Source organism: Teichococcus aerophilus, assembly GCF_014490485.1.
In the GTDB taxonomy this organism is placed as follows: domain Bacteria; phylum Pseudomonadota; class Alphaproteobacteria; order Acetobacterales; family Acetobacteraceae; genus Pseudoroseomonas; species Pseudoroseomonas aerophila.
In genome coordinates, this window is the sequence record NZ_JACTVA010000032.1 from 1 (window position 1) to 56601 (window position 56601).

Sequence of the window (56601 nt, forward strand, 5' to 3'; positions counted from 1 at the left end):
CCGACGAGGGCACCGACGCCCGCGCCCACCGGGCCGCCCAGCGCGCCGACACCGGCGCCCGTCGCGGCCCCGGCGGCCGCGCCGCCCTGCACACGATCACGCTCATTGGTGCCACAGGCGGACAATGCCAGGACGAGGACCGCGGCGCCTGCGAGATGCAGCTTCATGGTGTTCTTCTCCCTTGATGGCCTGTGGCCCGCCACGCCCAAGCAGCTGAGGCATGACCGGGCCCAAACAGGGCTTCAACGTGCCCCCGGCGGGAAAAGTTGCCCAAGCGGGCTGAGTGGCTCAGGCCGCCCGGTAGGCCTCGACCAACCGCCGGCCCTGTTCGCCGGCGCGCACCATCCATTCTTCGAGCATCGTGGTGGAGATGCGTTGCAGTTCCCCCGTCATGGCGGGGGACGGGCGGCGCAATTCCATCCCCTGCTCGGCCAGCTTCTGGGGGGCCTCAATGCTTTCGGCCAGGGACATCGCCCAGCCACGGGCCTCGGCGGCGGCGGCGGCCTCGCGCAGCGCGGCACGGGCGGCGGCCGGCAGGGCTTCCAGGGCACGGGTCTGCACCACCACGGTGCTGCGCGGGAAGTTGGCGTCGATGGCGGTGAAGAAGCGGCTGAACGTCCAGGCCCGCATGTCGACGCCGGAGGACGCCGAGGTGAACATGGTGGTGGCGACGCGGGTGGCGAAGGCGCCCTCCACCTCCTCCGGGTCCAGCGAGGCAGGGTTTGCGCCGAGCAGGGAGGCCAGCCGCGCGCCCATCGGCGTCCGTACCCGCATGCGGGTACCGCGCAGCGCCGCCAGCGATTCGATGGCGAAGCCGGTGTAGAGGCCACTGGGCGGCAGCGTCATCTGGTACAGCAGCGTCAGCCCATCCCGCTGCAACCGGCGCTCGATCAGCGGGCGGGTCAGCGCGGCCAGGCGGCGGGATTGATCGTAGTCCCGCACGAAGCCGGGCAGCACGTCCAGCTCCGTCACCGGGTCGGGCTCGCGCTCGGCGGAGAGCAGAAGCTCCGCCATCTGCACCTGGCCGGTCTGAACGCCGCGCCGCAGCTCCGACCCCTTCATCAGCGCGCCGCCGGCATGCAGCCGCAGTTCCATCCAGTCGCCGGAGGCATCGCGCGCATCCTGAATGAACTGGCGCAGGTTGCGTACCGCGACGCTATTGGCCTGGGAGGCGGTGGCCATTTGCCATCGCGCCTGCGCGGCCAAGGGACGGTCCGGAAGCGTGAGGCAGACCGCCGCGGCTGCCCCGGCGGGCAAGAGGCCCCGGCGTGTCATCATCATGGCTCAGGCCCGATTCCCAACTGCCTCATCATGCAACGCCGGGACGGGGCGTGAAGATGCCCTTAGCTGGCGGAAGTCACATAGTTGCGTAGTTCCGTCGCCTCCAGCTCGGCCTCCTCGATGCGCGCCTTCACCAGGTCGCCGATCGAGACCATGCCGGCCAGCTGGCCGCTCTCATCCAGCACCGGCAGGTGGCGGACGCGGCGATCGGTCATCATCGCCAGCGCCTCGCCGATCAGCGTGCGGGGGCTGACGGTGTAGAGCACGCGGGTCATCAACTGCCGGGCGGTCAGCCCGCCGGCGTCGCCGGCGGCGGCCAGGGCGCGGACGATGTCCCGCTCGCTGACGATGCCCAGCACCTCGCCGGCCGCATCGCGGACCAGCGCGGCACCGATGCGGTTCTGCGTCAAGGTACGGGCGATGGCCACGGTGCCGTCTTCCGGCCCCACATCGATGACCTTGGCGCCCTTCACCCGCAGGATATTGGCAATGATCATGGCGTTCCCTTTCCGCGGCTGCGCGGGCCGGCGCCAAACGTGGCGACAAGGCCCGCCTGCTCATTGGAGAGCGGGAACGATGACGAAGCGGGTTACATCAAGTCCAGAAAAATCGCGCCGCGCGCGGCATCGTGCAGGCGCCACGGCGTGGCCGGGAATTCAGCCGAGCAGGCGCATCGCCTCCGCGCTGGCACGCTGGATGGAGAGGACGAAGACCTGCCGGTCCGCCCCCGCCAGCCCGTCCAGATCCGCGCCGGTCAGGAAGGCCAGCAGGCTGGCGCCGCCGCCGCCCGGCATGGCCGAGGTCAGGCCCATCAGCGTGCCGCTGCTATCCACCACCGGGCCGCCGGAATAGCCCATCAGCGCCGGCATGCGGGCGGTGAAGCCACGGCCGAAGCCCGGCATCTCAGCATCCGGGGCCTCCACCACGCCTTGCGCGACGCTGTGGCCGATGCCGGGGGCACCGGCGGCCCAGACGGCTTCGCCGCTGCGGGGGGCATCGGTGGCGCGGGGCGGGGCTTCCAGGAAGCCGGCCGGCACACGCAGCACCGCCAGATCCATCCGCCGGCTGCGCAGGACGCCGAGGACCGGCGCTTCCTCTCCATCCAGGCCCCGCCGCAGCGTGACGGCGCCACCCTGGGTGAGGACGTGGGCGCAGGTGAGCACGTGGCAATCGTCGAAGCCCACCGCGGCGCCGCGCGGCGCGCCACCCAGATGCAGGGCGGCGAAGCCGGTGGTGCTGACCTGGGCCGCGGGCGTGCCGGCGGCTTCCCGCCCCGGCAGCCGGGCGGCGCAACCCGCAAGCGACCACGCGGCCGCCAGCCCGCCCATGCCCTGCAATAACCGCCGCCTGCCCGTCATCACCTGCCCTAAATCCCCGCGATGCGGCCGACACCGTGTCGCGTTAACGAATCGGCCTCAACCTATCATTGAATGGCTGCCAGTAAAGTTCTCGTAAGGCTCAATTTTCGGGCAATGGCGCCATGCGGCATTATGAACGGCGAGAAATGAATCGAATATGAATCCGTGTGTCATAAGACGGGATTACGCATCTAACTTTACGAGAACGTCTCCATGGCGTTAGAACAGCCGCCACGCTGAGGCCATCCCGGCCTCTCCCCTCCCCCGAGGCCCGAGCCGTGTCCAACCCCTGCTCCGCCCTGACCTTGCGCGCCTGGCTGTTCGCCGGCCTCGCGCTCTGCGCCCTGTCCGCCATGTCCCCCGCCATGGCGCAGCAGGAGCAGGAACTGCGCAGCCGCAGCATCGCCGGCGCCAATACCCCGGCCTCCTCTGGCGACGCCGCCTGCGATGCGGCGGCCCAGGCCTGGCGCGCCTGCATCGCCGCCTCTCCCAAGCTGGCGGCCGACAAGGCGGCGGCGAATACCGAGGTGGACAAATTCATCCGCGATGTCTTCGACGCCCGCGGTCCGCACCGCCCCTCCATCACCGGCGCCTGCCCCCGCATGGAGGCCGGCTACCGCCGCATGGTGCAGGACGGCACCTGCGCCGGGAACGTGACCGGCGCGCGCGACGACCAGATCTCCCGCACCCGGGACGGCGCCGAGGCCGCGACGCGCTGAGGCGCATCCGCCGCCGACCGACGCGGCGGATACGCTCGCTGCGTCGGCTCGCTGGCTCGGTCACGCCGAAGGCTGGCGCAGCCAAGGCGATTCCGCGCAAAGCCGCTGGGCGCCGGGCCGGGGTTTGCCGCCCGGCCCCGAGCCGCCCCCTACAGCATTTCGAGCGATTGCTTGCGCGATGGCGGCGGGAAGGCGGAATCCAGTTCCGTCAGGTCCTCCGGCGTCAGCACCATCAGGTGCGCGTCCCAGTTCTCGCGCAGATGCGCGGCGCTGGACGCCTTGGGGATGGCGATGACGCCCGGGTTCCGCAGCGTCCAGGCCAGCGCCACCTGCGCCGGGGTGGAGCCCTGCCGCTTCGCCACCCGGCGCAGCACCGGGTGCTCCAGCAACGCCCCCGCCTGGCCCAGCGGCGAATACGCCATCACCGGCATCAGTTGCTGCTGGCAGAAGGGCAGCAGGTCGAACTCCACGCCGCGCGATTCCAGGTTGTAGAGTACCTGGTCGGTCATGCAGCGGGAGAGGTCGTCCCCCAGTTCCTCCAGGTCCGACACATCGAGGTTGGAGACGCCCCAGTGGCGGATCTTGCCCTGCTGCTTCAGCGCTTCCATCGCCTCGGCGGTCTCCGCTAGCGGCACATTGCCGCGCCAGTGCAGCAGGTACAGGTCGATCACATCGGTCCGCAGGCGCTTCAGGCTGCGCTCGCAGGCCTGCGGCAACAGGCTGCGGGAGGCGTTCTGCGGATAGGCCTTGCTGACCAGGAAGACCTCATCCCGGCGCCCCTCGATCGCTTCGGCCACCACTTCCTCGGACCCGCCATCGGCATACATCTCGGCGGTGTCGATCAGCGTCATGCCGAGGTCCAGGCCGGCGCGCAGCGTCCCGGCCTCCGCCCTGCGGTCAGCGCCGCGTTCGCCCATCTTCCAGGTGCCCTGGCCCAGGGTGGGGATCGGTGTTCCGTCGGCGAGGGTCGTGCTGTGCATGGTATCCTCCGTTGCTGATCCCTATCTTGGCGGGCATGCGCCTTCAGACCACCACCGCCCTGCTGCTTTTCCCACTGCTGCTGGCATCCGGCCCCCGCCCCGCCGCCGCGGCCGATACCTACGGCCCCTGGCTGCTGGTCTGCGCGACGGACAGCATGACCGACCGCAATTCCTGCCGCATGACGCACGAGCAGCCGGTGGAGCCCGCCAGCCCCGGCCAATCCGCCATGGGGCTGGAAGTCGTCGCCCGCGACGGGATGCTGGTGCCGGCGGTGACGGCGCGGGACCTGGGGGTGGATAATCCCGGCCGCGGCCTGCTGGCCTTCACCGGCACCGCGCAGGTGCGCTTCCCGCCCCAGCCGATGTTCGAGATGCCCTGCCGGCTGGAAGGCCGTTCCGTGGTCTGCACGCCGAAGCCGGCGGACATGGCCCGCGCGGCGGAGGAACTGGCCCGGTCCCAACGCGTGCTGATCCGCGTGATGGGGCTGGGCACCGGCAGCGCGGAGGCGGAACCGCGCAGCCTGCCGCTGACCCGCACGGCGGAGGCCCTGACCGCCCTGCGCGCCCGCATGCCGGCCGATAGCGCCGCGCCGCCGCCGGAGCCGGGTTTTGACCTGCGCGACGTGTTCCAGCGACTGCAGCGCTTCTTCTTCGCGGAATAGGGCGCAGCTTCGCGGGCGCGCATGAGAGGGGCGCTGCCCCTCTCAAACTCTCCCCGCCAAAGGCCCGAGGCCTTTGAAAACCCGGATGTCTGGCCGCTGAAATGGTTCGCGGGTCGCCGCTGGCGGTAGGCCAGGTGGATGATACAGTCAGGGCCGCTGGGGCGATGCGCGCCGGGGATAAGCGCTGCTTCCTGATCGCGGGTGTAGCGGGTCGTATCCCTGCCGGGGGAGCACGAGGGGCGGCGCCCCCTCGCTCTGTCCGCTAAACCGACAGCCAGCGCTTCAGGCGCGGCACCGCCTCCGCCATCGCGGCTTCCGGTCCGCAATAGCTGAAGCGCAGGAAGCGGCCACCGCGTGCCGGGTCGAAATCCACGCCGGGGGTGGCGGCGATGCCGGCCTCGGCCAGCATGCGGGCGGCGAAGCCGACGCTGTCATTGGTCAGCCGGCTGATATCGGCCCAGATGTAGAAGGCGCCATCGGCCTCGGCCAGCCGGTCGAACCCCGCTTCGGGCAGGCCGCGCAGCAGCGTGGCGCGGTTGCGGGCATAGACGGCCTTGTTGGCCTCCAGCTCCTCGATACAGCCGAAGGACGCTTCGGCCGCCACCTGCGCCACATGCGGGGCGCTGATGAACATGTTCTGCGCCAGGCACTCCACCGGGCGCAGCAAATCCTCCGGCAGCACCATCCAGCCGATGCGCCAGCCGGTCATGGAAAAGTACTTGGAGAAGCTGTTCACCACGATGGCGCTGTCGCTGCACCCGGCGGCGGTGCATTCCTCCGCGCCGTAGGACAGGCCGTGATAGATCTCGTCCGAGATCAGCCGCACCCCGTTCGCCTCGCACCAGGAGGCGATCGCGTCCAGCTCCTGCCGGGACAGCATGGTGCCGGCGGGATTGCAGGGGGAGGCGACGATCAACCCTTCCGGCCGCGGGTCCAGCGCTTCCAGCATCGCGACGGTGGGCTGGAATCGGGTGCTGGCATCGCAGGGCAGGATCTGCGGCACCATGCCCAGCGCGGTCAGGATATTGGCGTAGGGCGGGTAGAAGGGCGCGGCCATCGCCACCCGGTCCCCGGCGTCGAACGCAGCCAGGAAGGCCAGTGGGAAGGCACCTGAGGCGCCGACCGTTACCGCCACGCGGTCCGGCGCGATGACCACGCCGTATTTCTCGCGGTAATGGGCGGCGATGCGTTCACGCAGCGGGCGCAGGCCGAAGGCCTCGGTATAGCCCATCGGCTGGCCGGCCTGCAGGGCGCGGATCGCGGCCTCGGCAGCGCCACGTGGCGCGCCGGTGCCGGGCTGCCCAACCTCCATCCGCAACACGCCGGGCGCGCCCGGCGGCAGCGACGCCGCGCGCGCATTGGCGGCGGCGATGACGTCCATGACCAGGAAGGGCGGCGCTTCCGCCCCCTTCCCCGTCTTCAGCGCCATGTTACTGCAGGCCGCCGACGGCCAGGCCGGCCCCGCGCGGGTCGGTCGCGGCGACGCATTGGGCGGCATCGCCCGGCAGGTAGCGGGCGCAGTCGATGGCATTGCCGCGCCCGGGCTCCGGCACCGCCGCCAGGCTCTGGGCGATCGGCGCGCGGTTGATCAGGCTGCGGCTCAGCGGCAGCGCCGTCGCCAGCGGGGCGGCCTCCTGACCGGAGGACGCGCCGGCATAGCGGAAGGCGCTGAGGTTGCGGCTGTGGACGATGACGGCGGAGAGCAACGGCGGCTCCACCCGACCCACGCCCGGCGCGGCGGCCAGGAAGAAGCCGAGGCCCGGCACCACGCGGCCGGTGCCGAACAGGTTGTTCATGGTGAAGGCGCAGCTGACGGCGCCGCCCGCATTGTCCAGCACCACCAGGCTGGTGGAGGCCGGCAGCACGCCGAAGCCGGCACCGCCCGCCGGCGGGTTGGCCATCAGCGCGGCGGCATCGGCGCCACCCCGGCGCCAGGCGGCGGCGGCGGCAAGGCCGCGTTGCGCGGCGGCATCGGCCGGCTGGCCAGCCTGTAGCGCCTGGGCGGTGACGGCGGCGGCAAGGCCACCATCGGCCGGCGGCGGCAGGAAGGAGAGCGTGTCGCTGACCACCGTCATCTGCAACGGCGGTACCACCTGCGCCAGAGCAGGGCGCATGGCGTCGACCGTCAGCGCACCGCCGACGCGGGGGGAGAGCTGCTCCAGCCGGCGGCCCATGGCGCCCTGGTAGAGATCGCCCACGCCGGAGACGCGCAGTGCCGCCAGGGTGGCGCCAAGGTCCGGCTGGGCCAGTTGCTCGCCCGCCGCCAGCGCGCGGCCACGCGGGGCGAAGGTGGCGGCGGCGCCAGGGTCGGCCAGCAGTGGGCCGGACACGGCGGTCAGGTCGTTGGCCAGGGCGCGGGAGGTCTCGGTCCCGAAGCGGGCCAGTTGCTCGGCCGGGGCCATCAGTTCCTCGAACGGCCGGCGCGGGTTGCGGGTGTGCAGGGCGAACAGGCCGCGCGCCATCAGCGGGATGGCGGCCGGGCGGTCGCCCCCGGTGGTGCCGGGCGCCTGCGGGGTGAAGACCACGGCTTCCGTGGTGTTGCGGGCCGGGTTGTAGACCAGGCAGGCGCCACCGCCGCCAAGGCCGGCGCGGGAAGGCAGGGTGACCGAGAGCGCGAAGCCCGCCGCCACCGCCGCATCGACCGCGGTGCCGCCGGCAGAGAGCACATCCCGCGCCACCAGCGCCGCGCGCGGCTCATCCGCCACCACGCCGCCCAGGAAGCCGCGGACATAGCCGGGCTGGCCCGCCTCCACCGACGGGCCGGCGCCCACGGCGCTGGCGACGGTGCCGCAACCGCTGAGCGTCATCAGCCCCAGCAGGGCGGCGGCCTGGGGTCGGGCGTTACGGCGGCGGCGCGGGGCGGTGCTGCTGGTCATGCTGGCTTACTTCACTCCGGTCAAACCGTTGCGTGGGCAGAACTTTCGCCCAGGCGGGCTACACCTTGGGGGCCATAGACTCCTTCGCCGAGCCCGGCAACCGGATGTTCGGCGCACGGCTGTGTCACCTGCCCCGGTTTCCCGGGCAGCCCCCTCGCCGGGCATGGGGCACGGCTGCCCGCGTGGCTGTGACCGGCGGCGTATTTGCGCGGCGGCGCCCCAGCGGTCAGCATATGCGCGGCGCCCGCCCGGCGCCGACCTACCGGAGAGATTGCCCGTGAGACCACACCGCCCGGCCACGTCCGCCCCGGCCCACGCCCGCCCCGCCTTCCTCGCGGCTGCGGCGCGCGGGCTGGCGCTGGCCGGTGTGCTGGCCGCCATGCCGGCGGGCGCCCAGGTGACGCCCCCGGCACCGGCGCCGCAGGCAACACAGATGACGCCCCCGGCGCCAGCGCCGCAGGCAACACAGGCGCCACCGGCCGCACAGATGTCGCAGGCCGCGCCGGCCAGCGGCGCGGGCCTTTCCCCCCGCCAGCGGCAAGAGGTGGTGGAGGTGCTTCGCCAAGCGCTACGGCAGGACCCCAGCATCCTGCGCGAGGCGATCGTAGCCATGCAGGCGGCGGAGGAGGACAACCGCGCCAATGCCCAGCGCAGCGCCATCGCCACCCATGCCGATGCGTTGCTGCGCAATGCGGCGGACCCGGTGAAGGGCAACCCGCAGGGCAACGTGACGCTGGTCGAGTTCTTCGATGCCCGTTGCGGCTACTGCAAGATCCTGCACCCGACGATGCAGCAGCTGTTGCAGGCCGACCCGAATATCCGCGTGGTGATGAAGGACCTGCCGATCCTCGGCCCCAACAGCGTCGTCGCCAGCCGGGCGCTGCTGGCCGCCCAGCGCCAGGGCAAGTATGTGCAGTTCCAGGACGCGCTGATGCGCCTGCGCGGCGAGCCGACCGAGGCGGTGCTGAAGACCGAGGCCGAGCGCATCGGCCTGGACTGGGCCCGGCTGCGGCGGGACATGGAAGACCCCGCCATCGCCCACCGGCTGGAAGCGAATGTGGCGCTGGCCCAGGCGCTTTCCATCCAGGGCACGCCGGCGCTGGTGATCGGCGATACGCTGGTACCGGGGGCGGTGGACCTGGCGACCCTGCAGCAGCTGGTGGCCAAGGCACGCCAGGGCGGCTGAGGCAACATCGCCACGTGCCTCGCCCAAGGCCCCGGCTTGGCCACGGGCCGAAACGCATCCTAGACTACACGCCGCAATGGACAGGGAGGGGCAGGATGCAACCGGCGCAACGCCAGACCGGCACGACCCGCCCCCATTGCGGCATCCCACGCCCGCCGGGGCCGCCGCGCGCATGAGGCAGCGGTCGTGATCCGGCTGGGGCGCGACCCCTATCTGCCGGCCTTCCCGGTCCGGCTGCCGATCCCCGACCTGCGCCCCTGGCTGGAGGGCAACCGCCTGCCGGGGGTCTGGAGCTTCGATGCCCCGCTGCCCGGGCCGCATGTCGCCCTGGTCTCCCTGATCCATGGCAACGAGATCGCCGGCGCGCTGCTGCTGGCCCGCTGGCTGCGGGAGGGGCTGCGGCCATTGCGCGGGCGGCTAACCTTCATCTTTGGCAATCTGGCCGCCTTCGCCCGCTTCGACCCCGCCGACCCCACCATCAGCCGCTTCGTCGACGAGGACCTGAACCGCGTGTGGGACGACCGCATGCTGGCCGGCACCCGCCGCAGCACGGAGCTGGAGCGCGCCCGCGCGCTGCGCCCGCTGATGGACGAGGTCGATGTGCTGCTGGACCTGCACAGCATGCTGTGGCCCTCCGACCCGCTGATCATCGCCGGCCAGGCGGCGGAATCCCGCGCGCTGGGGCTGCGCCTGGGCACGCCGCCGCTGGTGGTGGCCGACCATGGGCACCAGACCGGCCGCCGGCTGATCGACTCCCCCGCCTTCGCCGAGCGCCCCGCCCTGCTGGTGGAAGGCGGCCCGCATTGGGAGGAGACGACGCTGGAGACGCTGGAACGCTGCGCCACCACGCTGTTGCAGGAATACGGCCTGATCCCCCCCGCCCCTGCCCCCGTGACGCCCGGAAGGCTGGCGGAGGTGACGCGCACCGTCATCGCCGGCACCCACGCCTTCACCTTCGTGGAGCAGTTCCGCGGCGGCACCGTCATTCCCCGCCGCAACACCCTGCTGGCGCTGGATGGTGACCAGGAAATCCGCACCCCGCACGATGATTGCCTGCTGATCATGCCGAGCCCCCGCGCGTTGCGCGGCCACACCGCCATCCGGCTGGCCCGATACGTCTGAAACATCGCCCGCTATTCCCTTCTTGCATGACCGGCATGTTTCTTGCTGATGTCTCGATCGTCATGTCAGGGAGATGCAGGGCACCATGAAGTCGCTCCGATCCAAGCTTCTACTGGGCGCCGCCACGCTCGGGCTCGCCGCCCTGCAGCCGGCCGCGGCGCAGACCGTCACCATCGCCATCGGCGGTTCGGTGACCTCGCTGGACCCGCATTTCTACAACGCCTCCCCCAATAACAGCGTCACCAGCCACTTCTTTGACAAGCTGGTCGAGTTCGATGCCCGCGCGCAGCTGGTGCCGAAGCTGGCCGTCTCTTGGCGCGCCGTCGAGCCGACCGTGTGGGAGTTCAAGCTGCGCCCAGGCGTGAAGTGGCATGACGGGCGGGACTTCACCGCCGAGGACGTCGCCTTCACCATCGAGCGCACGCCGAACGTGCCGAACAGCCCCGGCGGCTTCGGCGCCTTCGTACGCGGCGTGCAGCGGACCGAGATCATCGACCCGCTGACCATCCGCTTCCACACCGCCGCCCCCTACCCGCTGCTGCCGACGGACTTTGCCTCGGTCGGCATCATCTCCCGCCATGTCGGGCAGAGCGCCAGCACGGAGGATTACAACGCCGGCCGCGCCGTCATCGGCACCGGGCCGTACCGCTTCACCGCCTATACGCCGGGCAACCGTACCCAGATGGCGCGCAACGACGCCTATTGGGAAGGCAGGCCGTCCTGGGCCACGGTGGATTACCGCGTCATCTCCTCCCCGCCCGCGCGCACGGCGGCGATCCTCTCCGGCGATGTCGACATCATCGATACCGTGCCGTCCTCAGACATTCCGCAATTGCAGCGGGAAGCACGGCTGCAGCTGACGCAGATCCAGGGCCTGCGCGTCATCTACCTGGCACCGGACCGCAGCCGCACGGCGGACCCCATCTTCGTCACCGACAACACCGGTAAGCCGCTGCCGCAGAACCCGTTCAACGACGTGCGGGTGCGCCGGGCGCTGAGCATGGCCATCAGCCGCGACGGCCTGGCCGAGCGGGTGATGGAAGGCACCGCCAAGCCGGCCGGCCAGTGGTTGCCACCCGGCGCGTATTCCTTCAACGACGCCGTGCCGCCGCTGGCGCAGGACCTGGAAGGCGCCCGCCGCCTGCTGGCCGAGGCCGGTTTCCCGCAGGGCTTCCGCATGACCCTGCACACGCCGAACGACCGCTACCCCAACGATGCCAAGACCGCCCAGGCCGTGGCGCAGATGTGGACGCGCGTGGGCGTGCAGACCACGGTGGAAGCGCTGCCCTGGGCCGCCTTCTCCACCCGCTCCAACCGCCAGGAATTCGGCATGCGGCTGGTCGGCTGGGGCAGCGCCACCGGCGAGGCCTCCTACGCCCTGGTCAACATCCTCGGCACCTACAGCACCGAGACCCGCTTCGGCGCCAACAATTCCGGCCGCTATTCCAACCGGGACCTGGATGCGCTGACAGTGCGCGCCACCGCCACGCTGGATGACCGGGAGCGCGAACGCATCCTGCAACAGGCGGTGAAGCTGGCGATGGACGACGTCGCCATCATCCCGCTGCACCAGCTGGTGAACACCTGGGCCGTGCGTAAAGGCCTGACGCACGACCCGCGCATGGACGAACGCACACGCGCGATGGATGTGACGCCGGGGCAGAGCTGACGGGGAGCCTTTTTGGAAGGGGGTAGGCTGGGGGAATTCCTTCCCCCAGCCTTCCTTCACCCAGGCTCACCCGCCAACGGCGTGAAGCCAAGCTCACTGATATACGCGGTGATCTCGGTAATCGCTGCCTCGATCGCCGCGACGTCGGTTCCCTTCGCCACCAGGGCGACGCCGCCGCCATTCTCCCGGTAATAGGGGTAGGAGCCGATCTCGACTTGGGGGAAGCGGTCCTGGATCTGGCCCAGCCCCTCGGCGATCTTGCCTTCCAGCATGCCGGTGGCGTGCACGGCGCGGCTTTGCACCGGAGTGCCGCCCTGCAGGCTGGGGGCAAGCTGGTCGAACATCGCCTGCATGATACGCGGCACGCCGGCCATGACATGCACGTTGCCAATGATGAAGCCGGGCGCGACCGAGACCGGGTTGGCGATCAGCGTGGCGCCGCGCGGCATCGTGGCCATGCGCTGGCGGGCGGCGTTGAACTCGGTCGGCGGTTCGCGGCTGGCGTAGTGCGCCGCCATCAGCGCCCAGGCTTCCTGGTTCGGCTCCCACGGCACGCCGAAGGCACGGGAGATGCACTCGGCGGTGATATCATCATGCGTCGGGCCGATGCCGCCGGTGGTGAAGACGTAGGTGTACTTGGCCCGCACCTCGTTCACCGTGGCGATGATCGTCTCCGGCACATCGGGGATGACGCGCGCCTCCCGCAGCGGGATGCCCATCTCGCCAAGGCGGGAGGCGAGGAATTGCAGGTTGGCATCCTTGGTGCGGCCGGACAGCACCTCGTTGCCAATGATCAGCAGGCAGGCGGTAGGATTGGTCACGGACGCGCTCCTCAAGCGTGACGGCCTGCGGTGGGTTCACCGGCCGGCTGATCACGCAATCAAACAAAGGGCTGGAGCGTGGTCTGTGAAGGCCTTTGAGCAGATCACGTTCCAAGGGGCATGTTCGCCACGGGCCGGACCGGCCCGCCAGGATCATGGGGCAGCTTCAGAGGAAATCCCGCAACATGGCCACCAGCGGCTTGTCGGCCGGCGGCATGGCGTAGTCGGTCAGCTTGTTGGCCTTCACCCAGGCCAGCGCCTGGCCCTCACGGGGCGTGATGGTGCCCTGCCAGCGGCGGCACAGATACAGCGGCATTAGCAGATGGAACTTGCCGGCATCGTGGCTGGCGAAGGTGAAGGGCGCGAGGCAGGCGGCGGAGACATCGATATCCAGCTCCTCCTTCAGCTCGCGGATCAGCGCTTCCTCCGGCGTCTCGCCAGCATCCAGCTTGCCGCCAGGGAATTCCCACAGCCCGGCCATCGGCTTGCCTTCCGGCCGGCGGGCCAGCAGCACGCGGCTGTCGGTATCCACTAGGGCGCAGGCGGCCACCAGCAGCAGCGGCTTGCCATCGGCCGCCGGGACGGCGGCGGTGGAAGCGGGGGTGGCGGGCAGTGGCTCGGCCTCGGTGAACGGGCCGAGGATCTCGTCCCGCCCGCCCTCGAACAGCCGCACCGGCAGGCGGCCGCCACGGGCGAGGAAATGCGCCTCACCCTTGCCGCTCTCCCGCAGGCCCACGGCGCGCAGGACGCCGGCGGAGCGGTCATTCTCCTCCAACACGTTCGCGACGACGCGGTCGATATCCAAATTGGCCAGGCCCCAGCGGGCGAGCCTGCCGGCGGCCTCGGCGGCGACACCGTGGCCCCAGTAGCGGCGGCCCACCCAGTAGCCCAGCTCGGCCGAGCGTTCGCCCGGCTCCAGCATCAGGCCGACGCAGCCGACCAGCACGTCCTTGTCGTTCTCATGCCCGACGATGGCCAGGTGCCAGGCCTCGCCGGCGGCGCGCTGCTTGTGGGTAGAGGCGATCCAGTCATCCGCCAGCTCGCGCGGATAGGGGAACGGCACGCGGGAGAGCCAGCGCACCACGTCCCAGTCATTGATCAGGCGGTGCAGCTGGGCGGCGTCCTCCGGCCCCAGGGGGCGCAGGGTCAGCCGCTCGGTGCGGAGGGGGGAGAAGTCAGCGTCGACGGTCATTCAACCAGTCCAGAAGGCCCCGCGGCGGCCAGCGCCGCCGCGGGGGTTAGGCAGATCAGCGGCGCCACCAGCCCCGCTTCTTCGGGGCGGCATCCTCGCTGCCGGTCTCGACCAGCACGGGCTGCACGGCGGTGGCCACCACCGGCTCCGACAAGGCGGAGTCGGCTGCGGGCGCCTCGGCGGCAGGTTCCGCCGCAGGGGCGACCTCCGCCTCAGGCACCGCGGCTGCGGCACGCTTGGCGGGGGCACGGCGCTTCGGCTTGGCCGGGGCCTCGGCGACCGCTTCGGCGTCCGGCATCGCCGGGGCTTCCACCACCTCCGGCGCGGCTTCGGCCACGACGGCGGCCTTCTTGCCACGCGGAGCCTTGGCGGCGGGCTTCGGCTCCTTCTCGGCCTTCACCGGCTTTTCCGCCTTGGCGGGCTTCTCCGCCTTCTTGGCGGCGGCGCGGCGCTTCGGCTTCGCGGCCTCGGTCACCTCCGCCACATCAGCAGCGGGCGTGGCCTCCGGGACCGTCTCGGCCACAGGCGTCTGCGCCACCGGCGTCTCGGCCACCGGAGCCTCGACGGCGGGGGCCTGGACGGCAGGGGCCTCGACTGCAGGAGCCACGGGGGCCTTGGCTTCGACCGGCTTCGCCGGCTCGGCTTGTGCCTTCGTCACCGCGGGCTGGGCCGGCCGCTGCGCGGCGCTCTCGCGCATCGCCGCTGCTTCCTCGGCCGCCGCCATGGCGTCGAAGATGTCCTCCAGCGACCCACCCGCGAAGGGGTTGGCCGGCGTCGGACCGACATAGCGCGGCTGGGCCTGCGGCTGAGGCTGGGCCTGCGGCTGCGGCTGCGGCTGTGCTTCCGGCTGGGATTGCGGACGCTCACCCTCGATCGGGATGTCGCGGCGGAAGCGGTTGCCCCCACGGCGGCCCCGGCGGCGGATGCGGCCATCCTCACCCCGTTCCTCACGCGGCCCACGCTCCTCGCGCGGTCCACGCTCCTCGCGGGGTGCACGCTCCTCACGCGGCGCGGCCTCACCCTGCGGCGCGGCGGCTTGGGGCGCGGCAGCTTGGGGCGCGGCCTCGGCGGTGACGGGCGCATCGGCCTCATCGCCTTCCTCGCCCTCGCCCTCGGCCTCCTCGGCCGCGGCTTCCTGCGCGGTCATCGGCGTACCGTCCTCGCGGCGGCCACCACGGCGGCGGCGGCGGCGGCGGCGCTTCTTGCCCTCGCCATCCAGGCCTTCACCCTCGGGGGCGCGGGCCTCGGCACCGTTGCGCGGCTCGGCGGCACGCGGTTCGGCCGCGCGGGGCTCGGCTGCACGGGGTTCGGCACGCACGGCTTCCGGCACGGCCTCGGCGGCCAGTTCCGGCACGTCTACGGCCTCGGGCGCGTAGTCCATGCGCAGCGCGCTGGGGGCGGAGACAGCCTCGGCCACCAGCTGCGGCCGGACGCGCTCAATGCGCAACGCCGGCGGCAGCAGCTTCGCGTCGGGCTCGAACACCACCGTCATGGCGTGGCGCTGCTCGATCATCGTCAGGCGGTCGCGCTTGCGGTTCAGCAGGTGCAGCGCCAGCTCCGGCGCCACGTGCACGACGATCTCGGCGGCCTTGCGCTTGGCCCCTTCCTCGTCGATCGCCCGCAGCACCTGCAGGGCGGCACTATCGGCGCTGCGGACGATGCCGAGGCCGTTGCAATGCGCGCAGGTGATGAACGACTGCTCGGTCACGCTCGGGCGCAGCCGCTGGCGGCTCATCTCCATCAGGCCGAAGTGGCTGATGCGGCCGACCTGGATGCGCGCGCGGTCGTTCTTCAGCGCTTCCTTCAGGCGGCGCTCGACCTGGGCGTCGTTGCGGTTCGCCTCCATGTCGATGAAGTCGATGACGATCAGGCCGGCCAGGTCGCGCAGGCGCAGCTGGCGGGCGATTTCCTCCGCCGCCTCGCAGTTCGTGCGCAGCGCCGTGTCCTCGATGTGCCGGTCCCGCGTGGCGCGGCCCGAGTTCACGTCGATGGCGACCAGCGCCTCGGTCTGGTTGATGACGATGTAGCCACCGGACTTCAGCTGCACGATCGGCGACATCATTGCATCGAGCTGCGCGTCCACGCCGTGGCGGGCGAACAGGGAGGCGGAGGGGTCGCGGTACAGGCGGATCTTGCGCTCATGCTGCGGCATCAGCATCCGCATGAAGTCGCGCGCCTGGCGGAAGGCGTCCTCGCCCTCGATCTGGATTTCCTCGATACCCGCGCTGAACGTGTCGCGGATCGAGCGCTTGATGAGGTCGGCTTCCTCATAGACCAGCGCGGGCGCGGTGGATTCCATGGTGCGCGTGCGGATCTCGTCCCACAGGCGCAGCAGGTACTCGCCGTCCCGGATGATCTCCGGCTTCGGGCGGGACGCGCCGGCCGTGCGGACGATCAGGCTCATGCCCTTGGGCAGGCCGATATCCTGCACCGCCTCGCGCAGGCGCTTGCGGTCCCCGGCCGAGGTGATCTTGCGGGAGATGCCGCCGCCGCGCGGGCTGTTCGGCATCAGCACGGAGAAGCGGCCGGCCAGGCTGATATAGGTGGTCAGCGCGGCGCCCTTGTTGCCCCGCTCCTCCTTCACGACCTGCACCAGCATGATCTGCCGGCGGCGGATCACTTCCTGGATCTTGTAGTGCCGCATGAAGCGGGAGGGGATGCGGCGCTCGCGCGAGCTGTCGTCGCTGTCGCCCTCGTCCTTGCTGCCACGGCCGCCCAGCGTCTCGGGCGGGGTCTCGTCCTCGTCCTCATCCGGGGCGGGGACGTCCTCGTGCGGCACCGGCGCCTCGGCGGCGGCGGCCTCGATGGCGACCATCTCTTCCGGGGTGGCGGAACGGCTCTCGCCCTGTACGGACATCGGCTGGGCGCGGCCGGGGCCCTTGTCGGACTGCTCGGCGGCCGGGTCGGCCTCCTGCACTTCGTCCGGCTCGGCATGGTGGGGGCTGGCGCCCTCATGCACGGGGGATTCGGTGAAGACGGAGGGGTTGGCCTGGGCACCCTCGCTGGCGGCGGCGCGCTCGGCCTCATCCGCATCGGCGATCTGCTCGATGGCGGCGACCATGGCGTCGGCCTCGGCCTCCGTCACGTCATCCTCGCCGCCGAACTCGTCCTCGTCCTCATCGGCCTCGGCGGCCTGCATCTCCAACAGGCGCTGACGGTCGGCGACGGGGATCTGGTAGTAGTCGGGGTGGATTTCGCTGAAAGCCAGGAAGCCGTGGCGGTTGCCGCCATACTCGACGAAGGCAGCCTGCAGGCTGGGCTCAACCCGGACAACCTTGGCCAGGTAGATGTTGCTCTTCAGCGGCTTCTTGTTCTCGGTCTCGACGTCGAACTCTTCGAGCCGGTTGCCGTCCAGCACCACCACACGGGTTTCTTCCGGGTGGTAGGCATCGATCAGCATGCGCTTGGTCATGAACCGGGATGCTCCGTGCCGCCGGCGCTCTCAGGCGCGGGGCGGCAGCAATGGGTGGGCATGCCCGAGTGAGCGGAATGGCACAGGCTACGCGGCGCGGTACAGGCCATGCGGCTGTGATCCGACCTCTCTCGGCGGGCCGTTGCCCCGTTCGCCGGGGGCGGCCCTGTTGTCGCGCGCCTCGCGCGGGCCCCGTGCAGCCTGGGCGGCCGCGAATCGCGGCACCTTCAGGCGCGGGCGGGCCAGCGGACAGGCAGCGAGCCAGGCGGCGGGCCGCGACGGCCCTCACCGCCCCTCTCATGCCGATGTGCGACAACCGGTGGAGCGGGCGACGGGACTTCCAGCCTGACGGGAAACGGACCCCGCGAGACGCGGAGGCACAGCCCGGTGCCGGAGACTTCCTTCGGGCCGCCCCCGCCCGGCGCCCGCCTAACAGGGCGGAATGGCACCAGGGAAAAGGCCGGGCGGCCGCGCCCAAAACCTCCACCGGCGGCACTGACCGCCGGGGCAACTCACCATAGGCGCCGCCCGCCCCTTCCACAAGGCTGAGCCGCATTCTCATGTTACATTCAGTAAAGCCGTGATCTTGCTGATTTATCGTATAGGGTGCGCCCAACCATGGACCCGCTGGGGGGCGGAGGACGTGGCGAGGCTTGTTGCACTGCAGAGGGGGACCCCACGCCATGCCATTATTCCAGGGGCCTGAGGACTCGGCGGAACAGACCACGGGGCCGAGCCGCCGCAGCTTGTTGCAGATGGCCTTCGGCATGGTCGCGGCGGGCGCCGTGCTGCCCGGCGTGGCGGAGGCCGCCGTCACCGCCGCGCGGCTGCAGGCCGTATCCGGCACCGCCCGCCTCACACTGACATTGAACTCCGACGCAACCTGGCGGCTGACCGCCAATACCCGCCCGACCCAACTGGTGCTGCACCTGCCGGGCACCGTCTGGCGCGGCGGCACCCGGCTGGGCTCCGCCGGGCTGGTGCGCGGCGCCAACTGGAACAACCGCGCCAAGCAACTGGTGCTGACCCTCGGCGGACCGGTCAGCGTCGCCCGTGCCGAGGCGGCGGGGCGGCAGCTGATCCTGGAAATCGGCCCTGGCACCCAGGCCGGCTTCGCCCGGCTGGCGCGCGGCACCATTGCCCAGGGCAATGTCGGCTCCGGCGCCCCGGCCGTCGCGGCGCGGGACCTGCCGCTGGTGGTGCTGGACCCCGGCCATGGGGGCAAGGACCCGGGCACCATCGGCGTCACCGGCACGCATGAAAAGCGCATCACCCTGGCCGCCGCCACCGAGCTGAAGCGGCAGCTGGAGGCCACCGGCCGCTGCCGCGTTGCCATGACGCGGGCGCGCGACGTGTTCATCCCGCTGAACGGCCGGGTGGAGTTCGCCCGCAAGCGGCAGGCCACCCTGTTCATCTCCCTGCACGCGGACAGCGCCCCCGGGGCGCGCGGCGCCAGCGTCTACACCCTGTCGGACCGCGCGTCGGACAGCCTCTCCGCCGGGCTGGCGCAGCGGGAGAACCGGGCCGACCTGCGTGGCGGCCTCAGCCTGCCGCCGGTTTCGCCGGAGGTGGAGCGCATCCTGTTCAGCCTGGTGCGGCAGGAGACCCGCGCCGGGTCCGACCGCATCGCCACCACCATGGTCCGTTCCCTGGGCGGCGAGGTGCCCTTGCTGCCCAACACCCACCGGCAGGCCGCCTTCGCCGTGCTGAAGGCGCCGGACATCCCCAGCATCCTGGTGGAGATGGGCTTCCTGAGCGACCGGCGGGACGAAGCCGCCCTGCAACGCCCGGCCCACCGCGCGAAGGTGGCGAAGGCGCTGGCGGAAGGCATCCATGTCTGGCTGGCCCGGCAGCAGGCGTCGCTCGGCGGGCTGGGCTGAAGGCGGCGGGGGATAAGGGTGGGGGAGAGAACTTCCCCAAACCCCCACCTTTTTTCTTCGAGTTGGGGGTTTGGCGGTGGGGTCGACGGATGCGGGTTTTGCGGAAGCCTGAGAGCCGCGGAAGCAACGACCTAAATGCCGACGATGTCAGGCGGCCGCCGATTTAGCGGGCAAAGCTCGTTGTAACCCTCGCCTTGCGCAAGGCTCACGCGAACGTCGTAGAGTAATTAGGTCGCTTGCAGAGCCCTGCTCGCCAAGTGCCCGCCAGATATCAAGGGCCTACGCCCCCGATCCTCACAACCAGAAATTCGGAAAAAGAAAAGAAGGGGGCCTGGGGGAATTCCTTCCCCCAGCCTTCACACCCTCAGCCCATCTTCCCGTGGCAGTGCTTGTACTTCTTGCCCGAGCCGCAGGGGCAGTTCGCATTGCGCGGGGTGCGGTACCAGGTGGAGGGATCGGCCGGGTCGATCTCCTCGCCGCCCTGGGCCAGCGGGGCCGGCGCGTGGTCCCAGCCGGTGCCCTCGGCGCCGCCGGTCGCCATCGCGGCGGCATCGGCGAAGGCGGGGTCCGGGTGGCGCATGTCGGTCACGCGCACCGGCTCCGGCATCGGCGGCGGCGCGTTGGGCGAGAGCTCGATCCGCATCAGCAGGGAGGTCACGCGCTCCCGCAGCTCGTCCAGCAGCCCGTTGAACAGGTTGAAGGCTTCGCTCTTGTACTCGTTCAGCGGGTCCCGCTGCGCGTAGGCGCGCAGGCCGATGCCCTGGCGCAGGTGGTCCAGGTTGAGCAGGTGCTCCTTCCACACGGCGTCGAACACCTGCAGCAGCAGGGACTTCTCGACCATCCGCATCAGGTCGGGGCCGACATTGGCGGCGCGGGCGGCGGCGGCCTGGTCGGCGGCCTGCTGGAGGCGCTCCCGCACCTGCACCTCGTCGATGCCTTCTTCCCGCGCCCAGTCGGCCACGGGCAGGTCCAGGCCCAGCGTCTCGTTCACCTGCCGCTGCAGGCCCTCGACATTCCACTGGTCGGGGTAGGCGTTCTCGGGGATGGCGCGGGCGACCATGGCGTCCACGGTCTCGCGGCGCATTTCCTCGATGGTCTCGGAGACGTCCTGCGCCTGCATGAAGGCGCGGCGCTGGGCGTACACTTCCTTGCGCTGGTCGTTCATGACGTCGTCGTATTTCAGCAGGTTCTTGCGCGTGTCGAAGTTCCGCGCCTCGACCTTCTTCTGTGCCTTCTCCAGCGCCCGGTTGATCCAGGGGTGGATGATGGCCTCGCCTTCCTTCAGTCCCAGCTTCTCCAGCATCCCGCCCATGCGGTCGGAGCCGAAGATGCGCATCAGGTCGTCTTCCAGGGAGAGGAAGAAGCGGCTAGCGCCCGGGTCGCCCTGGCGGCCGGAGCGGCCGCGCAGCTGGTTGTCGATACGGCGGCTCTCATGCCGCTCCGTGCCGATGACGAAGAGGCCGCCGGCCTCCTTCACGATCTTCTCGGCCGGCTTCACCTGCTCGCGGATGGCGGCGACATGCGCCTCCCACTCCGGGCCCTCATGCGGGCCGGCGAAGCTGGCCTCGGCCATCATCTCGACATTGCCGCCGAGTTTGATGTCGGTACCGCGGCCAGCCATGTTGGTGGCGATGGTCACGGCGCCGGGCTGGCCGGCCTGGGCGACGATGCCGGCCTCCTGCTCATGGTAGCGGGCGTTCAGCACCTTGTGGGGCACGCCCTGCTTCTTCAGCAGCTCGGAGATCAGCTCGGACTTCTCGATGCTGGTGGTGCCGACCAGCACGGGCTGGTTGCGCGCCTGGGCTTCCTTCACCAGCACCGCCACCGCCTCGTATTTCTCGCGGGCGGAGCGGTAGACCTCGTCATCGCTATCGGCGCGTATGACAGGGACGTTGGTGGGGATGGCCACCACTTCCAGCTTGTAGATCTCGGCGAACTCGTCCGCCTCGGTCGCCGCCGTGCCGGTCATGCCAGACAGCTTGGGGTACATGCGGAAGTAGTTCTGGAAGGTGATGGAGGCGAGCGTCTGGTTCTCGGGCTGGACCTCGACGCCTTCCTTGGCCTCCAGAGCCTGGTGCAGGCCGTCCGAGTAGCGGCGGCCTTCCATCATGCGGCCGGTGAACTCGTCGATGATGACGAGCTTGCCCTCGCGGTTGACGATGTAGTCGACATCCCGGGCGAACAGCACATGCGCCCGCAGCGCCTGGTTGGTGTGGTGCACCAGGGAGATGTTGTGGCTGTCGTAGAGGTTGCCCTCTTCCAGCAGCCCGGCGTCGCGCAGCATCTGCTCGACCGTCTCGGCCCCCGCCTCGGTCAAGGAGGCGGAGCGCTGCTTCTCGTCCTTCTCATAGGTCTCTTTGTCCTGCACCAGCTGGCGGACGACGACGTCCACGTTGCGGTACAGCTCGGAACTATCGTCCGAGGGGCCGGAGATGATGAGCGGGGTGCGCGCCTCGTCCACCAGGATCGAGTCGACCTCGTCGACGATGGCGTAGGCGAAGTCGCGCTGGACCATCTCGTCCAGACGGTACTTCATGTTGTCCCGCAGGTAGTCGAAGCCGAATTCGTTGTTGGTGCCGTAGGTGACGTCGGCGGCGTAGGCTTCCCGCCGCTCCTCGTCCGTCAGGCCGTGCACCACGCAGCCGGTGGTCAGGCCGAGCCAGCCATAGAGGCGGCCCATCTGCTCGCTGTCTCGCTTGGCGAGATAGTCGTTGACGGTGACGACGTGCACGCCCTTGGCCGGCAGCGCGTTGAGGTACACCGCCAGGGTGGCGACGAGGGTCTTGCCCTCGCCCGTCTTCATCTCGGCGATGCGGCCGGAGTGGAGCACTTGGCCGCCGATCATCTGCACATCGAAGTGGCGCATGCCCAGCACGCGCTTGCTGGCCTCCCGCACCGTGGCGAAGGCTTCGGGCAGCAGGTCGTCCAGCGTCTCGCCCTGGGAGAGACGCTCGCGGAAGCGGGTGGTCTGGGCCTGCAGTTCCTCGTCCGGCATGGCGGCCAGCTTGGGCTCGAAGCCGGCGATGGCGGACAGGCGGGCATTGAACTGCTTCAGCACGCGGTCATTGGCGGTGCCGAAGACGGCGCGGGCAAGGCGGGCGAACATGGTGCTTCGAGTCTCTCCGAGAGCGCCCCCAACCCCTTCCCCGGTGGTGCGAGTGATATCCAGGGCGCGCCGGGCCTTGGATAAGGTCCCGCCGACATCCATCGACCCATGGGGGCGGGCTACAGGCTGCGTCACGCGCACAGATAGGGGTGAGGCAGGCCAGGGTCAACGAAGCGTGGCGAATGGGGGGAGAGGCATTGACTTTTTTCTTATTATAGGAATATAATCCATATCAGGAGGTGCCCTATGACACTTGTTCCTGTAACGGAAGCCAGTTTGAAGCGCGCCATGCGGGACCCGCGCTATTGGCAGGCCGGCCACCCCGAGCGGAATGACTATGTCAGGTGGGTTACCGGCGGTTGGGACAGCCTGGGTGCCGCCGCGCCCGGGGGCCGGATGAGTCAAGGCATGGTGTTCGTCCGCGCCTATGAACGGACGCGCGGCGGCAAGTCCCACCATGTTTCGGCCCATCAGCGTGGCACCGTGTCCGGTCGAGGTGGCGTCCAATTGGCCATGTCGGGCGCGGACCCTGTCTTTGGCGGCTCAGTGCTGGGTCAGAGGCCATTATTGTTGGGGCCACCGATAGGCACCCGGCCCGCCCTGCCACGCCCGCCGGTGCGGAGCATCCCCGCCCGCCCTGGAGTCCGTGCCGATACGCGGCGCGGCAGCCTTGGTGCGCGCGGGTGGTACAATACGATCCCGGAGCAGCCCGGCGAAGGTGAAGCCGCTGATGCAGGCAAGGATGCCGCATCCACCGAGCCGTTGCTGCCCTCACCGCCGACGGTCGAGGAACTGGCGGCGCAGACACCGCGCATTCCACGCCGGGGGCGCATTAAAAATCCAGCCACCGAGCATACGCCCCAGTATGACCGGGGCGGCGGGGTTACCCAGCGTGATGCCGATCTGCAGGCATTGCGACCTGGTCCCGGCCGGCCCGATCCTCGTAGGCCTGAGGTGATATCCCACCCATTGCCTGATGGCCGAACAGCTGTGATCCGTAGGGCAACACGCCGGCAGGAGGATATCACGCTCGAGATTCAGGACCATGCGGCGCGCGAAGCTGGCCGAAATCCCGCAGTAGCAACGCACAAATTCCGTTATGGAGTGACACCTTGATGGCCCAGCTTCCCAGTTATTGCGATGAACAGCACTTGCCCCAGCATGTCCAACGCGCTGGCGAGGCGGACGAGGAACGCCGTCTGGGCCAGTTGGCCTGGGAAATGGTGGAAATCTGGACGTCTCCCCCGCCGATCAATGCGACGGAGACCGGCTTCTCCGCGGAGTGGCTGCGCCATAAGGGCTGGCAGGTCGCGCACATGGAAGATCCTATGAAAAGCGAGGAACGCGCCGGCCTGTTCGCCGCTCTGTCGGCACGTGGCCATCAGCAGCTTCTGCTGACCGGCGTTTCTCCCGATCTCCAGGAGTTGACGGCCGTCTGGAGCATGCCGCTGGAGGAACGCCCGATGGATGGCATTCTGGCGCTTTATCCTTACTCACCGACCATCGTCTTCACACCGGAGCGGGACTTCGCGCTGCTGATGGACGGCGAGAACATCGCGACCCTCGCCGCGCCACCGGCTTTCCTGCGCGAGGCACTCGGCGACCTCGCCCAGGCCGAACGCTACTTTATCGAGGAAGTGGTGGAGGAATACGAGGAATCGGAGAGGGGTCGCACCTTCATCCGGGCGTTCCTGTCGCGCTACGCCGAATTCAAGGCGTCATAGGCGGCACGGCTGTCCCGGCACCCCCTGTGCCGGGAACGCCTCTAGAAGGTTCCCTGGCTATGAATGAGACTCTGCCCCGCACCGACTTCGACGGCTTGAAGAATGATTCTACCATTCTCCTCGCTGGTACAGAGGACGAACAGCGCCGCCTCAGTCTGATAGCTTGGGAGGCCATGGAAGTCTGGGGTCCGCCCGGGAGAGAAGCCTGGACCCGCATTTCTTCCAAATGGTTGGCTGAGAACCGCTGGCGGGTCGGCCTTGGCGGCTACGTCATCCCCCACAATGCGCTTTCGATCGAGCAAGCTATCCGTGCCCGTGGGCACCGAAGTATCCTGGCCACACAGGTGGATGGCCGGTTGCTTCGCCCCTCTGCCGTTTGGCGCCTGCCGGTCGATCTGGCCGATATGGACCATGTACGACAAAATCATTTCGGAGCCGCAGTCCTGTTCTTTACGGAAGAGCGCGATTTCCTGATCCATTGCGACGGAGACGAGTCTACCGCCTATGCCGGCCCGCCTGACTTTGTAAATGCCGCCATGCAGTCCTGGCTGGGACCCGACCCGGAGAAGCCGGACCTCCTGCCCGCGCCCAGCATTCAGGCCGCAACCGAGAATATGTTGGAAACCATGCGAGAAACCCTTTCCGGCTCGGAGGGAGGGCAGTTTCAAGCAGCCGAGTTCGAGCGCCACCATCGCCCGTTCCTGGCCTGACGGCACGCCCGGTCCTCACTACTTGCCCCGGCTACCACGATGCCGGGGCGGACCATCCGGCCTTCCCTAGCGCCGAATTGCCCTTGGGCCAGCCCTGCGCCATCTTGCGGCTCCCCCGCCGCGAAGGCACATGCCCGTTATGCGCTCATCCGCCCTCCTCCTCCCGTTCCTCCTTCTGGCCACGCCCGGCCTGGCCCAGGCTCCGGCCCAGCCGCCCGCGGCGACGCCGGCCCCCGCCACGCCCGGTACGCCAGCCCCGGCCACCGCCCAGCCGGCCGAGGCCGATCCGGTGGTGGCGCGCGTCGATGGCGCCGAGATCCGCCGCAGCGACGTCACGGCCACCATCGCCCAGTTGCCGCCGGAGCTGCGCGCGGCGCCGGAGGCCATGCTGTTCCCGTTGGTGGTGGACCAGTTGGTGACGCAGCAGGCGCTGGTCGCCGCCGCCCGCGCCCAGAAGCTGAACGAGGACCCGGAGGTGCAGGCCCGCATCCGCCGCGCCGAGGACCAGGAATTGCAGCAGGCGCTGCTGCGGCGTGAGATCGCGCCCCTGCTGACCGAGGAAGCGCTGCGCGCCCGCTACCAGCGCGACATCGCCGGCAAGCCGGGCGAGGAGGAAATCCACGCCCGCCACATCCTGGTCGCCAGCGAGGACGAGGCGAAGAAGGTGCTGGCCGAGGTGCGCCGCCCGGGCGCCGACTTCGCCGCCATCGCCCGCACCCGCTCCACTGGCCCCGGCACCGAGCAGGGCGGCGATCTGGGCTTCTTCAAGAAGGGCGACATGGTGCCCGAGTTCGCCGAGGCCGCCTTCGCCCTGCAGACCGGCCAGATCAGCGAGCCGGTGCGCAGCGCCTTCGGCTGGCACGTGATCAAGGTGGAGGAGCGCCGCACCGCCGCCGCGCCGACCTTCGAGGAAAGCGCCGAGCAGCTGCGCCAGGCAGCGTTCGAGGAAGCGGTGAACGCCACCGTCACCCGCATCTCCGCCGCCGCGAAGGTGGAGCGCTTCAACGAGGACGGCAGCCCGCGGGCCGCCGCCCCGGCGCCGTCCCTGCTGGATGGCGCATCGCCGCCGCCGGCGCAGCCTAACCAGCGCCGCTGAGCAACCAGGGCGGGGGCCTCGACGGGCCCCCGCCTTTTCTTTATGCGCTGTCCCCCTCGGGGGCCTCCCGCCTCCGCTTCGATCTGAGGACTATGGCCCATGGCCGGTAAGGACCTGCCCGTCTCCCCCCTCGCCATCGCGCTGCCGCCGGTGCCGCCGATCGCCGGTGTGCGCCTTGGCGTCGCCGCCGCCGGCATCCGCTACAAGGGGCGCGCGGACCTGACGGTGATGGAATTCGCCCCAGGCACCACCGTCGCCGGCGTGTTCACCCGCAACAAGTGCCCCGGCGCGCCGATCGACTGGTGCCGCGCGGCGCTGAAGGGCGGCAAGGCGCGTGCCCTGGTGGTGAATGCCGGCAACGCCAACGTCTTCACCGGCAAGCTGGGCCGTGATGCCGTGCAGGCCACCGCCGCCGCCGCCGCCGAGCTGGTCGGGTGCAAGGCGAAGGAGGTGTTCCTGGCCTCGACCGGCGTGATCGGGGAGCCGCTGCCGCATGAAAAGCTGACGGCCGCCCTGCCCGCCCTGCACGCCAAGCTAACCGACAATGCCTGGGCCGATGCCGCCCGCGGCATCATGACCACCGACACCTTCCCCAAGGCCTGCGTCCGCACGGCAATGATCGGCGATACGGAAGTCACCATCGCCGGCATCGCTAAGGGCAGCGGCATGGTGGCGCCGGACATGGCGACGATGCTGTGCTTCATCGCCACCGATGCCAAGATCCCGGCGGCGGCGCTGCAGGCCGCGCTGGCCAAGGGCACCGACGCCAGCTTCAACCGCACCACGGTGGATTCCGACACCTCGACCAGCGACACGGTGCTGGTGTTTGCCACCGGCCAGGCCAAGCACCCCCGCGTGCCGGCCGAGGGCGGGCCGATGCTGCGCGGCTTCGTCAAGGCGCTGCACGAGTTGCTGCTGGACCTGGCGCTGCAGGTGGTGCGGGATGGCGAGGGCGCGCAGAAATTCATCCGCATCGACGTGACGGGCGCGACCACCACGCGCTCGGCGCAGAAGATCGCCATGGCCATCGCCAACTCGCCGCTGGTCAAGACCGCCATCGCGGGCGAGGACGCGAACTGGGGCCGCATCGTCATGGCCGTAGGCAAGGCGGGCGAGCCGGCGGACCGGGACAAGCTCTCGGTCGCCGTCGGCGGCACCTGGATGGCGAAGGATGGCGGCGTCGTGCCGGGCTATGACGAGACACCGGTCGTCGCCCACATGAAGGGCAAGGAGATCGAGATCACCGTCGATATCGGTCTCGGCAAGGGCAAGGGCACTGCCTGGACCTGCGACCTGACGCACGGCTACATCGACATCAACGGCAGCTATCGCAGCTGAAAATGGCCGCGGGGAGCATCGGCTGTACCAGCCGATGCTCCCCGCAATTTCAGGATCTTTGCCCCGCGCCTGGCGGCGAAAATTCCTTCAAGCATGATGCGCTCACATTCGTTCACGCACCACGCTCCAGGCCTCTGTTGGGCCGCGTAATTCAGGCTCTTCGGTGATCCCGCCTCAAGCCATCACGCTCTAGCGGTGGACGTGGGTGTCGCCCGACATCGCGCGGCTCAGCGGCACCAACTGCCACAGGGCAGACAGGCCGACCAGGACGTAGACGAGGCGCGACAGGCCGCTGCCGGCCCCGAACAGGGCGGCGACCAGGTCGAACTGGAAGAGGCCGACGAGCCCCCAGTTCAGTCCGCCGACGATCAGCAGAATCAGTGTGATGATATTGATGGCCTTCATGGCGAGCTTCTCTCGGAATGAGTGGGCCAGCAGGCGCTGGATAGTGGCTGAACCCGCGCTGGGCCATCGAGTTCCAAATTAATCGAAACATGCGGCAATACTGATCCGCAGTGTCGCCCGGATGCGACAGAATAACCCCGCAACGCGCAAGTCTCTCAGGGTTTCCCCGCCCGGATCACATCATTTCAGGAACCGGGCGCGGGCATCGTTTCCCATCTGTCCCAAGCATGACTTGGCCCGATGGCGAAGCTGGCACGGCCATTCTGGCAAAGAGGCTGTGAAGCGCCGCGGAACTTAGCAGCCAGGAGCGTGGCTTTTATCGCCGCGCTTTTCATGACCTGAGCGCTATCGAAATATTTCCTTCGCGATCGCCTGCCATGATAGCGTCATCTTCCCCCCCCGTCGGAACAGGTAGGACCGATGCATTGCCAGCTGAGATGGACGAGCCGCAACGGCGCCCTGCGCGGCGAGCGCCATATCTTCGACGCCTATGAGGACGCGATGACCGAAGTCGCTTCCGCCGTTCCCCGGCTTGACCAGGGCGATGTGCTGGAGCTGACCTCGAATGGTAAGGTGATGCTGAGTCTCAGGTGCGAAAAGGCCCCCGCCCGCACCGACGCCTGAAGCCCGCCGACCATTCCCGCCTGAACCGCACCTGAAGCGTGGAGCGTGATCTGTTCACAGAACACGCTCCAGGCCTTCTCTGAGGCCACGCGCCTCGCGCCTTCCGGTGAAATCCTCCTCAGGCGATCACGCCCCTCGCGGGCGGGAAGCCGCTCAGACGACGCCGTGGCGGCCCATTTCCAGGAACTTCTCCCGCCGGCGCGCCCGCAGCGTGCCGGCATCCTGCTCCAGCAGCGGCTCCAGGCTGGACCAGACCTTGTCCGCCACCGCCTTCACCGTCGCGTCGGTATCCCGGTGCGCACCGCCCAGCGGTTCCGCCACCACGCTGTCGATCAGCGCGAGGCGGGAGAGGTCCTGCGCCGTCAGCTTCAGCGCATCGGCCGCCGTGCTGGCCTGGGCGGCGTCACGCCACAGGATGCTGGCGCAGCCTTCCGGGCTGATCACCGAATAGATCGAATGCTCCAGCATCAACACCCGGTCCGCCGCCGCCAGCGCGATGGCGCCGCCCGAGCCGCCCTCACCGATGATGGTGGCGACGAAGGGCACCGGCGCGTCCAACCCGGCCTCGATGGAGCGGGCAATGGCCTCTGCCTGGCCGCGCGCCTCGGCCTCGATGCCCGGAAAGGCGCCGGATGTATCGACGAAGGAGAGGATGGGCAGGCCGAAGCGCCCGGCCAGCTCGATCAGCCGGCGCGCCTTGCGGTAGCCTTCCGGCTTGGCCATGCCGAAATTGTGCTTCACCCGGCTTTCGGTGTCCGAGCCCTTCTCGGTCCCCAACACCATCACGGAATGGCCGCGGAAGCGCCCCATGCCGCCGATGACGGCGGCGTCGTCGCCAAAGGCGCGGTCCCCGGCCAGCGGGGTGAATTCCTCGATCAGCGCGTTCACGTAGGTCAGGCACTTGGGCCGGTCCGGGTGGCGGGCCACCTGGGCCTTCTGCCACGGCGTCAGCTTGGCGTAGGTGCTGGCCAGCAGCTTGTCCGCCTTGGCCTGCAGGTTGCCCACTTCCTCGGCCACGTCGATGCCACCGGCATCGGTGGTCCGCCGCAACTCCTCGATCTTGCCTTCCAGCTCGGCCAGGGGCTTTTCGAAGTCCAGGAAGTGACGCATCTCGATTCCGTCTTGTGCGATGCCGCGATAGCCGGGCGGGAGGCGCCTGCCCTACCGCACCCGGCGGATGAATGCCAGCCCGTCAGGCCAGAGGTGCCGCTTCCGCCGGCCGGGCCAGCGGGTGGTGCTCCTCCACCAGCGCCTTCAGCCGCTCCTCCAGCACCCGGGTGTAGATCTGCACGGTGGCGATGTCGGAATGGCCCAGCAGCATCTGCAGGCTGCGCAAATCGGCGCCACCTTCCAGCAGGTGGGTGGCAAAGGAATGCCGCAGCACATGCGGGCTGACCCGCGCCGGCTCCAGCCCCGCCGCCAGCGCCGCCTGCGTCACCAGCAGGGACAGCCCCTGCCGCGTCAGGTGCCCGGTGGCCGCATGGGAGGGGAACAGCCACTTGGAGGGCTTCTTCGGGTCCTGCAGCCCCAGCGCGGCGGCGCGGGCGCGGGCCGAGATCGGCACCAGGCGCTCCTTGCCCCCCTTGCCCTTCACCATCACCAGCGGCGCCTCGGCCGAGAGGGCGGTGACGGGCAGGCCGACCAGCTCGCTGGCCCGCAGGCCGGAGCAGTACAGCAGCTCCAGCGCCGCCAGGGCCACCGGGCCGCGCTTGCCCGGCAGGGTGGCGGCGGCATCCAGCAGCGTCACCACCTCCTCCCGCCGCAGCGCCTTGGGCAGCGGCGCGGGCAGGCGGGGGCTGTCCAGCAGCTCGGTCGGGTCGTCGGCGCGCACGCCCTCGCGCACCAGGAAGCGGTGGAACTGCCGCAGCGCGGATAGCCGGCGGGCGGCGGTGCGGGGGGAGAGCCCCTGGTCGGTCAGCCCGGCGATGTAGCGGCGCAGCAGCTCCGGCCCCGCGGCGCTCAATGCCACGCCACCGCCCCGCCGCTTCGCGAAGCCGGCGAAGTCGTTCAGGTCGGCTTCATAGGCGGCCAGGGTGTTGCGGGCGGCGCCACGCTCGGCCGCCAGCATTTCCAGGAAGGCTTCCAGATGGCGGTCCAACGGAAGCGCCCCGCCTCAGCGCGTGGTGAAGCGCTCGTTGGGCAGGGTGCGCTCCACCGGCTGCTGCGTGGCCGGCGGCGGGAAGGCGCCGATGACGAGCAGGCCGCCCACGAGCGCGAGCAGCAGGACCAGGACGAGGAGAAGCAGGGGGCGTCGGAACATGGCGGCCGGATGATCCTCGCGCGCGGGCGGCGGCGCCACGCGGATGGGGTTGGCTGCGCACCGCGCAGCGGGACGTTCATTGCGCACCGCGCGGAAGGATGCTGCGCGGGACGCCTAAGGTGGCCTGCCCATCGCGCCGGAATCGGGGGCGGGATGCGCAGTCGGGCTGTAGCTTCCAGCGCTACGCGCCGGGACCGCGCTGTGCTACCGTCCGCCCTTGTGTCACGCAACCTCGGCTTTGCCATCGTTCCGCCTGCCGTTTCTCCGGCGCCCGCGCCCACCGCCCCGATGGCGGCGGCGCCCATGACCATGCCCGCTTCCCCGGGTGAGGGCTTTACCGCCGGGCGGGCCTTCACGGTGGTGCTGGTGGGCATGCCGGGGGCTGGCAAGACCTCGGTCGGCCGCCGGCTGGCCCAGCGCCTCGGCCTGCCGTTCAAGGATGCGGACAGCGAGATCGAGGCCGCGGCCGGGCAGCCCATCACCGAGATCTTCGCCCGCTATGGGGAGGCGCATTTCCGCGAGGGCGAGCGCCGCGTCATCGGCCGCATCCTGGAAGGGCCGCCCGTGGTGCTGGCCACCGGCGGTGGCGCCTTCAACGACCCCGAGACCCGCGCGGCGGTGAAGGCCAACGGAGCCGCCGCCATCTGGCTGCGCGCCAGCATGCAGACCCTGCTGCGCCGCGTCTCCGGCCGTGCCACCCGGCCGATGTTCCTGAATGCCGACCCGGTCGAGGTGCTGACCCGCCTGATGACCGCCCGCCACCCGATCTATGCCGAGGCCGATATCGTGATCGACTGCCTGGACGACGAAGGCCCCGAGACCACCACGGACAAGGTGGCCGCCGCCGTCGGCAGCTGGGGCCCGCCGGCCCGCCTGCCGGTGCAGCTGGGCGATCGTGGCTACGACATCCTGGTCGGCGCCGGGCTGGTCTCCCGCGCCGGGGCGTTGATCGCGCCCGTGCTGGCGGCGAAGCGCGTGGCCATCGTCACCGATGCCAGTGTCGGCCCGCTGCATCTCGGCACGCTGCGCGCCGGGCTGGAATCGGCGGGTATCGAGATCCGCGCCACCGTGACCGTGCCGGCCGGCGAGGCCAGCAAGAGCGTCGCCAGCCTTGCCACGGTGCTGGAGGCGCTGATGGAAGCGGGCGTCGACCGGCAGACCACGGTGGTGGCGCTGGGCGGCGGCGTGGTGGGCGACTTGGCGGGCTTCGCGGCCGCCACTGCCCTGCGCGGCCTGCCCTTCATCCAGATCCCCACCACGCTGCTGGCGCAGGTGGACAGTTCGGTCGGCGGCAAGACCGGCATCAACCTGAAGGCAGGCAAGAACCTGGCCGGTGCCTTCCACCAGCCGCGCATGGTGCTGGCCGATACCGGCGTGCTCTCCACCCTGCCGGTACGGGAGCTCCGCGCCGGCTATGCCGAGGTGGCCAAGCACGGCCTGCTGCACGGTGCGATGTGGGAATGGTGCGAGGGCTTCGGGGCCCGCGCCGTGGCCGGCGACGCCGCCGCCCTGCGCCACGCGGTGCTGGAGAGCTGCCGCCTGAAGGCCGGCGTCGTCGCCGCCGATGAGCGGGAGGAAAGCGCCGAGGGCGGCCGCGCCCTGCTGAACCTGGGCCACACCTTCGGCCACGCGATCGAGGCCGAGTGTGGCTATGACGGCACGCTGCTGCATGGAGAAGGTGTCGCCATCGGCCTCGGCCTCGCCGCCCGCCTCTCCGCCCGCCTGGGCTATTGCGACGCGGCGTTGGCGGCGCGGGTGGAGGCGCACATGGCCTCTGTCGGCCTGCCTGCACGCATCCGGGACCTGCCGCGCGGCTTCACGGTGGAAGCACTGATGGGACGGATGCGGAAGGATAAGAAGGCACGGGACGGCGGTCTGCGCTTCGTGCTGCTGCGCGCGCCCGGCGATGTCTTCACCGCCGGCGACGTACCGGCCGCGACAGTCGAGGCGCTGCTGCGGGAAGAGGGCTGCACCGGCTGATGGCGGCGCCGGGGGGGGCTACCCTCCCCTGCGGGCACTGAGGGCCGATCGGCAGGGCGTGTGAAGCAGGAAGACCGGGGAAGGAATTCCCCGGACCCCATCTTTTTCCTGCACGTTTTTGCGGCGTGGCTGGAAACGTCAGGCTTTTTTAACCCGGGGCGGGGTCGCGTTGAGGGTTAAAAGGCTGTTTCAGAAGTCTGCTGGCTGAAAGCGCGGTCGGGCTGTTTCGCGCCGGCGCGGAGACTTCTGGCATGGAAAGGGACCGCCAGGGCCGACCCGGCAGGGTCTTGAAACAGTCTCTTATGGGTTTTGGCGACGGACGGCTGGGCCCGCGATGTGCCGCGTGGCTCTACCTTCCGGCCTTGCAGCACGACGCCAGCTGACAGAAAAAAGATGGGGTTTCAGGGGAATTCCTTCCCCTGACCTTCCTCCTTCCCTTCCCGCCTGAGCCCGGTATCGACCTATTCCCGGCTGAAGAACGCCGAGAGGAAGCGGCGCAGGCCGGAACGCTGGTCTACTGGCTCCACCTCCACCGGCCGGGGCTCGGCCGGCGGGCCCATGCGGCGATGGATGGCCTGCACGCGGGCATCGTGCGGCAGAGCGGCGGCGGCATCGGCGGCCACGTGGCGCGCTTCGTCCAGCCGGCCGGTGCGCTCCAGCGACCGGGCGAGGCCGATATGGGCGGCGCCGTTGCCTGGCGCGTGCTCCACCGCGATGCGGAAGTGCTCCTCCGCTTCGGCGGGCTGGCCCAGTACCAGCAGCAATTGGCCCAGCCAGGTGCGGTTGCCGGCATCGTGGGGCGCCAGCGGCAGCGTCTGCTTCACCAGTTCCACCGCATCGGCCTGCCGGCCATAGGCGCCGAGCACGTGGCTCTTGCCGATCAGCGCGCCGACATGATCCGGCATCTGGCTGAGCACGATGTTGAACTGGGTCTCGGCATCCTCCAGCCGGGCGAAGTTCAGCAGCATGAAGCCCAGGTGGATATGCAGGGCGGCATCGCCGGGCGCCTCGCGGATGCCCTGCTCGGCAATCGCCAGCGCCTCGTCCCGCTTGCCCTTGCCACCCAGCACCAGGCTGAGGCCCTGGTAGACGTGCTGAATGTCCTTCCGCAGCGCCAGGGAGGCGCGGAAGGGCTCCTCCGCCATGTCGCCCTCGCCCATCCCGATCAGGATGTGGCCGATCTGTGCCAGCACCACCGCGTCGTTGCCGTGCACCTCGGTCAGGTGGAGCACCATGCGGTGCGCCTCGCCCTTACGGCCCTTGCTGACCATGCGGCTGATGGTGCCGCTGAGGATGTGCATCACCTCGTGCTCACGGGTGCTGCGGTGCAGGCCGATCTGCTCGGCGCGGTCCCATAGCCGGGCGGCCAGGTGGTAGCGGCCGCGGATGAAGGCGTTGACGCCGACGCGGAAGAACCATTGCGGGCTGTGGTGGCGCCGGTCCCGCATGGAATGGGACAGCGCGGCCATGTCGGCCGCCAGCACCATCCCCATCACCTTCTGCAGGAACTCGGTCTCCGCCAGCAGCCAGATCGAGGCATGGCCGACGAAGGGCGTGCGCAGCCAGTGGATGCCGAGTTCCGGCGCCGCCAGCAGCGTGGCGTTGACGCGGTCGTCCTCCATGTAGGGGTCGGCCAGCATGACGGCGAATTCCGGCGCCTCGTCCGCCGAGGGGCGCATGTTGGCGTGCAGGCCACGTTCGAAGAATTTGTGGAAGCGCTTGTCGGTCGGCACATCCACCGGATCGATCGAGGCCTGGGGGCAGACCGAGAGGACGCGGGTGATACCCAGCAGCCGGGCGTATTTCAGCGCGGCGTAGCCACCCATGCTGTAGCCATAGGCCAGCGCCTGCGTGCCCCCCAGTGCCGCGCGCACCGCGGGCGCGGCACGCTGGACGGCGGCGGCGGGGAACCAGTTCTCCCGCTTCGCGACGAAGCCGATGACGGGCAGGCCGAGGCGTGCGGCCGGCTCCTGACCCCACACGGCATGGCCGTCGGGGCGGAAGGTCAGTTCAGCGAAAGTGACGAGGGTGAAGGGCGGCAGCGCCATGGCCACCCCCGCCGGCGCGGGCCGGTGGATGACCAAGATCTCCGCATCCTCGTACAGGATGCGTGGGGCCGGCGGTTCCTCCGGCAACGCGGGCTCAGGCGCCACGGGCAGGTTTCCCGGCCTCGGCCGGCGTCAGCAGGCGCAGGGAAAGGGCATGCAGCCCAGCGCCGAACTCGGGCTCCAGCGCCGCGTGCACGGCGCGGGAGCGGGCGACGCGGGACAGGCCCTCGAAGGCAGGCGTCACGATGCGGACCGTATAGTGCGTCTGGCCACCAGGCCGGGCGCCGGCATGGCCGGCATGCTGATGGCTGTCATCCTGAACATCAATCTCGGCAGGTGAGAAGGTTTGGGTAAGAACAGTAAGGATACGGTCGGCGCGGATCGTCATGGGCGCTCTTTTCCACGGCACCGGGGGGTTGCCAAGCGAAAGCTGCGGCATCTGCCGCCTTGCGGGGACATGCATCCGCGATCATAAGACGTCAAATGGCCCGACGCGGCGAACGTCTCAGATCCGACAAATCCCCACCCACCGGGCCGCGCTGCGACGCCCCCGGTTGCGAGGCTGTGGGTGAATTCCGTGCACCGCGGGACCGTTCCCGCCTGCGCGACTACTATCATTTTTGCCTGGAGCATGTCCGCGCCTACAATCAGGCATGGGACTACTACAAGGGCATGTCGTCCGACGAGATTGAGACCAATCTCCGCAGCGACTCCGGCTGGCAGCGGCCGACCTGGCCGCTGGGCCGCCTCGGCGGTGCCAACAAGCTGAACCCGGAGATCTTCCGGGACCCGCTCGGCCTGTTCGGCCAAGCCCCGCCGACCCCGCGCAAAAGCGCCAAGGAAGCGCCGCCGGAGCTGCGCGCGGCGCTGGACATGCTCGGCCTCGGCTGGCCGTTGGAAGACACCGCGCTGCGGGCCCGGTACAAGGAGCTGGCGAAGCGCTATCATCCCGACGCGAACGGGGGAGACCGCTCCTCCGAAGAGAAGCTGAAGGACATTAATCGTGCCTACAGCCTGCTGAAGAAACGGCTGGCTACCCCGCGCGCGGATGACTCCGCCGCCGACCCGACGGCCGCCGCGGCGGCTTCCAGTAGGGCAGCCTGACCGCCGCCCCACACGCGACACGAAGATCCGAGAGCAAAGCCCGATGAGCAAGGTCGCCACCCTTTCCGAACCCCGCAGCACCGCCGCGATCAACATGCCGGACATCACGGTGAAGGTGCGCGAGGTCTTCGGTATCGACAGCGACCTGGAGGTCCCCGCCTTCTCGGTGACCACGGAGCATGTGCCTGAGAAGGACCCGACCTACCAGTTCGACCGCGAGACCACGCTGGCGATCCTGGCCGGCTTCGCCTTCAACCGGCGCGTCATGGTCCAGGGCTACCACGGCACCGGCAAGTCCACGCATATCGAGCAGGTAGCCTCGCGCCTCAACTGGCCCTGCATCCGCGTCAACCTGGACAGCCACATCAGCCGTATCGACCTGATCGGCAAGGACGCCATCGTCCTGAAGGACGGCAAGCAGGTCACGGAGTTCCGCGAAGGCATCCTGCCCTGGGCGCTGCAGCACCCCTGCGCCATGGTGTTCGACGAGTATGACGCCGGCCGCCCGGACGTGATGTTCGTCATCCAGCGCGTGCTGGAGGTCGAGGGCAAGCTGACGCTGCTGGACCAGAACAAGGTGATCCGCCCGCACCCGGCCTTCCGCCTGTTCGCCACGGCGAACACCGTGGGCCTGGGCGACACCACCGGCCTCTATCACGGCACGCAGCAGATCAACCAGGGCCAGATGGACCGCTGGAACATCGTGGCGACGCTGAACTACCTGCCGCACGCGCAGGAGAGCAGCATCGTCGCCGCCAAGCTGGGCATCAAGGCCGACGACGTGGCCGGCAAGAAGCGTATCGAGGCGATGGTGGCCCTGGCCGACCTGACCCGCGCGGGCTTTATCGCCGGTGACATCTCCACCGTCATGTCGCCCCGCACCGTCATCACCTGGGCGGAGAACACCCGCATCTTCGGCGATGTCGGCTTCGCCTTCCGCCTGACCTTCCTGAACAAGTGCGACGAGGCCGAGCGTTCCACGGTGGCCGAGTACTACCAGCGCTGCTTCAACGAGGAGATCCCGACCGGCCTGCTCGTCAAGAAGGGCTGACCGGTATGCCGGGAGGGGGAGACGCCCCCTCCCGGCCAAGGTTTCGTTGCGGCGGCGGGAGTAGAGAGTGATGAGCGGCACCAAGGACCAGACGCGCCAGGAAGAATTCAAGCGCGCGACGGCGGGCGCACTCCGCGCCATTGCCCGCAATGCCGAGGTCCAGGTGGCCTACCAGCCCGGCCCGTCCGGCCTGGCCGGCAAGCGGGCGCGTCTGCCGCTACCCACCCGTTCCCTACCCCCCGCCGAGATGGCGCGGCTGCGCGGCGCCGCCGATGCCATTGCGCTGCGCCTGCGCCACCATGACGAGGCCGCCCACGCCGCCCGCACCCCCCAGCGTCGGGAGGCCAAGGAGGTCTTCGACGCGCTGGAGCAGGCGCGGGTGGAAGTCGTCGGCAGCCAGTTCATGCCCGGCGTCGCCGCCAACCTGGATGCCCGCCTCGCCGAGACCTGCGAGGCCGAGGGCTACGACCGCATGACCCGCAAGGACCAGTTGCCGCTGCCGGCGGCGCTGTCCCTGCTGGCGCGCGAACGCCTTTCCGGCCACCCGGCACCCGCAGCCGCCCAACGCGTGCTGGATCTGTGGCGGGACACGCTGGGCGAGAAGGCCGACACCGCCCTGGCCGAGATGGCCGCCGCGCGCGACAGCCAGGCCGAGTTCGCCCGCGCCGCCCGCAAGTTGCTGACCGCGCTCGATCTCGCCGAGGCCGAGGTGGAAGCGGAGTCCGAGGAGGAATCCGAGGGCGAGGATGGCGGCGAGTCCAGCCCGCAGCAGGACAGCTCCACCGAGGGCGAGAGCGAGTCGCAGGAAAGCGAATCCACCCTTGGCGCCCAGCCCGAGTCGATGCAGGGCGAGGCGTCCGAGGAAGAGGGTGAATCCGAGGAAGAGGAAGGCGTCGCAGCCGAGGGCGAGGACCGCCCGGGTGGGCCACAGCAGCGCAAGGATGTCGCGCCCTCCGACGATGCCTCCATCTACCGCGCCTTCACCAAACAGTTCGACGAGGAAGTGGACGCCGCCGACCTCTGCGATGCCGAGGAACTGGCACGGCTGCGCCAGCAGCTGGACCAGCAGCTCAGCCATCTGCAGGGCGTCGTCTCTAAGCTCGCCAACCGGCTGCAGCGCCGCCTGCTGGCGCAGCAGCAGCGCGCCTGGGAGTTCGACCTGGAGGAGGGCATGCTCGATGCCGCGCGGCTCGCGCGCATCGTCATCAACCCGATGCTCTCCCTCTCCTACAAGCGGGAGCGGGAGGCGGATTTCCGCGATACCGTCGTCACGCTGCTGATTGACAATTCCGGTTCCATGCGCGGCCGGCCGATCTCGGTGGCCGCCATGTGCTGCGATATTCTCGCCCGCACGCTGGAGCGGTGCTCGGTGAAGGTGGAGATCCTGGGCTTCACCACCCGCGCCTGGAAGGGCGGCCAGTCGCGCGAGCGCTGGGTGCAGGAGGGCAAGCCCCGCAACCCGGGCCGCCTGAACGACCTACGCCACGTCGTCTATAAATCCGCCGACGCGCCCTGGCGCCGGGCCCGCAAGAACCTCGGCCTGATGCTGCGCGAGGGGCTGCTGAAGGAAAACATCGACGGCGAGGCGCTGGACTGGTCCTACCGCCGCCTGCTGGCACGGCCGGAAAAGCGCCGCATCCTGATGGTGGTCAGCGATGGCGCGCCCGTCGATGACAGCACGCTGTCGGTGAACCCGGGCAATTACCTGGAGCGGCACCTGCGCAAGGTCATCCACGATATCGAGGGCCGCAACATCGTCGAGCTGATCGCCATCGGCATCGGCCATGACGTGACGCGCTACTACCGCCGTGCCGTGACGATCGTGGATGCCGAGGAGCTGGGTGGCACCATGATGAAGAAGCTGGCCGAACTGTTCGACGAGGACGCGGCCGCCGCCTTCCAGCGTGCCGCGGCCGAGCGCGCGCCCGCACTCATCTGACCCGCCCGCCACCTTCCGCGCCGCCCCTCGGCGGCGCGGACCACGGCCCCGGGGTGATGCCTCCCGGTGGCGCCGGCCACGGCGAGCCCACCCCGCCCTTGCTCAAGCGCCTGGACGGCCCCCGGCGGCGGGACCTGCTGACCGTCCTGGGCGGCCTGCTGCTACCCGCTGTCGGCGGCCCGGCCGAGCCACCCGCCACCCCCCTGCCGCCGCTGGCGCTGCCGGCTTCCTCGCCCCTGGTGTCCCTGGGCGGGCTGCTGCTCAACCGCGCCGCCATTGGCTTCGGCGGCCTCTCCGGCCTGCATATCGATGCGGAGCTGACGCTGACTTCGGTCAGCGACCTTGGCTACTGGCTACAGGCCCGGCTGGTGCTGGACGATGCGGGTGGCCCACGGGCGCTGGAGGCGGTGCGCACCGGCGGGCTGTCGGACGGGCTGGTCTTCGGCTTGCCCGGCAAGGTGGCCAACGATGCCGAGTCTCTGGCGCGGATGCCGGACGGCACCTGGCTGGTTGGCTTCGAGCGCTGGCACCGCATCCGCGCCTATGACGACCCGGCCGGCTGGGGCCGCCCGGCGCCCTCCCCGTCCGGGTTGCGGGACATGCCGCTGAATGCGGGGCTGGAGAGCCTGGCGGTGCTCACCGATGGCCGCTTTCTGGCGATCAGCGAGGGGCTGAAGCAGGATGGCGACGACCTGCTGCGCGGCTGGGTCGGCCATCCCGGCGCCTGGGTCCCCATCTCCTACCGCGTCTCCCACGGCTTCGTGCCGACCGATGCCACGCCGCTGCCGGATGGTGGCGCGCTGGTGATGGAACGGCGCTTCAACATCTGGGACCCCGGCTTCAGCGGCCGGCTGAAGCGGCTGCCCGCCGCCGCCCTGGCCAGCCCCCGCCCCGGTGCCATCCTGGAGCCTGAGACGCTGCTGGAGGCCATCGAGCTGCCGCGCGAGAACTGGGAAGGGGTGAGCACCTTCCCCTGGCGTGGGCGGCAACTTGTGGCCCTGCTGACCGATGACAACGAGCTGTTCCTGCAGAAGGGGCTGCTGCTGCTGTTTGCCTTCCGCTCGGGCGGATGAGCGTTTCGCCGGGGCTAAAGGCCGGGGAAGGAATTCCCCGGACCCCTTCTTTTTTTCTGCGAGTCTTTTTGGGCGACGCTGTGGGGATGTTAGCCTTATGTGGCTAGTCGCTGTTACAGATCACCCATAAGCCAATGACTTCATTCAGCATTATGGGTGCATCGGCGGGATAAAAATGCTTGAAATCAAATTCTTACGCGCGGGCCCATAACAGCTTCTAGAGCTGGGCCTCTGTGGAAGGCCGACGGCTCAGCCAGGGTGGTCCAGGATATTTAAATGGCTCCGCCGACCCGTCCGAAGCTCACCGCCAACTGACAGAAAAAAGATGGGGTTTCAGGGGAATTCATTCCCCTGACCTTACTCTCTGCATCCGAGCCGAACGTTCGATTGAAGCGTGGTCGCCCCGGCTAAGCCGCCTCTACCAGCCGTTCCCGCGGCAGGGTCAGCCAGGCGCGGGCGCCGATGCCGGGCACGGCTTCCAGCGTCAGGTCGCCGCCATGGGCGCGCAGCAGGTCCCGCGCCACGACCAGCCCCAGGCCAAGGCCGCGTGTGCCCTGCCCGACCGAGAGGCCGTTGAGATCCTCGGCGGTCTGCCCGGTGCCTTCGTCCTCCACTACGATAGCCACGCTGGTATCGGCGCGCACCAGCCGCAGCTCCACCGAGTCGCCATCCTTCGTGTTGCGGATGACGCGGGTCATCACCGGGCGCAGGGCGCCCAGCAGCGCTCGCCGGTCGGCGGCCAGGGTGACAGTGCGCAGTTCCGGCGCCACGCGCCAGGCGCGGCGGCCGGGCGTCAGGGCCTGGGCGATCTGGCCGATCACCTCGTCCAGCAGCGGGCCCAGAAGCGTTGCTTCCTCTTGCAGCACGCGTGGCCCGGCCTGGGTGGCCAGTAGGTCGGAGACATCGGCGGCAAGGCCCAGCAGGGCGCGTGCACGGCCTTCCAGGGCCGGGGTGCCAGGTTTGCTGGTGCCCGGCTTGCTGGCGGCGGGGGGCTCCGGCGCCGTGGCATGGCCCAGCAGGGCCAGGCCGTGGCCCTGCATCTCCTGCGCCAGCAGGCCCAGGTAGCGCCCACGGGCTTCCAGCTCCTGCTCCGCCTGGCGGGCACGCGCTTCCACCTGGCGGCGCTCCAGCAGGAAGGAGGCGGAGACAAGGGCGCAGGCGGTGAGGAGGCCTCCCCCGAGCAGCAATGGCGGCAGCAGCGATTCCATGCTGCTCATGCTGTGGGATAGCGATGAAGGAAGGCTTAAGGGCGGCCCCGATCATTGAGACGCGCAAGACAACGTGAAACGGACGATGCCATGAAAAAGGGCGCCTCCCCTGCGGGAAGCGCCCTTTTCGAACTCAGCCGGTCAGACCGGGCTTAGGCGGCAGCGGCGGCCGAAGCAGCCTTCTTCGCCTGGGCGCGCTGGATGCGGCGCTTCAGAACCTGCGCCTCGACCGGCAGGTTGCGGTTCGGGGTCGTGATCAGGAACGAGTCCAGGCCGCCATTATGCTCAATGGTGCGGATGCCATTGGTGGACAGGCGGATCTGGATCGAGGTGCCCAGCACGTCCGAGAAGAACGACGTCTCCTGCAGGTTCGGCAGGAAGCGACGACGGGTCTTGTTGTTGGCGTGGCTGACGTTGTTGCCAGCCTGGACGCCCTTACCGGTGATCGCGCAACGGCGAGCCATGGCACTACCCTTTGTATGCAGCAGGCTGGGCACGCATGGCCACTCGCCTAACAGTGTGGAAATCAGAGGGCGGCGTATGGCCCGCCCTCCCGCCAGAGTCAAGGATTCGGGTGAGGAAGCTCAGCCATTCCCCGCCGTCGGCGGCGCGGATTGGCGCAATTCGTCCAGTTCACCCGATTCGACCGAGGCCAGAGCACTGCGGAGCACATTGGCGATGGCCTGGTCCTTCATGCTGCGGGCCATCAGCCCCAGCGCGCCGCCCAGCAACGCGGAAGCGACCGAGATCGGGGCGATCTTCTGCTCGATCATGTATTCGATGGCCTTGTCCACCACCGAACCAGCGTGGCTCAAATCCTCGGGGGCCATCCCCTGCGGGTCGAGTTGCATGCGATGCCTCCAGAGATACGGACCGGTCACATAGTCAGTGCGGGGCGCGGGGGAAACCCCTCCCGCGCCCTGCCGTGATCCTCCCGGCCGGTTACGGGCGGGCGGGCATCACCGCGCCGGTCGGCATGTCCGGCGCCACGCCGGCCGCCATGGCCGCCGCCTGGGCCGCCGCGGCTGCCTCCGCCGCCGCCACGGCCTCGGACTGCCGGCGCCACATCTGGGCATAGAGGCCGTCCTCCGCCATCAGGGCGGTGTGGCTGCCACGCTCGGCGATGCGGCCATCCTGCAGCACGATGATCTCGTCCGCCTCCACCACGGTGGAGAGGCGGTGGGCGATGACCAGCGTGGTCCGCCCGGCCGAGACGCCGCGCAGCGCCGCCTGGATGTCCTGCTCCGTACGGGTGTCCAGCGCGCTGGTGGCCTCGTCCAGGATCAGGATGCGCGGGTCCTTCAGGATGGTGCGGGCGATGGCCACGCGCTGCTTCTCGCCGCCCGAGAGCTTCAGGCCGCGCTCGCCCACCTTGGTGTCGTAGCCATCCGGCAGGCGCAGCACGAAGTCATGCACCTGCGCCAGCTTCGCCGCCTGCTCCACCTCAGCGTCCGAGGCGCCGGGGCGGCCATAGGCGATGTTGTAGCGGATGGTGTCGTTGAACAGCACGGTGTCCTGCGGCACGACGCCGATGGCGTGGCGCAGGCTCTCCTGCGTCACGGACCGGATGTCGTGGCCGTCGATGCGGATCTGGCCCGACTGCGCGTCGTAGAAGCGGAACAGCAGGCGGGAGATGGTGGACTTGCCCGCCCCCGTCGGCCCGACGATGGCCAGCGTCTTGCCCGGCGGGATGCTGACGGAGATGCCCTTCAGGATGGTGCGGTCCGGCCGGTAGCCGAAGCGGATATCGTCCAGCTCCAGCGCGCCGGGGCCGGGCGGCAGGGCGATGGCGCCGGGGGCGTCGGCCACCTCCTTCTCCTGCCGCATCAGGGTGAACATGGCCTCCATGTCCGTCAGGCCCTGCTTCAGCTCCCGGTACACGAAGCCGAGGAAGTTCAGCGGCAGATAGAGCTGGATCAGGTAGGTGTTCACCAGCACGAAATCGCCCACCGTCATCCGGCCGCTGATGACGCCGCGCGCCGCCATCACCATCACCACCGTCAGGCCGACGGCGATGATCGCCGCCTGGCCCATGTTCAGCAGGTTCAGCGTGACCTCGGAGCGGATATAGGCACCCTCGTACCGCGCGAGGGAACCGTCGTAGCGGCGCTCCTCATGCTTCTCGTTGCCGAAATACTTGACCGTCTCGTAGTTCAGCAGGCTGTCGATGGCCTTGGTGTTGGCGTCCTGGTCCATCTCGTTCATCGCGCGGCGGAAGCGCAGCCGCCAGTCGGTGAACACCAGGGTGAAGGCGATGTAGAGGCCGATCGTCAGCAGTGTGGCGACGGCGAAGGTCCAGTCGAACATCCCCCACAGGATGAAGGCGACCAGCAGCACTTCCAGCAGCGTCGGGATGATGCTGAACAACATGAAGTCCAGCACGAAGTTGATGCCCTTCGTGCCGCGCTCGATGACGCGGGAGAGGCCGCCGGTCTGCCGGTCCAGGTGAAAGCGCAGGCTCAGCGCATGCAGGTGATGAAACACCTGCAGGGCGATGACGCGCGCCGCCCGCGCCTGCACCTTGACGAAGATCGCGTCCCGCAACTCGGCGAAGGAGGAGGAGGCGACGCGCAGCAGGCCGTAGCCCACCACCAGCGCCACCGGGAGCGCGACGATGGCGGCGACGCCCTGCTGCGGCGTCAGCGCATCGACCGCACGGGCATAGACGATCGGCACCAGCACGTTGGCGCCCTTCGCCACCAGCATCAGCACCAGGGCGATGACGACGCGGACACGCAGCTCCGTCTGGTTCTTCGGCCAGAGATAGGGGGCGAGGGTTCTTAAGGTGGAGGCATGCCCGCGCTCCCGCGCAGGCGTGGCTTTGGGCTCGGCAGACAAAGGGGGGCACTCCGGATTAGTCGGTTGCCGGTTACATGGCGGTACCGGCGCTGGCTGACAATGCGGCCGGCACGCGGGGCTGCCCCCATTGCCCGCGGGCCCCGGGCAGGCCAGAACCAGGGCATGGACGGCTTCGCGCGGCACATCGCTGCCTGTAACAACATGGGCTCCCCCGCCGGGCGGATCCCCTTCCACATCCTCGGCCAGCCGGTGGGGCTGCTGCCGCCGGAGCTGGCGCGCTGGCTGGCCTACCGGCCGCAGCATTTCCACTTCGATGCCAAGGGCGTCTCCCTCGCCACCAGCCTGCGCGGCATCATGCGGCGCGACGCCGCGCTGGCCGACGCGGTGAAGGGCATGGCGCGGGAAGGCTACATCAAGCACCGGGACGAGCCCTTCGACGTCCGCGCCAACGCCGCCGGCGCTGTGCTGGCGCGGCTGGACCGTGGCGCCATCCCAGCCTTCGGCATCATCTCGCAGGGCGTGCACCTGAACGGGCTGGTGCGGCGGGCGGACGGGCTGCACCTGTGGCTGGGCCGCCGTTCCCCTACCAAGGCTGTGGCGCCGGGGCAGTGGGACAACATCGTCGCCGGCGGCACGCCCGCCGGGATGGATGCGCTGGGCACCCTGACCAAGGAAGCCGGGGAGGAAGCCGGCCTGCCGCCGGACATGGTGGCCGCCGCCCGCCCCGTCGCCCGCCTGAGCTACAACATGCTGGAGGAGAACGGCCGCCTGCGCCGGGATATCCTGCACGTCTTCGACCTGGATATCCCGGAGGACTTCACCCCCTCCCCCCAGGATGACGAGGTGGAATTCTTCGAGCTGTGGCCGGCCCAGCGGGTGCTGGAGCTGGTGCGGGATACGGAGAGCGTGAAGTTCAACGTGAACCTGGTGCTGATCGACCTGTTCCTGCGCGAAGGGCTAATCGACCCGGACAGCCAGGAAGGCCGCAGCCTGCGCGCGGGGCTGGACCAGGGCGGCGGGCTGTAACGGCCGGGGCGGAGGGCAGTCCAGGCCGGGGAACGCATTCCCCGGGCCCATCTTTTTCCTGCGCGTTTGCTGCCGGGCCTTGGGGCCATCGGGCGGTTCAGGATGCCGTTCGGAGGGTGGTCCGTGCTGCGGCGGCGACCAACCCCGGGGCGCGCAGGCGGCTTCTGACACGGGATGGGGATGCTCGGCTTGCGGTGTCATCCCAGCGGGGATGAGGCCCTGTCCGTCCGGGAATTGCCATGAATCAGCCTGCAAGCCGGATCTTGCGGACTTTCCACGGTGGACCTCCACAAAATGGCAGGGCGGCTTCCGTGGGTGCTGGATGCCTGCAATAGCCGTTCGAACGGAAAAAGGGCCGGGGAAGCCTTCCCCGGCCCTTTCTTGGCCGCTCAGTTCAGCGGCGTTGCCTGCACGCCGCCCTGCGGGGCGGGCTGGTAGGTCGGCATCGCCTGGCCCTGGGCCTGGGTGGCGCCGGAGGAGGAGGTCGCCGCCACCGGCGGATTGTTCGGCGGGCCGAAGCGCATCAGCATGGCGCGGAGCGGGTCCGCGCCCGGGTTGTGCGCCGCCATGTCGATGACGATCTGCCGGGCCGAATAGCCCTGGCCGTAGAAGGCGCGGTTGGACTCGCTGCGGCTGCTGAGCAGGGAGCCGTCGAAGGCCACGCCGGCGAACAGGCCGCGCGTGCGCGCCACCGTGACGATATCGGCGCCCACCGCCGCGGTGGTGGAGCCGGCGATGCCGCCGCCGACCGTCGCCACGGCGATGGAGGCATCGGCGCCGATCTTGAACTGGCTGTCCATGAGGGCGGAGAGGCCCTTGTCGGTCAGGATCATCATCATGACCTGCGCGTCCTGCACGCCGATCTGGAAGCCGATGCTGCCGGAACCCATGCTGTAGAAGGCCGGCGAGGACCAGGAGCCGGCGCCATCCCGCGCCAGCAGCACGCAGCCACCGCCCTGGCCGCCGACGATGAAGCCGGCGCGGAAGACGCGCGGGCAGACCATCACGGCGCGGGCACGGCGCAGCAGGCCGACGGCATCGGTCTGCGGCCCGTCGGAGCCGGAGAGCATTTCCTGCACCGTCAGGGTGGCGCGATCCACCAGCACCTGTTCCTCGCCCTGGGCCGTGGCCGCGCAGGCGGGCAACAGCACCGCCAGGGCCAGGGCCGGGGACAAGGCCTTAACCTTCGGGAAGATGGAGCGCCGCATGAAAAACCTCCGCCAAGCCTTTGGATAGGAATGACCTTACGGCACCTGGGCCGCAAGGCAAACTTCCGTGGAGGCGAAGGTCGCATCTGGGCTGGGACAGGCGGCCGGCGATAAGGCCGCCGCAGGTTGGAGCCCGCCAGTTTCGCGTAGGCTCTCTGCCAGCCTCCAGCTTCTTGTTCTTGAGGGCCTCTTCACCGGGCAGGCGATGCCGCCTGGCCCGGATAGGCTCTAGGCCGCCGGCAGCGGCGGTTCCTCGTTGACCGAGCCGACGCGCCAGTCGGTGCCATGGCGTTCCAGCCGCGTCAGCGACAGGTTCTTGACCGAGAGCTGGAAGGCCTGCTGCGGCTGCAGCCCCATGGCATGCGCCACCGCCGCGCGGATGGAGCCGCCATGGGCGATGATGACGACATCCTGGCCGGGCAACTGCTCCGCCATGCCGTCCAGCGCCGGGCCGACGCGGCCGATGACGTCGTCCAGGCTCTCGCCACGCGGCGGCCGCTCGCCGGCGCTGTGCGGCCAGAACGGATGCGGCGGCTCGGTCAGCCGGGCGGTGAATTCCTCGTGGCTGATGCCCTGCCAGTCGCCCAGGTGCTGCTCGACAAAGCGGGGCTCCACCTCCAGCTCGGCCCGTGGGTAGCCGGCGGCGAAGATGGCGGCCGCCGTGGCCTGGGTGCGGGACAGCGGGGTGGTGAACCACCGCGCCCCGCTCGGCAGCCGGCTGGCCAGCCAGCGGTAGCTGGCGGTGTCCTGCGCCATGGTCAGCGCACAGATGGCGACATCCATGTCGCCATACATCACGGCCCGGGCGGAAGGTTCGACCAGGGCGTGGCGGATCAGGAAAAAGCGTGTTGCGGTCACGCGGGGTGTTTAGGCGCTTTGGCGGCGGCGGCAAATGGTGTGCTGCCAGTTCACTCTTTGTTCAAGCAAGCCGCCGATACTCCGCAGGCCCCAGAACGGGCGTGGAGCGTGTCAAAATGTCATCGCTATCCTTCACCGCCCTGCAGCCCGCGCCGGCCGCGGCCTGGCCGCCCGAGCCATCCCAACCCCTGCCGCTGCTGGCGGCGCAGATCGCGCTGACCATGCGGCCGGACTGGCCGGGGGAGCCGGTGGCGGCATCCGGCCTTTCCGCACTGGCGGAGGACATCGCGGCGGCGCTGCAGCTGGAAGCCCGGACGCCGATCGGCCTGGCGTCCGTGCTGCCGCCGCAGGAGCTCTGGCAACGGGATGCCGCGGCCGAGTCCCTGCTGCCCGCCACCGGAGGCATCGCCTTGTCGGACCTGCTCTGGTTCGGCTGAGGCTGCGGACAGCGTTGTGCCGGCGTCCTCAGCCGGGGCGGTGCGGGTGCGCGCGGAGGAAAAATCTGCTCCATTATGCGGATGCAAGCCGCGCCGCCCAGCCAGCCCGCCCCCGGCCGCCTGCCTTCGGGGCTAAGGGTCTACGCCATCGGCGATGTGCATGGCCGGGATGACCTGCTGGCGCGGCTACACGCGCAGATCGCCGCGGATTGGCGGGCCGCGCCCGCCACGCAGGCCGCCATCATCCACCTGGGCGATTTCGTCGACCGTGGCCCGGACAGTGCCGGGGTGCTGGACCGTGTGGCCGGTCCGCCGCCCATCCCCGGCGCCACCGCCATCACGCTGCGCGGCAACCATGAGGCGATGATGCTGGATGCGGTGGCGCCCGGCGCCTCCCGGCAGGCCCTGGCCTTGTGGCTGATGAATGGCGGGCTGGCGACGCAGCGCTGCTACCCCCAGGGGGTGCCGGAGCGGCACCTGGCGCTGATGCGCGGCATGAAGCTGACCTGGGAGGCGGGCGACTACCTGTTCGTCCATGCCGGCATCGACCCGCGCCAGCCGCTGGAGGCGCAGCAGGAATCCAGCCTGCTCTGGATCCGGGAGCCGTTCCTCTCCTGGACCGGGCCACTGCCCAGGGTGGTGGTGCATGGCCACACCCCGGCGCAGCTGCCGCAGGTGCGGGCGAATCGGATCGGCATCGATACCGGCGCGGTGGCTGGCGGCCCGCTGACCTGCCTGGTGCTGCAGGATGCCGGGCTGCGCTTCCTTTCGGCGAGCTGAAACGGGGCTTTAAGCGGCCGCCGGGCAGATCGGCGTGGGGTGCGTCTTGCGCCACAGGCCTGGGCTGCGCTAGGCCGTTGCGATGCAAGGCCCTGTGCCCACAGCCGATCCGGCACTGCCGGCGGACCACACGACGCCGCCTTTCCCCGTCGCCCCTGGCCCGGATCTGGGCGAGGCGGTGCGGCAGCTCAAGCGCGCCTCCGTGCTGGTGGTGGGCGATGCGATGCTGGACCGCTACGTCTACGGCCAGATCAAGCGCATCAGCCCCGAAGCGCCCGTGCCCATCCTGACGGTGGAGCGCGAGGTCGCCATGCCCGGCGGCGCCGGCAACGTGGTGCGCAACCTGACGGCGCTGGGCGCCGCGGTCGCCTTCCTCTCCGTGGTGGGGGATGACCAGGCGGGCAGCGACCTGACCGGGCTGATCGGCGGCCAGCCGGGCGTGGAGCCCTGGCTGCTGGTGCAGGGTGGCCGCGCCACCACCAGCAAGACCCGCTTCATCGCCAGCGGCCAGCAGATCATGCGGGCCGATCACGAGATCGCCCGCGCCATCCATGAACGGCTGGCGGACCGGCTGGTGCGCATCGCGGCCGATACCGTCGCCGCCACCTCGGTCATGGTGCTGTCGGACTACAACAAGGGCGTGCTGGCGGGCGAAGTGCCGGCGCGGCTGATCGCCGCCGCGCGCGCCGCCGGGCGCCGCGTTGTGGTGGACCCCAAGGGGCTGGATTACGGCCGCTATGCCGGGGCCGACGTCATCACCCCCAACCGGGCCGAGCTGGCGCTGGCCACTGGCCTGCCGGTGGAGACGGAGGAGGAGATCGTCCTCGCCTGCCGCGCGCTGCGCGATGCCCACGGCTTTGGCGCCGTGCTGGTGACGCGCAGCGAGGACGGCATGACCCTGCTGGATGGCGACGGCCTGCACCATTTCCCGGCCGAGGCGCCGGAAGTGCACGACGTCTCAGGCGCCGGCGATACCGTGGTGGCCGTGCTGGCCGCCGGCATGGCCAGCGGGCTGGCCCTGCCTGTGGCCGCGCGGCTGGCGAACATCGCCGGCGGCCTGGTGGTCGGCAAGGTCGGCACCGCCGTGGCGCGGGAGAACGACCTGCTTGAGGCCCTGACGCCGGAGCGCGGCACGCTGCGCAAGGTGATGCGCCGTGCCAGCGCGGCCGAGCAGGTGGAGCGCTGGCGCCAGCGCGGCTGGCGCGTCGGCTTCACCAATGGCTGTTTCGATTTGCTGCACCCCGGCCACGTGCATCTGCTGGAGCAGGCGCGCAGCTGGTGCGACCGCCTGGTGGTCGGCGTGAATGCCGATACCAGCGTGAAGCGACTCAAAGGCCCCAGCCGGCCGATCCAGCAGGAAGCGGCGCGCGCCGCCGTGCTGGCCTCCCTCTCCACCGTCGATCTGGTGACGGTGTTCGAGGAGGACACCCCCGTCGAACTCATCCGCCTGCTGCGGCCGGACGTGCTGGTGAAGGGCGCCGACTATGCCGTGGACCAGGTGGTCGGCGGCGAGCTGGTGCAGGAATGGGGCGGCGTGGTGAAGCTGGCGGAGCTGCTGCCCGGCAACTCGACCACCGCGACCGTCGCCCGCATCCGCGGCTGATGCCCATGGAGTGGGGCGCGCTGTTCAACACGGGGCGCTTCCCCGACCGCCCGGCGCGCGACGACCCCGACCGCAACCCCTTCCAGATTGACCAGGACCGCATCGTCTTCAGCCGCCCCTTCCGGCGCCTGCAGGAGAAGACGCAGGTCCACCCGATGATCGGCAACGCGCATGTGCGCAACCGGCTGGTGCATACGCTGGAAGTGGCCTCGATCGGCCGTTCCATTGGCTTCGGCGTCGGGGCCGCGCTGCGCACGGATCTTGCCAATGCCGGCCGCACGCCGGACGATCTCGGCTACCTCGTGCAGGCGGCCTGCCTGGCGCATGACATCGGCAACCCGCCCTTCGGCCATGCCGGGGAAGCCGCCATCGCCGCCTTCATGGAGACCTGGCTGCCAGAGGCCCGCCGCACCACCGGGCTGGAGCTGGATGAGGACCTGCGCTTCTTTGACGGCAACGCGCAGGGCTTCCGCATCCTCACCCGCTCGGACGGCTACCGGGAGCGCGGTGGGCTGAAGCTGACCTTCGCCAGCCTGGGCGCCTTCATCAAGTATCCCTGGGGCGCCACTGACCCGCGCGCCGAGAAGCACGGCGTGCCCGGCGCCAAGTTCAACCGCTTCGAGACAGAGCGGGCGGGGTTCGAGACCGTGCGCGCCGAGTGCGGGCTGGAAGGCCCCCTGCCCCGCCACCCGGCCGTCTGGCTGATGGAAGCGGCGGACGACATCACCTACGGCCTCGCCGACCTCGAGGACGCGGTGGAGCTGGAGATCGTCCCCTACGCCGATTACGAGGCGCTGGTGAAGCCGCTGACCGGGCTGGCCGACCAGCGCATCGCGGATGAGGACGGCGTGCCGCAGAAGCTGGCGCTGCTGCGCTCCGCCGCCGCCGGGCGGATGATCGGCGCGACGCGCGACGCCTTCCTGGCCCATGCCGGCCCCCTGCTGCGGGGCGAGCTGCCGCGCGGCAGCCTGGTCGACCTCTGCGTGCCGGAGCTGGCGGAGCCCTTCCGTGCACTCAGCCGCGCCAATGCCGAAAAGCTGTACCTGCACCCGCGCAAGGTACAGTTCGAGATCGGCGCGCGCGACGTGCTGGAGAAGACGCTGGGCGTGTTCCTGGAAGCCTGCGTCGCCTTCGTGCAGGCCAAGGGCGAGATGACCCGGCTGCCCCTGCGCGCGCGCCAGGCGCTTTCCCTGATGCAGGACTACCACCCGCGCGCCGGCTTCTCCGCCAGCGAGACCGTTCGCTGCGCCGTCGATTTCGTCGCGGGGATGACGGATAATTACGCAGCCAATCTGGCGGCGCGGCTGCGCGGACTTTAGGGGCGCGGGGGAAGAAGAAGGCCGGGGAAGGAATTCCCGGGACCCCTTCTTTCTTTTTTCGAGTTTTGCCTGTGTAGGCTGTTGAGGGATTTGGGTCTGGAACACGGCTGGGTGCGCCGGAGGTCTGGGACCTCTGGCGACTGAGGGTTCAGCTCGCGTGGCCCATTGATAAAATCATCAAGCAGCGTCCGCTCTCAGGCCAGCGCCACGCCAACTCGCAGAAAGAAGATGGGGTCTGGGGAATTCCTTCCCCAGCCTTCCTTTTCTTACCAGCACATCCTGAGGGGAGGCCCCCTCACTGCTCATAAGGTTGCGGCGTCAGTTCCGGCGGCACGTAGGCGGGCACGGGCTGGCGGACGCAGCCGCGCACAATGGGGGCGCATACGCCGTTCTGGCCGCCCACGTCGTCGTTGTCCCCGGTGTAGTTGAGGCCGATGACGCGGTTCTGCGCCACGCGCACCAGCACGTGGCAATAGGTGCCGCTGCCGGCCAGGCTGAAGCCGCCGACGACCGGTAGGCTGATGTTCAGCCCGCCCACATTCTCGTTCTTCTGCTCGTAGGACAGCAGGCGGGTGCCGTCGCCCAGAGTCTGGGTCCGGTTGGGGATGCCGGCGCAGGCCTGCAGGTCGCTGACATCCATACCGACCAGTTGCTGTCGTGCCGCATCGGTCACCTGAGCGCCGCTCGGGGCGCAGGATGCCAGGGCCAGGCATAGCAGGAACAGGGGTCGGGACAGATGCATCGCGCTTCCTTAGCAAAGGGTCCCCGGCAAGGTGGGGGCTGGGGCGGCCCGCGTGAACCCCGGCGGCCCGAATGGGCGTGCCGCAGCGCAGCATCGGGCCGTGACGGGGGCGGAACTGCGTGCTTGACGCGGGCGCCGCGCAGGTTCATGTGCCGCCGGTCTGGCGACGGCGCGGGTGCCCCGTGCCGCCGCAGCGAATCAGGAACAACCGCAATCATGCCCAGCGACAGTCCAAGCGACAGTCACAGTCGATTGTCCACGCCGGCCGTCGCCGGAGCCTGATCGCGAGGTCCGGCTCACCGCGCCGCGCCGGCGGCGGACACAACAGGTGAGCCATGAACAACCTCTTCGCCACGGCCTTCCCGGCCGATGGAAACCTGCTGGTCCACACCCTGGCCAAAGGGCACGTTGCCGACCTCGTCGAGTACCTGAACACTCTGCCGGATGACGAGGCCGCCGCCGCCCTGGCCGCCTTGCCGCCGGAACAGGCGGTGGAGGTGTTCGACCGGCCGGAGCTGAACCGCGCGTCCGAGTTGCTGGTCTCCCTGCCTGGTGCTGCCAGCGCGCATATCCTACGGGAGATGTCGGCCGACCGGGCGGCCGACGTGCTGCGGGTGCTGGACCGCGGCGCCCAGGCGCTGCTGCTGGCGCCGCTGGAGCCGGAGCCCGCCGGCACGCTGCGCCGCCTGTTGGCTTACCCGGAGCACAGCGCTGGCAGCCTGATGACCACCGAGTTCGTGGCCCTGCCCACCACCGTCACGGTGGCGGAGGCGCTGCGCCATATCCGCGAAGTGGAGCGGACGCGGGAGACCATCTACGCACTCTATTTGCTGGACCCCGCCACCCGGGCGCTGGTGCGCACCATCTCGCTCCGCCGCCTGATCACCGGCGAGCCGGAGCAGAAGGTGATGGACCTGGCCCTGGCGCGGGAGCCAGTGACGGTCTCGGCCGAGACGGACCGCACCGACGTGGCACGGCTGTTCGCGCGGCATGACCTGCTGGCGGTGCCGGTGGTGGATGCGCGCCAGCAATTGCTGGGCATCGTCACCGTCGATGACGTGATCGACGCCATCGTCGACCAGGGGACCGAGGATACGCACCGCTTCGGTGGCATGGAGGCGGTGGACAAGCCCTACCTGCGCATCGGCTTCCTGGAGATGCTGCGCAAGCGCGCCGGCTGGCTGTGCGTCCTGTTCGTCAGCGAGATGCTGACCGCCAGCGCCATGCAGCATTTCGAGGCGGAGCTGGAGAAGGCGATCGTGCTGACGCTGTTCATCCCGTTGATCATGAGTTCCGGCGGCAATTCCGGCTCCCAGGCCACGTCGCTGCTCATCCGCGCCCTGGCGCTGGGGCAGGTGCGGTTGCGGGACTGGTGGCGGGTGATGCTGCGGGAATTGCCGACGGGGCTGACACTGGGTGCCATCCTCGGCGGCATGGGCATGCTGCGCATCGCCGCCTGGCAGCAGCTGGGCTTCTACGACTATGGCGAGCACTGGTTCCTGATCGCGCTGACGGTCGGGCTAGGGCTTGTCGGCATCGTGCTGTTCGGCTCGATGGCGGGGTCGATGCTGCCCTTCGCACTGAAACGGCTGGGCTTCGACCCGGCCAGCGCCTCCGCCCCCTTCGTGGCGACGCTGGTCGATGTCACCGGGTTGGTCATCTACTTCAGCGTGGCGCTGCTGGTGCTGAGCGGCACGCTTCTCTAGACCGTTTTCCGTTCGCACCGTCCACTGCCACTTCTCTGTCTTGCCGCTTTGAAGAGCATCGCCACTCCATCGGGTGATTTCACCCGATGGAGACCTGCTCCCGGAGTTCGACGCTTGGTTTGACCGCGTGATTCGGGCTTCTGATCTGTCCACCTGCAGCCATCACGCCTGAGCGGCCGCCCACGCCTGGCACTCCGACCCACGAGGCCAGGGACGCCGCGAAGGAATCGCGCGACCGGGCGCGGCAATTCTGGAATGCTGCCGGGACACGTCTCGGAAAGGGCACAGACATGCCAGAAATCATGGTCTTCGCGGCAGCAGGCCGCACGGTGGAACAGAAGCGCGGCCTGGCCCGCGACCTGACGGACGCGATGGTCAAGAACTTCCAGGTCCCGGCCGAGTCCGTGACCGTGCAGATCGTCGAATCCCCCAAGGATTCCAAGGCCAAGGGCGGCGTGCTGTTCAGCGACCGATGATGCGCCGCGCGGGATGATGCCCGCGCGCCCGGGAGCCGCGCCGCCATCGCCGAAAGGCGGGGCGCGCGTGCCCTGGGCATTGCCTGCAAGCACGGCCCGCGCCGGCCGCGCCATGACCATGCCGCCCCCTCCGCTCTCGCCCATCCGGCCTGGCAGGCGCCACGCTGGCGGATACCGCCATGACCATTCCTGACCTGCCGCCATTGCCAGCGGTGCTGGCGGCCATCGCCGCCGCGCTGCTCGCCGGGCTCGCACGCGGCTTCTCCGGCTTCGGTGCCGCGTTGATCTTCATCCCGCTGGCCAGTGCCGCGCTGGGGCCGCGCGTGGCGGCGCCACTGCTGGTGCTGGTGGACAACCTGACCACCCTGCCCCTGGTACCGCCCGCCTGGCGCCGGGCCGCGCGTGGCGAAGTGGCGGCCCTGGCCGCCGGCGCCTTGGTCGGCACCCCTATCGGCACGCTGCTGCTGCTGCGGCTGGACCCCACCGCGCTGCGATGGGGCATGTGCGTGCTGGTGGTGGCCATGCTGGCACTGCTGGCCTCCGGCTGGCGCTACCACGGGCGCCCGGCACTGCCGCTCTCGCTCGGCGTCGGCGCCGTGTCCGGCTTCTGCTCGGGCGCGTCGCAGATGGGTGGGCCGCCAGTGGTGGCCTACTGGCTGGGCGGCGCCATTCCCATGGCGCAGGTGCGCGCCAACATCGTGCTGTTCTTCGCCGCCAGCGGCGCCATCAGCGCCACCACCTACTTGATAGGCGGGCTGCTGGACCTCGGCGTCGTGCTGCTGGCGCTGCTGGTGGCGCCGACCTACGCGCTGGGCGTGTGGGGCGGCAGCAAGCTGTTCGGGCTGGCCAGCGAAGCCAGCTTCCGCCGGGCGTGCTTCGTGCTGATCGCCCTGGCGGCACTGCTGGGGCTGCCAGTGTGGGATGGGCTTCGGTGATTAGGTGAGGCAGGGGACGGTGAAGACCGGGGAAAGAATTCCCCGGACCCCTTCTTTTCTTTCTGCGAGTTTTTCGGGTGGGGCTGCTGAGGGCACGGTCTTGGAAGACGGCTGGGTGCGCCGGAGGTCCTGGACCTCCGGCGACTGAGGGTTCAACCCGCGCGGCCTGATATTTAAAATCATCAAGCAGCGCCCGCTCTCAGTGCTCAAGCGGATCGCCAACTCGAAGAAAAAAGAAAGGGTCTGGGGAATTCATTCCCTAGCCTTCTTCCGTCCAAACCCTTCCAGGCCAGGACGAACCAGGGAGGAAAGCCCCCTCCCTTGTCCCTCAGCGCTTCAGCAGCAGTTCCGCGATCTGCACCGCGTTCAGGGCCGCGCCCTTCAGCAGCTGGTCGCCGGCGACGAACAGCGCCAGGGACTTGCCGGAGGGGTCGCCGATATCCTGGCGGATGCGGCCGACCAGCACGTCATCCTGGCCGGAGGCATCGGACGGCATGGGGAAGTAGTTGGCGGCACGGTTGTCCACCAGGCGCAGGCCGGGGGCGTTGCCCAGGATGGTGCGGGCTTCCTCGACCGTGACGACTTCGTCGAATTCCACCGTCAGCGCCATGGCGTGGGCGCGCAGCACCGGCACGCGGATGCAGGTGATGCCGATCGGCAGTTCCGGCGTGCCGAGGATGCGGCGGGTCTCCGCGACGACCTTGGTTTCCTCGCCATTGTAGCCGGTCTCCTCGTCCATGTCGGCGTTGTGGCTGAACAGGTTGAAGGCGTAGGGGTGCGGCAGCACCTTGGGCTCGAAGCTCTCGCCGCGCAGGTAGGCGGCGGTGGATTCGCGCAGTTCTTCCATTGCGGCGGCGCCGGCGCCGGAGGCTGCCTGATAGGTGGCGGCCGTCAGGCGGCGGATCGGGTAGGCGCGGTGCAACGGCGCCAGGGCCACGGTGGCGATGGCGGCGACGCAGTTGGGGTTGGCGATGACGCCGCGATGCCCAGCCAGTGAGGCCGCGTTCACTTCCGGCACCACCAGCGGCACGTCCGCGTCCATGCGGAAGGCGGAGGAATTATCCACCACCACCGCGCCCGCCTTCACGGCGGCGGCGGCGTAGCGCTTGGAGATGCCGGAGCCGGCGGAGAACAGGGCGATGTCGACGCCGGCGAAGCTCTCCTCGGTCAGCGCCTCGATGGTGACGGGCTCGCCCTTGAAGTCCAGCGTCTTGCCGGCGGAGCGGGGGGAGGCCAGCAGCTTCAGCCCGCCCAGCGGGAAGCCGCGGCTTTCCAGGCAGCGCAGCAGCTCCACGCCCACGGCGCCGGTGGCGCCGACGATGGCAACGACGGGGGCCTTGGCCTCAACCAGGCGGAACTGCGCGTCGGCGGGATCTTCGAGGGTCAGCATGTGTCTCTTCCGTGTGGGACCGGAGAGACGGGGGCGCTGTTTGCGCGGGCCCCGTCCGTCTCCGGCGGGGCCTTTGGTGCTTTATGCCGCGTCGATCACCGCGCACACACCAAAGGACGCCCCGCCGGAGCGGTCGTCTTGGTAATGCGCTTAATGGTCGTCATCGCGAACATGAGAGCAGGATGAGGCAGGAACGGCCCGGCCGTCAACTGCCATTGCAGCTTTCCCGGGGCAACGTTCCTGGGACAGCCCGCCTGGGATCGCTTGGCGGAAGCGGCTTTATTCCACCCGCAGCGCGGCCCGCATCTCGGCGGCCCCGGCGGGGTCGGACAGGAACTGCAGCCGGGCGGCGCCCAGCCGGGCGTAGCGCAGCAGCAGGGACCGGCGGCGGGCGGGGGCCAGCTTGTGCTCGGCCGGGTGGCGGAGGATCGCGGCCTCCCCGTCATCGGCGACGATCAGGCCGACATCCTCGGGGATCAGCGCCTGGGGGAAGTCGAG

Annotated in this window: 49 protein-coding genes (1 of these 49 only partly in view); 24 read left to right on the forward strand and 25 right to left on the reverse strand. The window is 69.8% G+C overall.

Annotated features, from left to right (window positions below; translation table 11 throughout):
* Window positions 1-288: 288 nt before the first annotated feature.
* The 3 genes from dctP to IBL26_RS16260 form a co-directional block, all read right to left on the reverse strand.
* Window positions 289-1182, reverse strand: a complete 894-nt coding sequence (dctP, locus tag IBL26_RS16250) for a TRAP transporter substrate-binding protein DctP (protein ID WP_187785559.1) — start codon at window positions 1180-1182, stop codon at window positions 289-291.
* Window positions 1183-1343: 161 nt separating this feature from the next.
* Window positions 1344-1778, reverse strand: coding sequence for a CBS domain-containing protein (locus IBL26_RS16255; RefSeq protein WP_187785560.1), 435 nt, complete (start codon window positions 1776-1778; stop codon window positions 1344-1346).
* Window positions 1779-1937: 159 nt separating this feature from the next.
* The gene (locus IBL26_RS16260; RefSeq protein WP_187785561.1) at window positions 1938-2639 is read right to left on the reverse strand and encodes a S1 family peptidase; all 702 of its coding nucleotides are present in this window, start codon (window positions 2637-2639) and stop codon (window positions 1938-1940) included.
* A gap of 278 nt (window positions 2640-2917) precedes the next feature.
* Here IBL26_RS16260 and IBL26_RS16265 point away from each other — a divergent pair, with 278 nt between their 5' ends.
* Complete coding sequence (locus IBL26_RS16265) at window positions 2918-3358, forward strand: hypothetical protein (protein ID WP_187785562.1); 441 nt, start codon at window positions 2918-2920, stop codon at window positions 3356-3358.
* Between the two features lie 149 nt (window positions 3359-3507).
* On the opposite strand, the gene IBL26_RS16270 is transcribed toward IBL26_RS16265, so the two are convergent.
* Entirely contained in the window at window positions 3508-4338 is an 831-nt protein-coding gene (locus IBL26_RS16270) for an aldo/keto reductase (protein ID WP_187785563.1), read from the reverse strand.
* Between the two features lie 35 nt (window positions 4339-4373).
* Between IBL26_RS16270 and IBL26_RS16275 the strand changes: the two genes are divergently transcribed.
* On the forward strand, window positions 4374-5000 hold the full coding sequence (locus tag IBL26_RS16275) for a hypothetical protein (protein ID WP_194443616.1): 627 nt from the start codon (window positions 4374-4376) through the stop codon (window positions 4998-5000).
* A gap of 262 nt (window positions 5001-5262) precedes the next feature.
* On the opposite strand, the gene IBL26_RS16280 is transcribed toward IBL26_RS16275, so the two are convergent.
* Window positions 5263-6429 (reverse strand): pyridoxal phosphate-dependent aminotransferase, encoded by a 1167-nt coding sequence (locus tag IBL26_RS16280; RefSeq protein WP_187785564.1) that lies wholly within the window; start codon window positions 6427-6429, stop codon window positions 5263-5265.
* Between the two features lies 1 nt (window position 6430).
* Window positions 6431-7876, reverse strand: a complete 1446-nt coding sequence (locus IBL26_RS16285; protein WP_187785565.1) for a gamma-glutamyltransferase — start codon at window positions 7874-7876, stop codon at window positions 6431-6433.
* 277 nt (window positions 7877-8153) lie between these two features.
* On the opposite strand from IBL26_RS16285, the gene IBL26_RS16290 reads away from it, so the two are divergent.
* From IBL26_RS16290 to IBL26_RS16300, 3 genes are all read left to right on the forward strand, one after another.
* Window positions 8154-9062: a DsbA family protein gene (locus IBL26_RS16290; protein ID WP_367615447.1), complete on the forward strand. Its 909-nt coding sequence runs from the start codon at window positions 8154-8156 to the stop codon at window positions 9060-9062.
* Between the two features lie 186 nt (window positions 9063-9248).
* Window positions 9249-10184 carry a M14 family metallopeptidase gene (locus IBL26_RS16295; RefSeq protein WP_367615448.1) on the forward strand — a complete coding sequence of 312 codons (936 nt, stop codon included), beginning with the start codon at window positions 9249-9251 and terminating at the stop codon, window positions 10182-10184.
* A gap of 85 nt (window positions 10185-10269) precedes the next feature.
* A complete protein-coding gene (locus tag IBL26_RS16300) occupies window positions 10270-11853 on the forward strand; it encodes an ABC transporter substrate-binding protein (protein WP_187785566.1) in 1584 nt (527 codons plus the stop codon).
* Window positions 11854-11909: 56 nt separating this feature from the next.
* Here the strand turns inward: IBL26_RS16300 and IBL26_RS16305 are convergent, their stop codons facing one another.
* The 3 genes from IBL26_RS16305 to IBL26_RS16315 all read right to left on the reverse strand — a co-directional run bounded on the left by IBL26_RS16305 (window position 11910) and on the right by IBL26_RS16315 (window position 17278).
* Window positions 11910-12674: a competence/damage-inducible protein A gene (locus tag IBL26_RS16305; RefSeq protein ID WP_187785567.1), complete on the reverse strand. Its 765-nt coding sequence runs from the start codon at window positions 12672-12674 to the stop codon at window positions 11910-11912.
* Window positions 12675-12840: 166 nt separating this feature from the next.
* A complete protein-coding gene (locus tag IBL26_RS16310) occupies window positions 12841-13866 on the reverse strand; it encodes a bifunctional GNAT family N-acetyltransferase/(deoxy)nucleoside triphosphate pyrophosphohydrolase (RefSeq protein WP_187785568.1) in 1026 nt (341 codons plus the stop codon).
* 55 nt (window positions 13867-13921) lie between these two features.
* Window positions 13922-17278 carry an Rne/Rng family ribonuclease gene (locus IBL26_RS16315; RefSeq protein WP_187785569.1) on the reverse strand — a complete coding sequence of 1119 codons (3357 nt, stop codon included), beginning with the start codon at window positions 17276-17278 and terminating at the stop codon, window positions 13922-13924.
* 683 nt (window positions 17279-17961) lie between these two features.
* On the opposite strand from IBL26_RS16315, the gene IBL26_RS16320 reads away from it, so the two are divergent.
* Complete coding sequence (locus IBL26_RS16320; protein WP_187785570.1) at window positions 17962-19158, forward strand: N-acetylmuramoyl-L-alanine amidase family protein; 1197 nt, start codon at window positions 17962-17964, stop codon at window positions 19156-19158.
* Between the two features lie 364 nt (window positions 19159-19522).
* Here IBL26_RS16320 and secA read toward each other — a convergent pair whose 3' ends face one another.
* Window positions 19523-22264 carry a preprotein translocase subunit SecA gene (gene secA / locus IBL26_RS16325; protein WP_187785571.1) on the reverse strand — a complete coding sequence of 914 codons (2742 nt, stop codon included), beginning with the start codon at window positions 22262-22264 and terminating at the stop codon, window positions 19523-19525.
* A 1115-nt stretch (window positions 22265-23379) separates the two neighbouring features.
* On the opposite strand from secA, the gene IBL26_RS16330 reads away from it, so the two are divergent.
* The 4 genes from IBL26_RS16330 (at window position 23380) to argJ (ending at window position 27132) form a co-directional block, all read left to right on the forward strand.
* Window positions 23380-23988 (forward strand): hypothetical protein, encoded by a 609-nt coding sequence (locus tag IBL26_RS16330; RefSeq protein ID WP_187785572.1) that lies wholly within the window; start codon window positions 23380-23382, stop codon window positions 23986-23988.
* Window positions 23989-24047: 59 nt separating this feature from the next.
* Complete coding sequence (locus IBL26_RS16335) at window positions 24048-24698, forward strand: hypothetical protein (protein WP_187785573.1); 651 nt, start codon at window positions 24048-24050, stop codon at window positions 24696-24698.
* A gap of 139 nt (window positions 24699-24837) precedes the next feature.
* Window positions 24838-25794 (forward strand): peptidylprolyl isomerase, encoded by a 957-nt coding sequence (locus IBL26_RS16340; RefSeq protein WP_241749457.1) that lies wholly within the window; start codon window positions 24838-24840, stop codon window positions 25792-25794.
* 99 nt (window positions 25795-25893) lie between these two features.
* Window positions 25894-27132, forward strand: a complete 1239-nt coding sequence (gene argJ, locus IBL26_RS16345; RefSeq protein WP_187785575.1) for a bifunctional glutamate N-acetyltransferase/amino-acid acetyltransferase ArgJ — start codon at window positions 25894-25896, stop codon at window positions 27130-27132.
* A 189-nt stretch (window positions 27133-27321) separates the two neighbouring features.
* Here argJ and IBL26_RS16350 read toward each other — a convergent pair whose 3' ends face one another.
* Window positions 27322-27537 (reverse strand): DUF378 domain-containing protein, encoded by a 216-nt coding sequence (locus tag IBL26_RS16350; protein WP_187785576.1) that lies wholly within the window; start codon window positions 27535-27537, stop codon window positions 27322-27324.
* Window positions 27538-27957: 420 nt separating this feature from the next.
* Between IBL26_RS16350 and IBL26_RS16355 the strand changes: the two genes are divergently transcribed.
* Entirely contained in the window at window positions 27958-28161 is a 204-nt protein-coding gene (locus IBL26_RS16355) for a hypothetical protein (RefSeq protein ID WP_187785577.1), read from the forward strand.
* Window positions 28162-28314: 153 nt separating this feature from the next.
* Here the strand turns inward: IBL26_RS16355 and IBL26_RS16360 are convergent, their stop codons facing one another.
* From IBL26_RS16360 to IBL26_RS16370, 3 genes are all read right to left on the reverse strand, one after another.
* Complete coding sequence (locus IBL26_RS16360) at window positions 28315-29271, reverse strand: acetyl-CoA carboxylase carboxyltransferase subunit alpha (protein ID WP_187785578.1); 957 nt, start codon at window positions 29269-29271, stop codon at window positions 28315-28317.
* Between the two features lie 82 nt (window positions 29272-29353).
* Window positions 29354-30259, reverse strand: coding sequence for a site-specific tyrosine recombinase XerD (locus IBL26_RS16365; RefSeq protein WP_187785579.1), 906 nt, complete (start codon window positions 30257-30259; stop codon window positions 29354-29356).
* Window positions 30260-30274: 15 nt separating this feature from the next.
* Window positions 30275-30421: a hypothetical protein gene (locus tag IBL26_RS16370; RefSeq protein WP_187785580.1), complete on the reverse strand. Its 147-nt coding sequence runs from the start codon at window positions 30419-30421 to the stop codon at window positions 30275-30277.
* Between the two features lie 303 nt (window positions 30422-30724).
* On the opposite strand from IBL26_RS16370, the gene aroB reads away from it, so the two are divergent.
* Window positions 30725-32401, forward strand: a complete 1677-nt coding sequence (gene aroB, locus IBL26_RS16375; RefSeq protein WP_241749460.1) for a 3-dehydroquinate synthase — start codon at window positions 30725-30727, stop codon at window positions 32399-32401.
* Between the two features lie 461 nt (window positions 32402-32862).
* Here the strand turns inward: aroB and IBL26_RS26130 are convergent, their stop codons facing one another.
* A complete protein-coding gene (locus IBL26_RS26130) occupies window positions 32863-34554 on the reverse strand; it encodes a tetratricopeptide repeat protein (RefSeq protein ID WP_187785582.1) in 1692 nt (563 codons plus the stop codon).
* On the reverse strand, window positions 34544-34837 hold the full coding sequence (locus IBL26_RS16385) for a BolA family protein (protein WP_187785583.1): 294 nt from the start codon (window positions 34835-34837) through the stop codon (window positions 34544-34546). The genes IBL26_RS26130 and IBL26_RS16385 overlap by 11 nt, the downstream gene beginning before the upstream one ends.
* Window positions 34838-35013: 176 nt before the next feature.
* Between IBL26_RS16385 and IBL26_RS16390 the strand changes: the two genes are divergently transcribed.
* The 4 genes from IBL26_RS16390 to IBL26_RS16405 all read left to right on the forward strand — a co-directional run bounded on the left by IBL26_RS16390 (window position 35014) and on the right by IBL26_RS16405 (window position 39616).
* On the forward strand, window positions 35014-35553 hold the full coding sequence (locus IBL26_RS16390; protein ID WP_367615449.1) for a J domain-containing protein: 540 nt from the start codon (window positions 35014-35016) through the stop codon (window positions 35551-35553).
* Between the two features lie 43 nt (window positions 35554-35596).
* Window positions 35597-36604, forward strand: a complete 1008-nt coding sequence (cobS, locus tag IBL26_RS16395; RefSeq protein WP_187785585.1) for a cobaltochelatase subunit CobS — start codon at window positions 35597-35599, stop codon at window positions 36602-36604.
* Window positions 36605-36674: 70 nt separating this feature from the next.
* Window positions 36675-38543 carry a cobaltochelatase subunit CobT gene (cobT, locus tag IBL26_RS16400; protein ID WP_187785586.1) on the forward strand — a complete coding sequence of 623 codons (1869 nt, stop codon included), beginning with the start codon at window positions 36675-36677 and terminating at the stop codon, window positions 38541-38543.
* Window positions 38544-38641: 98 nt separating this feature from the next.
* Window positions 38642-39616, forward strand: a complete 975-nt coding sequence (locus IBL26_RS16405; RefSeq protein ID WP_187785587.1) for an esterase-like activity of phytase family protein — start codon at window positions 38642-38644, stop codon at window positions 39614-39616.
* Between the two features lie 407 nt (window positions 39617-40023).
* Here IBL26_RS16405 and IBL26_RS16410 read toward each other — a convergent pair whose 3' ends face one another.
* The 4 genes from IBL26_RS16410 to IBL26_RS16425 form a co-directional block, all read right to left on the reverse strand.
* Window positions 40024-40824 (reverse strand): sensor histidine kinase, encoded by an 801-nt coding sequence (locus tag IBL26_RS16410; protein ID WP_187785588.1) that lies wholly within the window; start codon window positions 40822-40824, stop codon window positions 40024-40026.
* A gap of 152 nt (window positions 40825-40976) precedes the next feature.
* Complete coding sequence (gene rpmB, locus IBL26_RS16415) at window positions 40977-41288, reverse strand: 50S ribosomal protein L28 (RefSeq protein WP_187785589.1); 312 nt, start codon at window positions 41286-41288, stop codon at window positions 40977-40979.
* 120 nt (window positions 41289-41408) lie between these two features.
* Window positions 41409-41675: a hypothetical protein gene (locus tag IBL26_RS16420; protein WP_187785590.1), complete on the reverse strand. Its 267-nt coding sequence runs from the start codon at window positions 41673-41675 to the stop codon at window positions 41409-41411.
* A gap of 91 nt (window positions 41676-41766) precedes the next feature.
* On the reverse strand, window positions 41767-43662 hold the full coding sequence (locus IBL26_RS16425; protein WP_187785591.1) for an ABCB family ABC transporter ATP-binding protein/permease: 1896 nt from the start codon (window positions 43660-43662) through the stop codon (window positions 41767-41769).
* A gap of 123 nt (window positions 43663-43785) precedes the next feature.
* On the opposite strand from IBL26_RS16425, the gene IBL26_RS16430 reads away from it, so the two are divergent.
* Window positions 43786-44649, forward strand: coding sequence for an NUDIX hydrolase (locus tag IBL26_RS16430; RefSeq protein WP_187785592.1), 864 nt, complete (start codon window positions 43786-43788; stop codon window positions 44647-44649).
* 389 nt (window positions 44650-45038) lie between these two features.
* Here IBL26_RS16430 and IBL26_RS16435 read toward each other — a convergent pair whose 3' ends face one another.
* Together IBL26_RS16435 and IBL26_RS16440 are read right to left on the reverse strand one after the other, a co-directional pair.
* Window positions 45039-45857 carry a lipid-binding SYLF domain-containing protein gene (locus IBL26_RS16435; RefSeq protein WP_187785593.1) on the reverse strand — a complete coding sequence of 273 codons (819 nt, stop codon included), beginning with the start codon at window positions 45855-45857 and terminating at the stop codon, window positions 45039-45041.
* 228 nt (window positions 45858-46085) lie between these two features.
* Window positions 46086-46715, reverse strand: coding sequence for a histidine phosphatase family protein (locus tag IBL26_RS16440; protein WP_187785594.1), 630 nt, complete (start codon window positions 46713-46715; stop codon window positions 46086-46088).
* Between the two features lie 116 nt (window positions 46716-46831).
* On the opposite strand from IBL26_RS16440, the gene IBL26_RS16445 reads away from it, so the two are divergent.
* The 4 genes from IBL26_RS16445 (at window position 46832) to dgt (ending at window position 50854) form a co-directional block, all read left to right on the forward strand.
* Window positions 46832-47152: a hypothetical protein gene (locus IBL26_RS16445; RefSeq protein ID WP_187785595.1), complete on the forward strand. Its 321-nt coding sequence runs from the start codon at window positions 46832-46834 to the stop codon at window positions 47150-47152.
* A 75-nt stretch (window positions 47153-47227) separates the two neighbouring features.
* Entirely contained in the window at window positions 47228-47932 is a 705-nt protein-coding gene (locus tag IBL26_RS16450) for a metallophosphoesterase family protein (RefSeq protein WP_241749462.1), read from the forward strand.
* 82 nt (window positions 47933-48014) lie between these two features.
* Complete coding sequence (gene rfaE1, locus IBL26_RS16455; protein WP_241749463.1) at window positions 48015-49535, forward strand: D-glycero-beta-D-manno-heptose-7-phosphate kinase; 1521 nt, start codon at window positions 48015-48017, stop codon at window positions 49533-49535.
* Window positions 49535-50854, forward strand: coding sequence for a dGTP triphosphohydrolase (dgt, locus tag IBL26_RS16460; RefSeq protein WP_241749464.1), 1320 nt, complete (start codon window positions 49535-49537; stop codon window positions 50852-50854). Before rfaE1 ends, dgt begins: the two co-directional genes overlap by 1 nt.
* Before the next feature lie 295 nt (window positions 50855-51149).
* Here dgt and IBL26_RS16465 read toward each other — a convergent pair whose 3' ends face one another.
* Window positions 51150-51596, reverse strand: a complete 447-nt coding sequence (locus IBL26_RS16465) for a hypothetical protein (protein ID WP_187785596.1) — start codon at window positions 51594-51596, stop codon at window positions 51150-51152.
* Window positions 51597-51931: 335 nt separating this feature from the next.
* Here IBL26_RS16465 and mgtE point away from each other — a divergent pair, with 335 nt between their 5' ends.
* The 3 genes from mgtE to IBL26_RS16480 all read left to right on the forward strand — a co-directional run bounded on the left by mgtE (window position 51932) and on the right by IBL26_RS16480 (window position 54713).
* The gene (gene mgtE / locus IBL26_RS16470) at window positions 51932-53302 is read left to right on the forward strand and encodes a magnesium transporter (RefSeq protein WP_187785597.1); all 1371 of its coding nucleotides are present in this window, start codon (window positions 51932-51934) and stop codon (window positions 53300-53302) included.
* 161 nt (window positions 53303-53463) lie between these two features.
* The gene (locus IBL26_RS25950) at window positions 53464-53778 is read left to right on the forward strand and encodes a tautomerase family protein (protein WP_367615450.1); all 315 of its coding nucleotides are present in this window, start codon (window positions 53464-53466) and stop codon (window positions 53776-53778) included.
* Window positions 53779-53957: 179 nt separating this feature from the next.
* On the forward strand, window positions 53958-54713 hold the full coding sequence (locus IBL26_RS16480) for a sulfite exporter TauE/SafE family protein (protein WP_187785599.1): 756 nt from the start codon (window positions 53958-53960) through the stop codon (window positions 54711-54713).
* A 328-nt stretch (window positions 54714-55041) separates the two neighbouring features.
* Here the strand turns inward: IBL26_RS16480 and IBL26_RS16485 are convergent, their stop codons facing one another.
* Window positions 55042-56103 carry an aspartate-semialdehyde dehydrogenase gene (locus IBL26_RS16485; protein WP_187785600.1) on the reverse strand — a complete coding sequence of 354 codons (1062 nt, stop codon included), beginning with the start codon at window positions 56101-56103 and terminating at the stop codon, window positions 55042-55044.
* Between the two features lie 279 nt (window positions 56104-56382).
* Window positions 56383-56601, reverse strand: partial view of an MmcB family DNA repair protein gene (locus IBL26_RS16490; RefSeq protein ID WP_187785601.1) — the final stretch only. Its footprint extends 252 nt past the window's final position; 219 of the gene's 471 nt are visible here — the last part of the coding sequence; its start codon lies beyond the right edge, outside the window; the stop codon is at window positions 56383-56385.

What these genes read in the sequence shown, in the direction of transcription:
- IBL26_RS16370 (WP_187785580.1), bottom strand. Translation starts at nt 30,421, where the DNA reads ATGTTCCGACGCCCCCTGCTTCTCCTCGTCCTGGTCCTGCTGCTCGCG.
- rfaE1 (WP_241749463.1), top strand. Translation starts at nt 48,015, where the DNA reads ATGCAAGGCCCTGTGCCCACAGCCGATCCGGCACTGCCGGCGGACCAC.
- IBL26_RS16255 (WP_187785560.1), bottom strand. Translation starts at nt 1,778, where the DNA reads ATGATCATTGCCAATATCCTGCGGGTGAAGGGCGCCAAGGTCATCGAT.
- secA (WP_187785571.1), bottom strand. Translation starts at nt 22,264, where the DNA reads ATGTTCGCCCGCCTTGCCCGCGCCGTCTTCGGCACCGCCAATGACCGC.
- IBL26_RS16280 (WP_187785564.1), bottom strand. Translation starts at nt 6,429, where the DNA reads ATGGCGCTGAAGACGGGGAAGGGGGCGGAAGCGCCGCCCTTCCTGGTC.
- IBL26_RS16435 (WP_187785593.1), bottom strand. Translation starts at nt 45,857, where the DNA reads ATGCGGCGCTCCATCTTCCCGAAGGTTAAGGCCTTGTCCCCGGCCCTG.
- IBL26_RS16275 (WP_194443616.1), top strand. Translation starts at nt 4,374, where the DNA reads ATGCGCCTTCAGACCACCACCGCCCTGCTGCTTTTCCCACTGCTGCTG.
- dgt (WP_241749464.1), top strand. Translation starts at nt 49,535, where the DNA reads ATGCCCATGGAGTGGGGCGCGCTGTTCAACACGGGGCGCTTCCCCGAC.
- IBL26_RS16260 (WP_187785561.1), bottom strand. Translation starts at nt 2,639, where the DNA reads ATGACGGGCAGGCGGCGGTTATTGCAGGGCATGGGCGGGCTGGCGGCC.
- IBL26_RS16335 (WP_187785573.1), top strand. Translation starts at nt 24,048, where the DNA reads ATGAATGAGACTCTGCCCCGCACCGACTTCGACGGCTTGAAGAATGAT.
- mgtE (WP_187785597.1), top strand. Translation starts at nt 51,932, where the DNA reads ATGAACAACCTCTTCGCCACGGCCTTCCCGGCCGATGGAAACCTGCTG.
- IBL26_RS16285 (WP_187785565.1), bottom strand. Translation starts at nt 7,876, where the DNA reads ATGACCAGCAGCACCGCCCCGCGCCGCCGCCGTAACGCCCGACCCCAG.
- IBL26_RS16355 (WP_187785577.1), top strand. Translation starts at nt 27,958, where the DNA reads ATGCATTGCCAGCTGAGATGGACGAGCCGCAACGGCGCCCTGCGCGGC.
- IBL26_RS16480 (WP_187785599.1), top strand. Translation starts at nt 53,958, where the DNA reads ATGACCATTCCTGACCTGCCGCCATTGCCAGCGGTGCTGGCGGCCATC.
- IBL26_RS16385 (WP_187785583.1), bottom strand. Translation starts at nt 34,837, where the DNA reads ATGACGATCCGCGCCGACCGTATCCTTACTGTTCTTACCCAAACCTTC.
- cobT (WP_187785586.1), top strand. Translation starts at nt 36,675, where the DNA reads ATGAGCGGCACCAAGGACCAGACGCGCCAGGAAGAATTCAAGCGCGCG.
- aroB (WP_241749460.1), top strand. Translation starts at nt 30,725, where the DNA reads ATGACCATGCCCGCTTCCCCGGGTGAGGGCTTTACCGCCGGGCGGGCC.
- IBL26_RS16330 (WP_187785572.1), top strand. Translation starts at nt 23,380, where the DNA reads ATGGCCCAGCTTCCCAGTTATTGCGATGAACAGCACTTGCCCCAGCAT.
- IBL26_RS16445 (WP_187785595.1), top strand. Translation starts at nt 46,832, where the DNA reads ATGTCATCGCTATCCTTCACCGCCCTGCAGCCCGCGCCGGCCGCGGCC.
- IBL26_RS16465 (WP_187785596.1), bottom strand. Translation starts at nt 51,596, where the DNA reads ATGCATCTGTCCCGACCCCTGTTCCTGCTATGCCTGGCCCTGGCATCC.
- IBL26_RS16350 (WP_187785576.1), bottom strand. Translation starts at nt 27,537, where the DNA reads ATGAAGGCCATCAATATCATCACACTGATTCTGCTGATCGTCGGCGGA.
- IBL26_RS16430 (WP_187785592.1), top strand. Translation starts at nt 43,786, where the DNA reads ATGGACGGCTTCGCGCGGCACATCGCTGCCTGTAACAACATGGGCTCC.
- IBL26_RS16320 (WP_187785570.1), top strand. Translation starts at nt 17,962, where the DNA reads ATGCCATTATTCCAGGGGCCTGAGGACTCGGCGGAACAGACCACGGGG.
- IBL26_RS16310 (WP_187785568.1), bottom strand. Translation starts at nt 13,866, where the DNA reads ATGACCGTCGACGCTGACTTCTCCCCCCTCCGCACCGAGCGGCTGACC.
- IBL26_RS16450 (WP_241749462.1), top strand. Translation starts at nt 47,228, where the DNA reads ATGCGGATGCAAGCCGCGCCGCCCAGCCAGCCCGCCCCCGGCCGCCTG.
- IBL26_RS16410 (WP_187785588.1), bottom strand. Translation starts at nt 40,824, where the DNA reads ATGGAATCGCTGCTGCCGCCATTGCTGCTCGGGGGAGGCCTCCTCACC.
- IBL26_RS16340 (WP_241749457.1), top strand. Translation starts at nt 24,838, where the DNA reads ATGCGCTCATCCGCCCTCCTCCTCCCGTTCCTCCTTCTGGCCACGCCC.
- IBL26_RS16360 (WP_187785578.1), bottom strand. Translation starts at nt 29,271, where the DNA reads ATGCGTCACTTCCTGGACTTCGAAAAGCCCCTGGCCGAGCTGGAAGGC.
- IBL26_RS16315 (WP_187785569.1), bottom strand. Translation starts at nt 17,278, where the DNA reads ATGACCAAGCGCATGCTGATCGATGCCTACCACCCGGAAGAAACCCGT.
- dctP (WP_187785559.1), bottom strand. Translation starts at nt 1,182, where the DNA reads ATGGCCACCGCCTCCCAGGCCAATAGCGTCGCGGTACGCAACCTGCGC.
- rpmB (WP_187785589.1), bottom strand. Translation starts at nt 41,288, where the DNA reads ATGGCTCGCCGTTGCGCGATCACCGGTAAGGGCGTCCAGGCTGGCAAC.
- IBL26_RS16300 (WP_187785566.1), top strand. Translation starts at nt 10,270, where the DNA reads ATGAAGTCGCTCCGATCCAAGCTTCTACTGGGCGCCGCCACGCTCGGG.
- argJ (WP_187785575.1), top strand. Translation starts at nt 25,894, where the DNA reads ATGGCCGGTAAGGACCTGCCCGTCTCCCCCCTCGCCATCGCGCTGCCG.
- IBL26_RS16270 (WP_187785563.1), bottom strand. Translation starts at nt 4,338, where the DNA reads ATGCACAGCACGACCCTCGCCGACGGAACACCGATCCCCACCCTGGGC.
- cobS (WP_187785585.1), top strand. Translation starts at nt 35,597, where the DNA reads ATGAGCAAGGTCGCCACCCTTTCCGAACCCCGCAGCACCGCCGCGATC.
- IBL26_RS16420 (WP_187785590.1), bottom strand. Translation starts at nt 41,675, where the DNA reads ATGCAACTCGACCCGCAGGGGATGGCCCCCGAGGATTTGAGCCACGCT.
- IBL26_RS16485 (WP_187785600.1), bottom strand. Translation starts at nt 56,103, where the DNA reads ATGCTGACCCTCGAAGATCCCGCCGACGCGCAGTTCCGCCTGGTTGAG.